At 68.0% G+C, this 41,974-nt stretch carries 55 protein-coding genes; 10 read left to right on the forward strand and 45 right to left on the reverse strand.

All coding sequences use genetic code 11. The features are described from left to right. Window positions 1-19 precede the first annotated feature (19 nt). Window positions 20-2,395, forward strand: coding sequence for a glycoside hydrolase family 140 protein (locus D187_RS51725; RefSeq protein ID WP_002632742.1), 2,376 nt, complete (start codon window positions 20-22; stop codon window positions 2,393-2,395). An 819-nt stretch (window positions 2,396-3,214) separates the two neighbouring features. Here the strand turns inward: D187_RS51725 and D187_RS36170 are convergent. The 4 genes from D187_RS36170 to D187_RS55765 are packed head-to-tail and all read right to left on the reverse strand — an operon-like array spanning window position 3,215 to window position 5,378. Further along, complete coding sequence (locus D187_RS36170; RefSeq protein ID WP_002625334.1) at window positions 3,215-3,607, reverse strand: hypothetical protein; 393 nt, start codon at window positions 3,605-3,607, stop codon at window positions 3,215-3,217. A 24-nt stretch (window positions 3,608-3,631) separates the two neighbouring features. Next, window positions 3,632-4,297 (reverse strand): HEAT repeat domain-containing protein, encoded by a 666-nt coding sequence (locus D187_RS50885; protein WP_002625335.1) that lies wholly within the window; start codon window positions 4,295-4,297, stop codon window positions 3,632-3,634. A gap of 51 nt (window positions 4,298-4,348) precedes the next feature. Then, window positions 4,349-4,606 (reverse strand): hypothetical protein, encoded by a 258-nt coding sequence (locus tag D187_RS36180; RefSeq protein WP_155893838.1) that lies wholly within the window; start codon window positions 4,604-4,606, stop codon window positions 4,349-4,351. Further along, a complete protein-coding gene (locus D187_RS55765) occupies window positions 4,587-5,378 on the reverse strand; it encodes an immunity 53 family protein (protein ID WP_051256698.1) in 792 nt (263 codons plus the stop codon). The genes D187_RS36180 and D187_RS55765 overlap by 20 nt, the downstream gene beginning before the upstream one ends. A gap of 401 nt (window positions 5,379-5,779) precedes the next feature. On the opposite strand from D187_RS55765, the gene D187_RS36190 reads away from it, so the two are divergent. Beyond that, the gene (locus tag D187_RS36190) at window positions 5,780-6,856 is read left to right on the forward strand and encodes a TauD/TfdA family dioxygenase (RefSeq protein ID WP_002625338.1); all 1,077 of its coding nucleotides are present in this window, start codon (window positions 5,780-5,782) and stop codon (window positions 6,854-6,856) included. A 47-nt stretch (window positions 6,857-6,903) separates the two neighbouring features. Here the strand turns inward: D187_RS36190 and D187_RS36195 are convergent, their stop codons facing one another. Together D187_RS36195 and D187_RS58950 are read right to left on the reverse strand one after the other, a co-directional pair. Then, complete coding sequence (locus D187_RS36195) at window positions 6,904-7,782, reverse strand: GGDEF domain-containing protein (protein WP_002625339.1); 879 nt, start codon at window positions 7,780-7,782, stop codon at window positions 6,904-6,906. 42 nt (window positions 7,783-7,824) lie between these two features. Next, on the reverse strand, window positions 7,825-9,969 hold the full coding sequence (locus tag D187_RS58950; RefSeq protein ID WP_002625340.1) for a hypothetical protein: 2,145 nt from the start codon (window positions 9,967-9,969) through the stop codon (window positions 7,825-7,827). 182 nt (window positions 9,970-10,151) lie between these two features. Here D187_RS58950 and D187_RS36205 point away from each other — a divergent pair, with 182 nt between their 5' ends. Further along, window positions 10,152-10,445, forward strand: a complete 294-nt coding sequence (locus tag D187_RS36205) for a DciA family protein (protein ID WP_002625341.1) — start codon at window positions 10,152-10,154, stop codon at window positions 10,443-10,445. A 21-nt stretch (window positions 10,446-10,466) separates the two neighbouring features. Beyond that, window positions 10,467-11,972 (forward strand): CAP domain-containing protein, encoded by a 1,506-nt coding sequence (locus D187_RS36210; RefSeq protein WP_002625342.1) that lies wholly within the window; start codon window positions 10,467-10,469, stop codon window positions 11,970-11,972. 18 nt (window positions 11,973-11,990) lie between these two features. Here the strand turns inward: D187_RS36210 and D187_RS36215 are convergent, their stop codons facing one another. After that, window positions 11,991-12,227, reverse strand: coding sequence for a hypothetical protein (locus D187_RS36215; RefSeq protein WP_002625343.1), 237 nt, complete (start codon window positions 12,225-12,227; stop codon window positions 11,991-11,993). A gap of 405 nt (window positions 12,228-12,632) precedes the next feature. On the opposite strand from D187_RS36215, the gene D187_RS36220 reads away from it, so the two are divergent. Further along, complete coding sequence (locus tag D187_RS36220; protein WP_002625345.1) at window positions 12,633-14,780, forward strand: transglycosylase SLT domain-containing protein; 2,148 nt, start codon at window positions 12,633-12,635, stop codon at window positions 14,778-14,780. 75 nt (window positions 14,781-14,855) lie between these two features. Here the strand turns inward: D187_RS36220 and D187_RS36225 are convergent, their stop codons facing one another. Together D187_RS36225 and D187_RS36230 are read right to left on the reverse strand one after the other, a co-directional pair. Next, the gene (locus tag D187_RS36225) at window positions 14,856-15,470 is read right to left on the reverse strand and encodes a class I SAM-dependent methyltransferase (RefSeq protein WP_002625346.1); all 615 of its coding nucleotides are present in this window, start codon (window positions 15,468-15,470) and stop codon (window positions 14,856-14,858) included. A 5-nt stretch (window positions 15,471-15,475) separates the two neighbouring features. Beyond that, a complete protein-coding gene (locus D187_RS36230) occupies window positions 15,476-16,396 on the reverse strand; it encodes a pseudouridine-5'-phosphate glycosidase (protein WP_002625347.1) in 921 nt (306 codons plus the stop codon). Between the two features lie 94 nt (window positions 16,397-16,490). On the opposite strand from D187_RS36230, the gene D187_RS36235 reads away from it, so the two are divergent. Next, window positions 16,491-17,399, forward strand: a complete 909-nt coding sequence (locus tag D187_RS36235; RefSeq protein WP_002625348.1) for a DMT family transporter — start codon at window positions 16,491-16,493, stop codon at window positions 17,397-17,399. Between the two features lie 21 nt (window positions 17,400-17,420). Here the strand turns inward: D187_RS36235 and D187_RS36240 are convergent, their stop codons facing one another. Both D187_RS36240 and D187_RS36245 read right to left on the reverse strand, forming a co-directional pair. Continuing rightward, complete coding sequence (locus tag D187_RS36240; protein ID WP_043433248.1) at window positions 17,421-17,924, reverse strand: protein-tyrosine phosphatase family protein; 504 nt, start codon at window positions 17,922-17,924, stop codon at window positions 17,421-17,423. 34 nt (window positions 17,925-17,958) lie between these two features. Then, the gene (locus tag D187_RS36245) at window positions 17,959-19,659 is read right to left on the reverse strand and encodes a sigma-54-dependent Fis family transcriptional regulator (RefSeq protein WP_043433251.1); all 1,701 of its coding nucleotides are present in this window, start codon (window positions 19,657-19,659) and stop codon (window positions 17,959-17,961) included. Window positions 19,660-19,799: 140 nt separating this feature from the next. Between D187_RS36245 and D187_RS36250 the strand changes: the two genes are divergently transcribed. Beyond that, entirely contained in the window at window positions 19,800-20,432 is a 633-nt protein-coding gene (locus D187_RS36250) for a prealbumin-like fold domain-containing protein (protein ID WP_155893839.1), read from the forward strand. A gap of 3 nt (window positions 20,433-20,435) precedes the next feature. Here D187_RS36250 and D187_RS55770 read toward each other — a convergent pair whose 3' ends face one another. Genes D187_RS55770 through D187_RS36260 form a run of 3 tightly spaced genes read right to left on the reverse strand, consistent with a single transcriptional unit; the run spans window position 20,436 to window position 22,382 of the window. Next, on the reverse strand, window positions 20,436-20,582 hold the full coding sequence (locus tag D187_RS55770; protein WP_002625353.1) for a hypothetical protein: 147 nt from the start codon (window positions 20,580-20,582) through the stop codon (window positions 20,436-20,438). A gap of 16 nt (window positions 20,583-20,598) precedes the next feature. Then, on the reverse strand, window positions 20,599-21,771 hold the full coding sequence (locus tag D187_RS36255) for a DUF2314 domain-containing protein (RefSeq protein WP_002625354.1): 1,173 nt from the start codon (window positions 21,769-21,771) through the stop codon (window positions 20,599-20,601). Then, window positions 21,768-22,382 carry a deoxynucleoside kinase gene (locus D187_RS36260; protein ID WP_002625355.1) on the reverse strand — a complete coding sequence of 205 codons (615 nt, stop codon included), beginning with the start codon at window positions 22,380-22,382 and terminating at the stop codon, window positions 21,768-21,770. Before D187_RS36260 ends, D187_RS36255 begins: the two co-directional genes overlap by 4 nt. 209 nt (window positions 22,383-22,591) lie before the next feature. On the opposite strand from D187_RS36260, the gene D187_RS36265 reads away from it, so the two are divergent. The 3 genes from D187_RS36265 to D187_RS36275 are packed head-to-tail and all read left to right on the forward strand — an operon-like array spanning window position 22,592 to window position 25,532. Then, a complete protein-coding gene (locus tag D187_RS36265; protein ID WP_043433289.1) occupies window positions 22,592-23,380 on the forward strand; it encodes a lysophospholipid acyltransferase family protein in 789 nt (262 codons plus the stop codon). 28 nt (window positions 23,381-23,408) lie between these two features. After that, complete coding sequence (locus tag D187_RS36270; protein ID WP_002625357.1) at window positions 23,409-24,800, forward strand: tetratricopeptide repeat protein; 1,392 nt, start codon at window positions 23,409-23,411, stop codon at window positions 24,798-24,800. A 48-nt stretch (window positions 24,801-24,848) separates the two neighbouring features. Continuing rightward, a complete protein-coding gene (locus D187_RS36275) occupies window positions 24,849-25,532 on the forward strand; it encodes a hypothetical protein (protein WP_043433254.1) in 684 nt (227 codons plus the stop codon). A gap of 96 nt (window positions 25,533-25,628) precedes the next feature. Here D187_RS36275 and rplQ read toward each other — a convergent pair whose 3' ends face one another. The 31 genes from rplQ to D187_RS55780 all read right to left on the reverse strand — a co-directional run. After that, window positions 25,629-26,057, reverse strand: a complete 429-nt coding sequence (gene rplQ / locus D187_RS36280) for a 50S ribosomal protein L17 (RefSeq protein ID WP_002625360.1) — start codon at window positions 26,055-26,057, stop codon at window positions 25,629-25,631. Between the two features lie 176 nt (window positions 26,058-26,233). Further along, window positions 26,234-27,280 (reverse strand): DNA-directed RNA polymerase subunit alpha, encoded by a 1,047-nt coding sequence (locus D187_RS36285; protein ID WP_002625361.1) that lies wholly within the window; start codon window positions 27,278-27,280, stop codon window positions 26,234-26,236. A gap of 165 nt (window positions 27,281-27,445) precedes the next feature. Continuing rightward, a complete protein-coding gene (gene rpsD / locus D187_RS36290; RefSeq protein ID WP_002625362.1) occupies window positions 27,446-28,072 on the reverse strand; it encodes a 30S ribosomal protein S4 in 627 nt (208 codons plus the stop codon). Between the two features lie 69 nt (window positions 28,073-28,141). Then, on the reverse strand, window positions 28,142-28,585 hold the full coding sequence (gene rpsK, locus D187_RS36295; RefSeq protein WP_002625363.1) for a 30S ribosomal protein S11: 444 nt from the start codon (window positions 28,583-28,585) through the stop codon (window positions 28,142-28,144). A 68-nt stretch (window positions 28,586-28,653) separates the two neighbouring features. Further along, a complete protein-coding gene (gene rpsM, locus D187_RS36300; protein WP_002625364.1) occupies window positions 28,654-29,037 on the reverse strand; it encodes a 30S ribosomal protein S13 in 384 nt (127 codons plus the stop codon). A 51-nt stretch (window positions 29,038-29,088) separates the two neighbouring features. Beyond that, entirely contained in the window at window positions 29,089-29,205 is a 117-nt protein-coding gene (gene rpmJ, locus D187_RS53035) for a 50S ribosomal protein L36 (protein ID WP_043321360.1), read from the reverse strand. A gap of 79 nt (window positions 29,206-29,284) precedes the next feature. Beyond that, window positions 29,285-29,503, reverse strand: a complete 219-nt coding sequence (infA, locus tag D187_RS36305; protein ID WP_043409051.1) for a translation initiation factor IF-1 — start codon at window positions 29,501-29,503, stop codon at window positions 29,285-29,287. A gap of 243 nt (window positions 29,504-29,746) precedes the next feature. Next, complete coding sequence (locus D187_RS55775; protein WP_155893840.1) at window positions 29,747-29,905, reverse strand: hypothetical protein; 159 nt, start codon at window positions 29,903-29,905, stop codon at window positions 29,747-29,749. 38 nt (window positions 29,906-29,943) lie between these two features. Beyond that, a complete protein-coding gene (locus D187_RS36310; protein WP_002625368.1) occupies window positions 29,944-30,591 on the reverse strand; it encodes an adenylate kinase in 648 nt (215 codons plus the stop codon). Between the two features lie 140 nt (window positions 30,592-30,731). Beyond that, window positions 30,732-32,078, reverse strand: a complete 1,347-nt coding sequence (secY, locus tag D187_RS36315) for a preprotein translocase subunit SecY (protein WP_002625369.1) — start codon at window positions 32,076-32,078, stop codon at window positions 30,732-30,734. 126 nt (window positions 32,079-32,204) lie between these two features. Then, the gene (gene rplO, locus D187_RS36320; RefSeq protein ID WP_002625370.1) at window positions 32,205-32,723 is read right to left on the reverse strand and encodes a 50S ribosomal protein L15; all 519 of its coding nucleotides are present in this window, start codon (window positions 32,721-32,723) and stop codon (window positions 32,205-32,207) included. Window positions 32,724-32,740: 17 nt separating this feature from the next. Next, entirely contained in the window at window positions 32,741-33,004 is a 264-nt protein-coding gene (gene rpmD, locus D187_RS36325; RefSeq protein WP_002625371.1) for a 50S ribosomal protein L30, read from the reverse strand. Between the two features lie 2 nt (window positions 33,005-33,006). Next, window positions 33,007-33,525, reverse strand: a complete 519-nt coding sequence (gene rpsE / locus D187_RS36330; RefSeq protein ID WP_002625372.1) for a 30S ribosomal protein S5 — start codon at window positions 33,523-33,525, stop codon at window positions 33,007-33,009. 27 nt (window positions 33,526-33,552) lie between these two features. After that, window positions 33,553-33,909, reverse strand: a complete 357-nt coding sequence (gene rplR, locus D187_RS36335) for a 50S ribosomal protein L18 (RefSeq protein WP_002625373.1) — start codon at window positions 33,907-33,909, stop codon at window positions 33,553-33,555. Window positions 33,910-34,005: 96 nt separating this feature from the next. Continuing rightward, window positions 34,006-34,575, reverse strand: coding sequence for a 50S ribosomal protein L6 (rplF, locus tag D187_RS36340; protein ID WP_043433260.1), 570 nt, complete (start codon window positions 34,573-34,575; stop codon window positions 34,006-34,008). Between the two features lie 58 nt (window positions 34,576-34,633). Next, entirely contained in the window at window positions 34,634-35,035 is a 402-nt protein-coding gene (rpsH, locus tag D187_RS36345; RefSeq protein WP_002625375.1) for a 30S ribosomal protein S8, read from the reverse strand. 179 nt (window positions 35,036-35,214) lie between these two features. Continuing rightward, window positions 35,215-35,400, reverse strand: coding sequence for a type Z 30S ribosomal protein S14 (locus D187_RS36350; RefSeq protein WP_002625376.1), 186 nt, complete (start codon window positions 35,398-35,400; stop codon window positions 35,215-35,217). Window positions 35,401-35,415: 15 nt separating this feature from the next. Continuing rightward, window positions 35,416-36,066: a 50S ribosomal protein L5 gene (gene rplE / locus D187_RS36355; RefSeq protein ID WP_002625377.1), complete on the reverse strand. Its 651-nt coding sequence runs from the start codon at window positions 36,064-36,066 to the stop codon at window positions 35,416-35,418. Window positions 36,067-36,245: 179 nt separating this feature from the next. Then, on the reverse strand, window positions 36,246-36,581 hold the full coding sequence (gene rplX, locus D187_RS36360; RefSeq protein ID WP_002625378.1) for a 50S ribosomal protein L24: 336 nt from the start codon (window positions 36,579-36,581) through the stop codon (window positions 36,246-36,248). Window positions 36,582-36,618: 37 nt separating this feature from the next. Next, window positions 36,619-36,987 (reverse strand): 50S ribosomal protein L14, encoded by a 369-nt coding sequence (gene rplN, locus D187_RS36365; protein ID WP_002625379.1) that lies wholly within the window; start codon window positions 36,985-36,987, stop codon window positions 36,619-36,621. 102 nt (window positions 36,988-37,089) lie between these two features. Beyond that, a complete protein-coding gene (gene rpsQ, locus D187_RS36370; RefSeq protein WP_002625380.1) occupies window positions 37,090-37,404 on the reverse strand; it encodes a 30S ribosomal protein S17 in 315 nt (104 codons plus the stop codon). An 11-nt stretch (window positions 37,405-37,415) separates the two neighbouring features. Beyond that, on the reverse strand, window positions 37,416-37,622 hold the full coding sequence (rpmC, locus tag D187_RS36375; RefSeq protein WP_002625381.1) for a 50S ribosomal protein L29: 207 nt from the start codon (window positions 37,620-37,622) through the stop codon (window positions 37,416-37,418). 62 nt (window positions 37,623-37,684) lie between these two features. Further along, complete coding sequence (gene rplP, locus D187_RS36380; RefSeq protein ID WP_002625382.1) at window positions 37,685-38,104, reverse strand: 50S ribosomal protein L16; 420 nt, start codon at window positions 38,102-38,104, stop codon at window positions 37,685-37,687. Between the two features lie 60 nt (window positions 38,105-38,164). Beyond that, complete coding sequence (rpsC, locus tag D187_RS36385) at window positions 38,165-38,830, reverse strand: 30S ribosomal protein S3 (RefSeq protein WP_002625383.1); 666 nt, start codon at window positions 38,828-38,830, stop codon at window positions 38,165-38,167. A gap of 48 nt (window positions 38,831-38,878) precedes the next feature. Further along, window positions 38,879-39,223, reverse strand: coding sequence for a 50S ribosomal protein L22 (rplV, locus tag D187_RS36390; RefSeq protein WP_002625384.1), 345 nt, complete (start codon window positions 39,221-39,223; stop codon window positions 38,879-38,881). Between the two features lie 43 nt (window positions 39,224-39,266). Then, window positions 39,267-39,548 (reverse strand): 30S ribosomal protein S19, encoded by a 282-nt coding sequence (gene rpsS / locus D187_RS36395; RefSeq protein ID WP_002625385.1) that lies wholly within the window; start codon window positions 39,546-39,548, stop codon window positions 39,267-39,269. A 15-nt stretch (window positions 39,549-39,563) separates the two neighbouring features. Beyond that, window positions 39,564-40,409, reverse strand: a complete 846-nt coding sequence (rplB, locus tag D187_RS36400; protein WP_002625386.1) for a 50S ribosomal protein L2 — start codon at window positions 40,407-40,409, stop codon at window positions 39,564-39,566. A 32-nt stretch (window positions 40,410-40,441) separates the two neighbouring features. Continuing rightward, entirely contained in the window at window positions 40,442-40,735 is a 294-nt protein-coding gene (locus D187_RS36405) for a 50S ribosomal protein L23 (RefSeq protein WP_002625387.1), read from the reverse strand. Further along, window positions 40,732-41,355: a 50S ribosomal protein L4 gene (gene rplD / locus D187_RS36410; RefSeq protein WP_002625388.1), complete on the reverse strand. Its 624-nt coding sequence runs from the start codon at window positions 41,353-41,355 to the stop codon at window positions 40,732-40,734. Before rplD ends, D187_RS36405 begins: the two co-directional genes overlap by 4 nt. Before the next feature lie 52 nt (window positions 41,356-41,407). Then, on the reverse strand, window positions 41,408-41,716 hold the full coding sequence (gene rpsJ / locus D187_RS36415; protein ID WP_002625389.1) for a 30S ribosomal protein S10: 309 nt from the start codon (window positions 41,714-41,716) through the stop codon (window positions 41,408-41,410). A gap of 184 nt (window positions 41,717-41,900) precedes the next feature. Continuing rightward, on the reverse strand, window positions 41,901-41,974 hold a 74-nt coding region (locus tag D187_RS55780; protein WP_155893842.1), incomplete at its 5' end, for an EF-Tu C-terminal domain-related protein.

Genomic DNA, 41,974 nt, shown 5'->3' on the forward strand with positions numbered 1-41,974 from the left:
TGGGTGGTAGAAGCGCGCGATGCGCAAGACCCCCCTTCTTCTCTTGTCGTTGTCGCTCCTGTCGGCCTGTGCCGGCGAGCAGGAGCTCCGGGACGAAGCGACCCGCCGCGAGGCAACGCTCGCCACGCCCCTGCCCCGTCTCCGCGTGAGCGCCAATTCGCGCTACCTCGTCAAGGACGACGGCTCGCCGTTCTTCTACCTCGGAGATACGGCGTGGGAGCTCTTCCACCGGCTCAACCGCTCCGAGGCCGTGACGTATCTCCAGAAGCGCGCCGACCAGGGATTCACCGTGGTGCAGGCCGTGGCCGTGGCGGAGCTGGATGGGGTGAATACGCCCAACGCCCACGGGGACAAGCCGTTCACGAACAACAACCCCGCGACCCCCGCAACCACGCCGGGCGCCGACCCGGGCGACGCCACCCAGTATGACTACTGGGACCACGTCGACTTCATCGTCTCCGAGGCCGAGTCCCGGGGCATCTACACGGCGCTCTTGCCCACGTGGGGCAGCCACGTCCTGAACGGAACCCTCAACACCTCCAACGCCCAGGCCTACGGCCAGTTCCTCGGCAGCCGCTACGCCGGCAAGCCCATCATCTGGGTGCTCGGCGGAGACCGCTCCCCCGCGGGTTACGAGGCCGTGTGGCGCGCGCTCGCCAAGGGCATCGCCCTCGGCGTGTCCGGCACCGAGGACTACGCCCAGCTCCTCATGACGTACCACCCGCCGGGAGCCGCCACCTCCAGCACCTGGTTCCACAATGAGCCGTGGCTGGACTTCAACATGCGGCAGAACGGCCACTGCGCGAACACCGACGTCTGGAACCTCAACGCATCCGATCTGGCCCTCTCCCCCAGCAAGCCCGTCCTGGACGGCGAGCCGCTCTATGAGCAGCACCCCATCTGCTTCAACGCGCCCACCCATGGGTACTCGAACGACTACGAGATCCGGAAGTATGCGTACTGGGACGTGTTCGCGGGGGCGTTCGGCCACACCTATGGCCACCACTCGGTCTGGCAGATGTACGCGCCGGGCCGCTCCCCGGTGAATGGTCCCCAGAACTACTGGTCCGAGGCCCTCCTCCAACCGGGCGCCTCCCAGATGAAGTTCCTCCGCCGGCTCATCGAGTCCAGGCCGTTGCTCGTGCGCATCCCGGACCAGACCGTCCTCTCCACGAGCGCGGGCTCCGGCACGGCCCGGATCCAGGCCACCCGGGGCTCGGACGGCGGCTATGCCTTCGTCTACAGCGCCTCCGGGCAGTCCTTCGGCGTGAACATGAACAAGCTCTCCGGCGGCACGGTCCGGGCCTCCTGGTACGACCCGCGCAATGGGACCTCCACCCTGGTGGGCACGTTCCCCAACACGGGCACCCGGCAGTTCACTCCGCCGGGCAGCGGGGCCGGACAGGACTGGGTGCTGGTGCTGGATGACGCCTCACGCGGCTTCCCGCTCCCGGGCGAGGTCGTGACCCAGCCGCCCCCGAATGGCTCGTTCTACCGAGCCATCAACCTCAATGGCGCCGCCACCGTCATCGATGGCAGGAATTGGGAAGGCGGCGATGCTCCCAACTACACGTTCACGGGAACCGCTTTCGCCAACCCCGCCGTCACGCTCAACCCCGCCACCGACGCCAACCGCGCGGCGATGATCCGCTCCTCCATCTGGAGCACGTCGGCCGCGGTGCGGCTGCACGCGATGCCCAGCGGCTCCTACACGGTGTACCTCTACACCTGGGAAGACAATGATCCGGAGACGTTCAGCGTCTACCTCGAGGGCTCCCTGGTGAAGGCCAACCACGACAGCGGCCCGGCGGGGACGTGGGCCCGGCTCGGCCCGTGGACCGTCACGGTCACCGATGGCACCCTGGATCTGACCACCTCGGGCGGTGCGGCCAACCTCTCCGGCATCGAGGTTCTCGGCGCCGGGGGAGGCGGAAACACCTTCGTCCGCGGCGTCAACTTCAACGGGAGCGCGGTCACCATCGACGGCCAGGCGTGGCAGTCCTACTCCACCGCCCTGGCCAATGGCCTCGGGGTGAACGCCCCCAACCTGACGACCACCACGGTGACGCCAGTCCCGGCGACGGACAGCGGCACGAGCGCCATGCTCAACTCCGCCATCTGGAAGATGAACTCGGATCTCCTGGTGAGTCAGTCGATCGCCAACGGCGACTACTCCGTCTCGCTCTGGATCATGGAGAACTACCAGTCCAACTCCCGCTCCTTCCGGATCCGCCTGGAGGGCACCGAGGTCGAGAGCGCGGCGGGCAGCCTGCCGCTGGGAGGCTGGAAGAAGTACGGCCCCTATCCCGTGACGGTGGGTGATGGCGCGCTGAACGTGGACCTCGTCCGCGTGAGTGGAGACCCCCACCTCATGGGAATGGCCATCTTCAAGTAGCGCTGCCGCGCGAGAATCCGCGAGTCCATCCAGGGCCTGTTGCAGGCCCTCCTCAAGGAGCGCCGCGCCGTCTTCTCCGGGCAGGCACGCTGCCACGTCGCACCTTGGAACGTGGCACCCAATCAGGTGAATCAGGGCGGTGCCAGTCTTGTGCCCGCAGCCAGTCATCGTACCGAACGAAAATAGAGCGCATCCCGGTTGGTCGCTCGCGATCTGTGAGGAACTCGTCGAGAGTCGAGAACAGGAAGGCGACCCGCGCCTCCTCCGTTGCCGCGGAAGGGGCGCCAGCTCGCCCTGACGGGTCAAGACTCAAGAGGAGCTGGGACCACGCCAGGTTGTTCCCGCCGTTCAGCCTCACGATCAGCCACTCCCTGAATCCGGCGAGAAGGCCACCATTCGTTGCGATGTCGAAACCATCCACGAATGCAACGGCACCATCGAAGTCTATGCGCCGCAAATACATGCCGGGGCACCTTCTCACCATCTCCAACACGTGCGGCAAAGGCATGGTTATCACCTAAAACCGAAAATTGATGAAATCTGCATCATCTCCCCTCCCGACCAGCACAGCCGCTCCGAGGGAGCAGAGCCGCTGCTGGTGGGCAGCGTCGTCCGATGCGGGAACACGTTACGGACCACGACCCTGTGGGTATTCGCAGACGTCCTGCTCGTCGTTCCACCTGCCTCCCGCATCGAGGCACTGGTCGATTCGCCACCAGCGCCCGCAGGACGGGACAGCGAGCACGAGCACCAGGAGCAGGACCACGGCGAGTGCAATCGGGAGTCGGCGATTCATGAGTCTTTCGGTACATCCGTGCGCTAGGAGTCCAAGCGAGCGCTGGTGAAGGTGGGAGGAAATTCCGTCGCCACATCAATACAGTCATCGCCTGTGTAGATGGCGTAATGACGGAGGTTGACGCCATCCAGAACGCCTCCCGACTCCTCTCGAAGCCACGCCAGCCAACGAGAATGACCCACCAGGAAGACCCCCTCCGTGGAATAGGGCCTGCGCTCGTGCCAGGTTCGGAGGCGGTAGCTCTCGTTGATGTTCCGGTATCCCACGAACCCCTCGAATGTCAGCTCGACAGCGCGCTCGCTGGCGCCATCGGCGAGGACGATTTTCAAGCCCAGGCGCGTGTCGGTCAGGCTCATGCATTCAAGCGCCCTGAACCCCAAGGTGCCCACGTCGATGGGCGCGTACGTCTCCGTCATGATGTCATGGACCCTATCGAATTTTCATCCCCCCTTGTCACCGATCTTCTTGAGGGCCAGACTCGCCTCCGAGCGGACCTGTTCAATCTTGTCCTTCTCCAAGTGGCGAAGCACGAGGACGGCACGCTTCCGCAATTCGACGTTCGTCGTCTCCCTGGCGAGGACTTCGAGTCCATGCGGGACGAAAGCTCTCGCCGGCATGGACGCGACTCTCGCCAACCTCACGAGTGCGTCCAGCGCGGCCTGGTCGCCATAGCGGCCTCCAACTGGAATGATTGGCAGATGTTTGGTCGAGCCGAGCGCATTGGTAGCGCAGTATCGGACCTCGGGCGAATCGTCTTTCAAGGCCTCCTGAAGAGCATCGACGGCGGCTTTGAACTCCTTGGAATCGGTCTCGATCTTTTCGAACAAGTAGGAGATGCACTCCGCGGCCTGACCTCGAATCTTGGGGTGCTCCTTCTGGTCCGAGAGAATCCGGATCATGAGGTCCCACAAGCTGACGTCGCCATGCCAGGTCAGCGCATAGAGGATACCCTGTCGCACCTCGACACGCTCCTCGCTGGCGAGCAACTCGAGTAGCCTCGCCGTCGTCGAGCTATCCGCCGAAAGCAGCTTCGCCGCCTCGATGATGGCCTCGGGATCCGATCCTCGGATGTCCCTCAGCGCGGCTTCCCTCTGCTCTTCGGTCAAGGGCTCTCTCTGACTCATATGCGAATTCCGAATACACAGCAGCACCATGGCTCAGCGTGGCATCTCGGCGACGCCGAGTGAGCCATCCGCCCGGAGGAGCAAGACGCCCTGCCATCCGAATAGCGCATTACGAAACGAACACTCCAGGCCATTCAAGTTCACACTCAAGACATCAAGACCGCAGCCTGTTTCGTTGAGCACGACGATCGCCGTGCGCCCGCTCCAATAGAAGAATCCAACAAGAAGCAACACGAGAATGAAGAACACAGACAGCAGCATCTGGATGAAATCAGTTCGAGCGGTTGTCATGGATCCGAGCCCATACCCGGAAGCAGTTCAGGATGGCTCGAAGCTTCCGGGGATCTCCCGCTCCGATGAAGCGTCCCTCCTTGATGGAGCAGTCCATCCAATCGTCTCCTCCCTGATTCCCGTTGCTCTCCGAGGGGGGCTCCCCCGTGCGTTGAATCACGGCATCCGCCATGCGCCCCTCCAGGTTCGTTCCACGCAGATCGACCTCGAGCAACCATCCCGGGTTGTCCAGGGATTGGATGCTCACCCCCTGATGATGGGCCCACTCCTCACGGCACTGGGACTCATACCACTGCTCCAGCCATTCCAGGTCGGAGAGGGCGTCTTCCCGGGTCCATTGGCGCTTCTTGCCGGGTGGAGGGGTCCCACCGGCCGCTCTTATACGGGCATCCTGCTCCACTCCCCAGAGCTGAGAAAGCCTGAGCATCTCCCGTTCGATCAACTGCTCGAAGTGAGCTTCCAGCTCAGGCCCGAAGCCATTCGGCACATACTGGGCAAAGCCCAGTTCCGAGTCGCCGAGCCAGCGGAGCTGCGCACGATGCGGCTCCAACGCTACCCGCGCCCCTTGCATCGCCTGCTGGAGGGCCTGAACCGAATCGACCCCCCAGGCCTCCCGGCGGATCGGACCAATGCCCTCCAAGCCACTGATCTCAAAAGGGCAACGAAAATCCCCCGTCTCCCCGTCACGCTCGGGCTGAAAGAACGCGACCTCCACGTGTCCGCGACCGTCAGCCCTGTCGTAGCGCCTCCGTGCGATCACCCCTTGAATCATCGGCTCCTCACCGTTTGTCGGGCCACTGAATGCACTCCCCGTAACCAGAGCCATGATCAGTCCAGACAATACACTTCTCTCCGGCCCGGCAATCCGATTGCTTCTCGCAGACCACGAAACACGAAGTCTGGGCAAATGGTCCCCATCCAGAGTTCTTCCAGATCACGCACGTCTCACCAGCAACACAATCGGAGTTCGACTCACACCCCCTGCGCTCCTTCATCTCACTGCAAGAGCACAGAAAAAACGCAAGAACCCAGAGAGCCTTGAGCACTTCGACCTCCTCCCGAAAGAAACGGCCAAGACCTGATCCGGGCCGTCCGGAGATTGATCGTACCCGAGGACCTCTCGCCTCCCTCCAACTTGTTCGGACGCCGCGACTGCTGCTAACGCTGCGCCCCATGATGGCCTCGACGACCTCCACCCCCTCTGTCACCTGGCCCGGCCGCGTCCTCGAAGGACCCGCCGCGTGGCGCGGCGCGGACCTCGCCCGGAGCGAGACGTGGATCCACCGCTTCTCGTCCGGCGAACTCGCCGAGTTGGACCGGGCACTCGCCGGGGTGCGCGGGCTGCCCCGCCCGGTGCTCGACGTCACCCGGGACAACTTCGTCCTCCCCACGCTCGCGCCCACCCTGGCGCGCGTGAAACACGAGTTGCTGCATGGCCGCGGCTTCATCCTCTTCCGGGGCTTGCCCACCGAGCGCTACTCGCTCCCGGAGCTGGCCACGCTGTTCTGGGGGCTCGGCACGTACCTCGGCACGGCCGTGTCACAGAACGCCCAGGGGCACGTGCTCGGGCATGTGAAGGATCTGGGGTACGACGCCAACAACCCCAGCACGCGCCTCTACCAGACCAACCAGCGGCAGGGCTATCACACGGACTCCGCGGACATCGTGGGGCTGCTGTGCTTGCGCACCGCCAGGCACGGAGGGCTCAGCAGCCTCGCCAGCACGGTGTCCGTCTACAACGAGATGTACCGGCGCCGGCCGGACCTCGCCCGCGTCCTCTTCGAGCCCTTCCACACCGACCACCGCGGCGAGTACCGGCCCGGCCACAAGCCCTACTTCTCCATCCCCGTGCTCAACTTCCACGCGGGCGAGCTCACGGGCATCTACCAGCGCCGCTACATCGAGTCCGCCCAGCGCTTCGAGGAGGCCCCCCGGCTGACGCCCCAGCAGGTGGAGGCGCTCGATCTGTTCGACACCCTGCTCGATGACCCCGCGCTGCACCTGGAGATGCGACTCGAGCCCGGGGACATGCAGTTCATCCACAACCATCAGCTCCTCCACGACCGGACGGCCTTCGAGGACTGGCCGGAGCCCGAGCGCCGGCGGCACCTGCTGCGGCTGTGGTTGTGCCCACCGGATGGCCGCCCGCTGCCGCCTGTCTTCACCGAGCGCTACGGCAGCGTGGAGGTGGGACGGCGCGGCGGTGTCCAGGTGCCCGTCAGCGAGCTCAAGGCGCCCCTGGATGTCTGAGTGATAATGCCAACCCACGAGCGCATGGAGTGGAATGACAAATCAAATCACGAGCAGACGCGGTTGCGGCCCGCCGCCTTCGCCTCGTACAGCTTCGCGTCCGCCGCCCGCTTCAAGTCCACCAGGTCCCGGTGCCCCGACTCCAGCACCGCCACCCCCAGCGAGATGGAGATGGGAATCAGGGTGTTGTCGAACTCGAAGCGCTGTTTCTCCACCAGCCGGCGCGCCTTCTCCGCCAGCTTCACCGCGCCCACGAGGTCCACCTCGGGCAGCAGCACCCCGAACTCCTCCCCGCCATAGCGCGCGAACACGTCCTCGCGGCGGATGCGCGTGCGCAGCGTGGAGGCGAGCTGCTTGAGCACGTAGTCCCCCGCCAGGTGCCCGTGCTGATCATTCACCCGCTTGAAGTGATCCACGTCGAACATCACCAGCGCCAGGCTGCGCTCGTAGCGGCGCGAGCGTGACACCTCGCGCTCCAGCGCCTCCTCGAAGTAGCGCCGGTTGTAGATCTGCGTCAGCCCGTCCATCGTCGTCAGCCGGTAGATCTCATCGTGGTACGCCGTCTCGATGTTCCCCCCGGCGATGAACTTGAAGATCGTCCGGCCAATCTTCACCAGGTCCCCGTTGCACAGAGGCGTCTCCCCCCGCACCGGCTCGTCGTTCACGAACGTGCCGTTCGTCGACTCCAGGTCCTTGATGAACACCCCCCGCTTGCTCGTGGTGATGCACGCGTGGTTGCGGCTGATGGACTCCTGGTCCACCTGGATCTCCGCCTTGGCCGAGCGGCCAATGAGCGTCTCCGTCTTGCACAGGTCGTACTTGCGCCCCAGCTCCAGGCCGTAGATCACCACCAGGGCCGCGTCGAGATCGACCGGCCGCTCGGAAATCTTCGAGATGACCGTGACGACGGTCTCGTTCTGACCCATGACTGTCAGGACGGTAGCCCAGGGATACCCTGGAAGCCAACTTCAGGGGGTCACCGTCAGGGCCGACCAGGCGACCACCAGCTCACCCAGCCGCGACAGGTGCTCGTCCCGCGTCAGCGCCTCCAGCGGCAAGAGCTCGCCGTCCGGCAGCCCGCCCTCGCGCAGGCTCCACGCCTGCAACTCCAGCGACGCGAAGGAGCCCAGGTGGTTGCCCTGGAACGTGCGATCCTCGAGCGGCGCGGGAGGCATGGGCAGGCGCACGCCCTGGGAGTCTCGCGACGTGTCCAGCAACACCACCCACCGCCGCCCCGCCCCGTTGGAGAACACCGCGCGCAGCACCGTGCCCGGGGGAAGTCCCGGAGCCGTGGGGGGACGCAACCACCGGCCCCCCTCGTCGTCCACCGGGGAGTAGCGCGCGCCCTCGGGCACGGGGAGGAACGGACCCTGGATCTCCACCGGAGCGGCGCCCGTGGGATCGAAGGGCAGCGTCTTCAGCGTGCGCTGGATGAGCCCGCTCACCGCCCCCTCCGAGGAGGACGCCGTGAGGTGCAACACATAGGGACTGCCCTCGAGCCCATGGTGGGTGGGCGCCATCCGCACCCGCACGAGCCCCGACGCGAACGGGACGGGCTGGGTGTTCGGGTCCGCCAGCCCCGTGTTCATCCCCAGGCCGAGGCCCAGGGGGACACCGCCCCGCCCCGGCACCCGTGCCGAGCCCAGCACCCACACACTGTCCAAGTAGCGGCCCTGGTGGACAGGCAGCGCGGGCACGCGCAGGACGAAGGGAAAGCCCAGCGCCATGCTCCGCGCATCGGAGAAGTCGGGAGCGAGCCGCGTGAAGGCCCCCGGGCCCTCTTCCAACGTGAAGCGCGCGTCCCTCACCACCCAGGACTTGAAGGTGCGCAGCGACGGCATCGCCCGCGCGAGCAGGGAGCCCACGTCCACCCCACCGCCCAACTGCAGCGCGTTGACGGGAAGCTCGCCCCCGAGTCCCCACGCCGTCCGCACGCCACAGGTGCCATCCCGCGTGCGCGTCTCCTCGTCGCACACCCCCGCGCTCCCCCGCCCCTGGACGTCCAGTTCCCGCAGCGTGGAGCCCGCGAGCACCGCGAAGGCCCCCGCCGGCAACGTCGCCACCCGCCGCTGGCCAGCCGACAAGAAGTCCACCTGCCGCTCCGGCTCCAGCAGCGACGACGCCGCCGCGCCCGGCCCCTCGTCCGGCGAGGACAGCCCCGCCACCCCCATGTGCATCGTCAGGCGCTCCGACAGGCCCTGCACCGTGCCCTCGAAGCCTCCGGTCCGTCCGGTGGGATTGCGCCTCAAGGGCAGGGACAGCTCCCCGGGCCCCGTCTCCCCCGCGTGCGCCACCGTGAGGTAGTCGAAGTCCTCGTGGAAGACGGAGACGCTGCCCGCCTTCGCGCCCCCGGTGGGCAGCGCCACGCCGCCCTCGTCCGTGAGCGCCTCGCCCGTCACCGCCCCCGCCGCGTCCGCCACCACCACCCGCGCGCCGGAAATGGGACGGCCCGTCTGCTCGTCCGTCACCACCACGCGCATCCGCCCGGGCTCCAGCGCCTCCAACACCCGCACGCGCGCCGTGCACACCGCGCCCCCGATCTCCGCCCGCACCGTCTCCCGCGGCTCGGACGTGGGCGCCGACAACACGAAGGAGGAGCCCCCCGCGTCCACGCTCACGCTCGCCTCCAACGCCGTCCACCGCTGCTCGGCGGGCGACACCGCCACCGGCTCGCCCGTCTCGTCCCATGCCAGCAGCGAGAAGCGCACCCGCGACCCCACCCGCCCCACCACATGGTCCGGCGTCACCCGGCACGTCCGGGCCCGGGCCACCGGGGAGTTGGTGCACCGCCCATCGCGACACACCTGCCCCGACGCCGCGCACTCCTCGTCCGCCGAGCACATCGCCTCCACGCACTGCTGGTTGTCGTCGCACTGGCAGCCCAGCGGGTTGTCGTCGCAGGCGGAGAGCCGGTACGCCGGGCCTCGCCTCGCCGCCATGCAGTCCTCCCGCGTGCGGCACGCCGCCTGGCAGCTCGCGCTCGCCGTGTCACAGATGAAGAGCCGGGGATCCGGGCAGTCCTCATCCACCTGGCAGCGCCCCAGCATCGGCGGGGTGTCCTCGTCGGGATCCGGAAGCAACCAGGGGAATCCGTCGCCGGAGCAGGCGGCCATCCATACGGCACTCCACAGCAGCAGGGCGCATCGCACCAGAAGAGGGGCTGGATTCATCGGCGGCTCCGGTAGGGTATCCAGGCAAGCGGCGGCCCTCGGGGTTGTCAAGCCGGGCCCGCAGCGGAGCGCCTCGGGGAGGACGGACGTTGGCATTCCGCGCGCCCCGGTCGATGATGCGCCCCATGGCCCGGCGCGATCCGCAGACCCTCGACCAGCTCCTTCCCCGTGTCCTGGCCCGCCTGGCCGAGCAGTCCGGCAAGGGGCGCACCCTCGGTCCGGTGTGGCGCGCCACGGTGGGGGACGCCATCGCCCGGCACTCCCGGCCCGCCTCGCTCGAGGGCGGCACCCTGGTGGTGTCCGTGGCCAGCGCCGAGTGGGCACACACCCTGTCGCGCCAGGAGGACTCGCTGCGCGAGCAGCTCAACCACCGGCTGGGCCCCGGTGCGGTGTCCTCGCTCGTCTTCCAGTTGGAGTAGCCCCAACGGAGTAGCCCAACGATGCTCGCCCTCGTCCTCGGCGCCCTCGTGGCCGCCACCCCCCTGACGCCCACCGACATGGAAGAGCGCACGGCGCGCCACGTGCTCCAGGAGTTCGAGCGCGTGGGCCGGCGCTCCCCCCAGGTGGACCCGGCTCTCACCGAGGCGGCGCGCGTGCTGGCGCGACGGGCGCTCGACGACAGCCCCGCGGGCGCGGTGGAGGAGCCCGCCCTCACCGAGGCCGTCAGCGACGCGGGCGGCGCCGATCCCTCCCCCCGCTCCTATGTCGTCCGCGCCGGAGAGCGCGAGCACGCCCTGGAGACGATCCTCGAGCGCAAGGACTTGAGCCAGGAGCGCGCCACGCACCTGGGCGTGGGCGTGGCGGTGGAGGGCTCGCGCTCGGCCCTCGTGGTGTTGCTCGCCGAGCGCAAGGCCGTGCTCCAGCGCTTCCCCCGCGTCTTCGACACCCCCACCCCCCAGGGCCTGTGCGGCGAGTTCACCGCCCCCCTGCGCGGCGCCCAGGTGTTCGTCACCCTGCCGGAGGGCCGCGTGGAGCGCCCCGCCCTCACGCGCGAGGAGGAGGCCACCTTCTGCACCCGGCTGCTGCTCGCGCGGCCGGGCCGCTACACGGTGGAAGTCGTCGGCCGGGGGGAGCGGGGCCCGGAGGTGGCGGCGCTGTTCCTCGTGGACGTGGGCACGCCCCGGCGGCGCGGCGAGGGCACGCGCGTGGAGGAGCCCACCAGCGTGGAGGCCGCGCGCGAGGCGGTGCTCGAGCGCATCAACGCGCTGCGTCGCGCCCAGGCACTGCCGCCGCTGAGCACCGACCGCACCCTGGAGGAGGTGGCCCAGGCCTACAGCGAGCGCATGGCGCGCGAGGGCTTCTTCGCCCACGTGGCGCCGGATGGCTCGGACTTGAGCAGCCGCTTGCGCGCCGCGGGGGCCCAGGCGCGCGTGTCCGGGGAGAACCTGGGCATGGCCTCCGGAGCGCTCGCCGCCCACGCCGGCATCGAACACAGCCCCGGCCACCGCAACAACCTGCTCGGCGCGCAGTTTACCCACGTGGGCCTCGGCGTGAGCTTCCACTCGGTGGACGGGCGCCCCCAGGTGCTGCTCACCGAGGTGTTCGCCTCGAGCGGTGGCACCTCGCACCCGGCGGATCCCCGCGAGGACGTGTACCAGGCACTCGCCGCCCACCGCGCCTCGCATGGACTGGCGCCCCTGCGGCGTCTGCCCTCCCTGGAGCGCCTCGCCCTGGAGCAGGCCCGGCGCGCACTCGCCGCCAACCGGCCCCCTTCCCAACTGCCGGGAGAACCCGTGCACGAGCGCGTCTTCCGGGCCTTGAATGACAATGCCCGGAGCGCCTCGGTGGATTTCTATGTGACGGACAATCCCTCGCGTTTACCAGATTCCAAGAATCTGGCGGATCGCAAGACAACCGTGATGGGTGTGGGCACCGTGCGCGGCGACTCCCCCACCTACGGAGAAGGGCGATACTGGGTGGTGGTCATCTACGCCGCCACCCGTTGACGCGCAGGGGCACGCGCGTCAGATGGCGCGGCGCTGGGTGGCGTAGGCCTCGATTCCCATCTGGGGAGGCGCCACCTGTTGGTTGAGCTGGCACTTCACGCAGGTGAAGGATTGCCAGCCACGACGCACCGCCTCGTCGAGACAGTTGTCGTAGTAGTTGCAGTTGAGGTTGCGGTGGGTCTCGACACCGGCACGCTTCGGCCCGGCCTCGGGGTTGATGGTCTGCGGAAGATCAGTCGGACACGGCTTGAACATGGAACAGCGCCCTCCCTGTGAATCAGTCGTCCCCCCGTGACACGCTTCAGCCTTTGAGACAACCTCTCAGGTCATGCGATGCAACACGTCGCACACCCTAGAGAACAGCATTCACTTGTCGCAACCAACCCAGCTTCCCGATGGTGGGTAGTCACCATTTCCGACTGGCGGCCGATTGCCCGGCGTTCGGCCAACAGTCCGGGTTGCTGGCGTTGCGGGGGGGGATCTAGGGCTTGTCGGCCCGTCTGTCAAACCGACCCCGGAGCAGGGAGACAGACATCCACGAAACGGGACAGGTGGGAATGTGTGCTCCCAGGCCCGTGTTGTGGTTCCCTTGGCCCGCGCCAAAGCGGTGGCTGAAGCGGTGGCTGAAGAGTGGATGAAGCGGTGCACAAGGAGAAGCGCATGCGACGGTGGACGGGCAGTGGGCTGCTGACGGTGATGGTGGGCACGGGGGCGTGGGCCCAGTCCGCCTCGACGCTGGAAGCCGTCCGGCTGCACCGCGCCGAGGCCCGGACCCAGGCGCGCCAGGAGCTCGAGGCGTGCGTGGCCCGCAAGTGCCCGGAACAAGGCCGGCTCGCCCTGCTCACCGGCACCCTCGCCCTGGCGGAGGGGGATGTGGCAGAAGCACGTACCCTGCTGACGGGCGCGGAGGTGCCCGCGCTGTTGCGGCCCTACCTCGCCTACTACCAGGGACAAGCGCACTTCTACGCGGGGGACGCGGCGGCGGCGGCGGCGGCGTTCGCCCGGGCGTTGGAGAAGGCGCCCCCGGCGCTCGCCCCCGGGGCCCGGGCCCGGCTGGGTGAGTCGCTGCTGGCCGCGGGCAAGGCGAAGGAGGCCGCCCCCATGCTGGAGGCCGCGGCCACCCAGGAGCCCAGCGCGGAGCTGCTCTTCCAGCGGGCCCAGGCGCGCAAGGCCCTGGGCAACGCCGCCGGAGAGCAGGCGGACCTGCGCGCCGTGGCGCTGCGCTACCCCAAGCACCCCTACGCGGACGAGGCCCTGGGGCTGCTCGAGGCCCTCAAGCCCCCGCTCCGGCTGACGCTCGCCGAGCACCTGCAACGCGCCCAGGGACTGCTGGACGCCGGCGACGCCAAGCGCGCCCTGGAGGAGTTGGAGCGGGCCGAGGCCGCGAAGCTCGTGCGCACCCCACCGGACAAGGCGCGCGTGGCGCTGGTGCGCGCCCAGGCGCTGTTCGCCACCGGCCAGAAGCCCAAGGCCGAGGAGGCCCTGTCCGTGGCGCGCCGGGGGCCCCCGGCGGTGGCCGCCGAGGCCGCCTATGTCACCGCCCGCCGGGCCATGAAGACGGACGACAACGCCACCGCCCGCAAGCTCATGCAGGCCCTGGAGAAGGAGTTCTCCAAGGAGGCCCCGGCCGACGAGGCGGGCTTCTTCGTGGGGTGGTTGGACTTGCAGGCGGGGCACTTCGCGGAGGCGGTGAAGGCCTTCAGCGACTTCGAGCAACGGCACGCGCGCTCGCGGCGCCGGGACGAGGCGATGTGGTACCGGGCGCTGGCGCACCTGAGGCTCGAGCAGTACCCCCAGGCGCGCGCGGTGCTGGACACGCTGGTGAGCACCTTTCCCCAGAGCAGCCTGGTGCCCCAGGCGCGCTACTGGGCGGCGCGCGGCCAGGCGCTCGAGGGCGCCTCGGCGGACGTCATCGGGCCCGCGTACGAGACCGTCATCACCAGCGCGCCCAACTCGTACTACGCCCTGCTCGCCGCCGAGCGGCTGCGCGAGCTGGGCAAGCAGCCGCCCCCGCCCTTTCCCGAGGCGCCCCGGCCCCCCAAGGGCAATGAGGTGCCCGCGGAGCTGAAGCTGGCGGTGGCGCTCACCGAGGCGGGGCTGTTCCGCGACGCGGCCGAGGACGTGCGGGCCCGCGCCGCGCGCATCCGGGATCCGGAGCAGGCGCTGGCGTTCGCGGGGGCGCTCTTGCGGCTGGGCGAGTACGGCAACGCGCACATGGTGGCGGCGCGGCACCTGTGGGGCCGGGCGTTCGGCGCGCGCATGCCCGAGGCGCTCGCCGCCTTCTATCCCCGCGCCTTCGAGAACGCGGTGCAGAGCGAGGCGTCACGCTACGAGGTGAGCCCCTACCTCGTCTGGGCCATCATGCGCCGCGAGAGCGCCTTCCGGCCCGAGGTGGCCAGTGCCGCGGACGCCCGGGGGCTGATGCAGGTGATTCCGCCCACCGCGCGCGCCATCGCCCGCAAGCTCGCCGAGCCGGAGCCCGCGCCCGCGGAGCTGTTCTCGCCCTCGCTGAGCATCCGGTATGGGGCGTGGTACCTGTCGCAGTTGATGAAGCGCTTCGCCCACCCGGCGCTCGCGGCGGCCGCGTACAACGCGGGGCCCGAGGCGGCCGTCAAATGGGTGAAGGACAAGGGCGTGCTCCCGCTCGACCTGTTCGTCGAGGAGATTCCCTTCCGCGAGACGCGTGGCTACGTGAAGCAGGTGCTCGCGGACCTGTATCTCTATCAATCCTTCTACGGCAAGGACACCTCGCCGCAACGTCTGTCATTGACGGTGCCCGTGCCCAACACCGAGGGCGTGGGGTTCTGACACGCCAGGTCAACCCCAGACACCACGCCCTGCTCCAAACCAGACACGCCCGCCGGGACCCCCCTCCCGGCGGGTTCACCTCGGCCGGGCCTCTCCGCGATAGGTGAAGGTCATGGGCCGGGGACCGCGCAGGTAGAAGCACTCCAGGTACTCGAGCCGGAAGCCCGCCTCCTCCAGGAGCGTGTCGACCTTCCGGTCGAGCCGGCAGCCCCCGGCGAGCCGACTCCACCCCGGCGTCAGCCAGCGCTGGAGCTGCTCGACGCGCGCTCGCGGCGACCGGCCATGCTCCACGAAGAGCAGCCGCCCCCCGGGCACGAGCACCCGGCGGATCTCCCCCAGCGCCCGGGGCGCATCGGGAATCGAGCACAGCGTCCACGTCATCACCACCGTGTCCACGCCGTGCGTCTCCAGGGGAAGGGCCTCCGCCGGATGGGCGAGCAGCTCCACGGGAAAGGGCCGCCCCTCGGCCCGGGCACGCGCCTGACGTTGCAGCTCCAGGCTCGGGTCCACCCCCCACAGCCGCTCCACCCCGGGTCCGTAGAAGGGCAGGTTCAACCCGGAGCCGATGCCCACCTCCAGCACCCGCCCCCGCGCCTGGGGCACGAGGAGCTGGCGCTGGCGCGTCATCTCCGGGTTGCGCATCACCCAGTCCAACAGCGGCGGGAGGACGTGGCGCTCGTAGAGGCCCATGGGCGTCAGCGCCCCGCCGCGCCCTGGGCGTACGCCACCGCGAGCTGTCCGGCGAAGCGGGCGTTGTTGGTGAGCAGGGCGAGGTTGGCGCGCAGCGTCTTGCCGCTCGTGCGCCGGGCCATCTCCGAGAGCAGGAAGGGCGTCACCGCCTTGCCGCGGATGCCCTGCCGATCGGCCTCCGCCAGCGCCGAGGCGATGTGCAGCTCCACCTCCGCGCGCGGCAGCGCCGTCTCCTCGGGCGGAGGCACGGTGAAGAGCAGGCCCCCCTGCCCCAGCGTCTCGAAGCGGGCGCGGCAGATCGCCGCCGCGCCGACGGCATCCTCCACGCGGTGCTCCAGGGGCAGCCCGGACGAGCGGCTGTAGAAGGACGGCAGCTCATCGGTGCCCACCCCGAGCACGGGCACGGCGACGGTCTCCAGCGCCTCGAGCGTCTTGGGCAGATCCAGCACGGACTTGGCCCCGGCGCACACCACCGCCACGGGGAAGCGCGCCAGCGCCCAGAGATCCTGGGAGATGTCCATCTGCTCGGCGACGCCGCGGTGCACGCCGCCAATGCCTCCGGTGGCGAAGACGCGGATGCCCGCGGCGGCGGCCACCTCGCACGTGGCGCTCACGGTGGTGCCTCCCGTGGCCTTCTGGGCGATGGCCACCGCCAGGTCCCGCGAGGCGAGCTTGAGCAGGCGCTCCTTGCCCTCGGCGAGCCGGCGCATGTGCGACTCCTCCAGCCCCACCCACACCTCCCCGTCCACCACGGCGATGGGAGCGGGCACGGCACCCGCGCGGCGCACGGCTTCCTCGCACGCCCGGGCCGCCCCGAGGTTGTCCGGATAGGGCAGCCCCTGGGCCACCACGCTCGTCTCCTGTGCCACCAACGGCACGCCCTGCTCCCGGGCGCGCCGGACCTCTTCGGAGTAACGCAAGTGCATGGGCCCAATACGCCATGGCCTTACCGGCGGGACAAGTGCGGAAGAGGGCCCCCCGGTTGCCAGCGTCGTCCACCAGCGCTATGCCGCCCCCGCCTTGAACGCCTCCAGCACCTCCGCCTTCGCCCCCGCGCCCCGCGCGGTCTCCTGGTCCGACCTCGCCCTCATCTCCGTCATCATCATCTGGGGGACGAACTACACGGTGGTGAAGGGGGCCCTGGAGAGCATTCCCCCCCTGGCCTTCATGTCGCTGCGCTTCGCGATCGCGTCCATCGCCATGGCGCTCGTGCTCCATGTGCGCGAGGGCTTCATCCCCCTGCCCCGCGCCACCGTGCTCAAGCTCGTGGGGCTCGGACTGGTGGGCCACACGCTCTACCAGTTCTGCTTCGTCATGGGCGTGGCCCACACCACCGCCGCCAACAGCGGCCTGCTCTCCTCGGGCACGCCCGTGGTCACCGCCCTGCTCGGCGCCCTGTTCGGCGTGGATCGGCTGCGCCGGCCGCTGGTGATGGGGCTCGTGCTCGCCATCCCCGGCGTGGTGCTCATCGTCCTGGCCCGGGGCCCGGGACTGGATGCGTCCACGCGCGTGGGAGATCTCTTCATCCTCGGCGCCTCGCTGTGCTGGGCGCTGTACACCGTGGGGCTGCGCTGGCTCGGGCCGGGGCTGTCCGCGCTGCGCATCACCGCGCTCTCCATGCTCACCGGCGCCCCGGGCGTCATCCTCCTGGGCGTGCCCGAGGTGCTGTCCCTCGAGGGCGCCACCCTCGGCCCGGGCGCCTGGGCGGGCGTGGTGTACTCGGCGCTCGTCCCCCTGGTGCTGGCCTATGTCGTCTGGAGCCGCAGCGTGCAGTCGGTGGGCAGCAGCCGCACGGCGCTCTACAGCAGTGGAACGCCCGTGGTGGCCGCGCTCACCGCCTGGGCCGTGCGCGGCGAGCGCCCCACCTGGGTCCAGGCCATGGGCGCGGTGCTCGTCATCTCCGGGGTGCTCGTCAGCCGCAGGCGGTGAGCGGCGCCCGGGGCACTCCCGTCAGGCGGGACGCGAGGCCCGGTACGCCTCGAAGTGCTGCCGCGCGAACTCGTACATGCCCAGCGCGGGCGCGTACCCGGGATAGAGGACGCGGAACTCCAGCGCCGCCTCCTCGAACGTCTGGGTCGCGAAGCGCCGGGTGTGCGCCACCAGATAGAGAAACGCGATGGTGGGCGAGCGCGAGGAGCCCTGGTTGCAGTGCAGCAACACCCGCTGTCCCGCGCCCAGCGCCTCGTGGATGAAGGCGAGCGCCGCGTCGATGGCGTCCTTGGGGATGTACGCGGGATCCGTCATGTCGACGAGGTTGAGCATGAGCCGCGCGCCCCGCCGCGCCACCAGGGCCTCGGGATGGGCCTCGGACACCAGGGGCGTGCGGTAGCCCAGGGCCCCGCGGTGATAGGGCTCCTTGCAGGCGTGGACGACGCTCCACCCCGTCTGGTGCCGCACGGTGTTCTCGTAGTCGAGTTCGTTGCCGACATGCAGTCCTGGCCAGATCTCCACCATCTTCCTCACCCCCCGCCGTCTCGGCAGAAGCCCTTCACACCCTTCTGCGTTCAACGGTGAGCCCATAATCCTCGATCTTCTTGTCCAGGGTTGGACGGCTGATGCCCAACAGCCGCGCGGCGACGATCTTTCGTCCCCCCGCCGAGCGCAAGGCCTCGGCGATGGTCTCCCGTTCCAAACGAGACACGCGCTCCTGCAGCGAGAGCGACGGGGGAGCGGCGTCCTGGTGGAACTCGGGAGGAAGGGCCGAGGCGGGGATGCTCGCGCCGGCATGCAGCAGGGCGAGCCGCTCGCTGAGCAGTTCCAGTTCCCGCACGTTGTGGGGCCACGTGTACTCCATGAGCAGGCGCCGCGCCTCGGGGGTGAGCACGGGGGGCAGCTCCCGGCCCGAGCGCGTGCCCCGAGCGGCGAAGCGCTCGAAGAGCGAGGGGATGTCGGCGCGACGCTCGCGCAGCGCGGGCAGTGCCAGCTCCAGTCCCGACAACTGCAGGGCGAGCGACTCGTCGAGTTCTCCCTGGAGGGCGAGCATGCGCGGCGGGGTGTGCGTGGTGACCAGGAGCCGGACATCCACCGCCTCCTCGCCTCCCTCGCGCGCGGGAGCGCTCTTGCGGGCGAGGAACCGGGCGAGCCGCTCGGCCATGAAGCGCGGCAGGCGATCCACGTGCTGGAGCAGCAGCGAGCCCCCATCGGCGCGCAGGAGCGCGGAGGGCATGGGCGGCGCGCCGGGCGTGCTGGCGCGGCCAAAGAGCGCTTCCTCCAACGAGGAGGCCTCGCGGCAATCCACCTGCACGAGCGGCCCGAGCGCCCGGGGAGAGCGCGCGTGGATGTAGCGGGCGGCCAGGGACTTGCCGGTGCCCGGCTCGCCGAAGAGCACCACGGGGGCGTCGCTCACGGAGGCGCGGCGGGCCTGCTCCACCACCTTGCGAAAGGAGCGCGAGCCGCCCACCATGTCCACGCGTCCGGACGGCGTGCTCGCGCGCGAGCGCACCGCGGCATAGGCCTCGCCGCCGAGCCGGCCGAGCATGGCGGCCAGCCGCGCTTCCGCATCGGTGAAGGGCGGCTCGGAGCGCTCCAGGTAGAGCAGGCCGAAGGGAAGACCGCCCGAGGCCACCAGGGGCGAGCACACCACGCCCTCCGCGCGGCTCTGCTCGGCGTGCTCCATCGCGGCGCGGGCCATGTCCCGAGGCACCTCCACGGAGGAGGCGCCCACCACGGCCGCGGTGAGCATGCCCTTGATGCTGCCCAGCAGCGCCGCGGACGTCTCCGCGCGCAGCGCGTGCAGCGCGTGCTCGGCGAGGTGCCGCAGCACCATGGCCTCGCTGGTGGCCCCCAGCAGCGCCACCCCCGCCGAGTACAGCGCCGCCTCGGTGCCCACGTGGGGCAGCACCTCCACGACGGGCTCCTGGCGCGTGGCCCCCCGCGCTTCGCCCACGCCTATCGACGGCCCGGAGGGCGAGACGAGCACCAGCGTCTTGCCCACCTGCACGCGGTCTCCGGGGTGCAGCGCCACCTCGCCGGTGATGCGCTCGCCGTTGACCGAGGTGCCATTGCGCGACCCCAGGTCCTCCACGTGCACCTGGTCCCCGCGCACGAAGAAGCGCGCGTGGCGGCGCGACATCCGATCGTCCTCGGGCAGGGGCAGTTCACACGAGGGGCTGCGGCCCATCGTCGCCTCTCCGAGGAGTTCATGTCGAAGGCCCGCGCTGGGACCGGAGAGAAGCAGCAGGGAGGGCATGAGCGGCGACGGGGCTATATCACCGAAGCTTCACAGGGGGTGCGTGGCCCGGGGAGGACGGCGTGGGGACGTTCGGCGCCCGCCGCGCCGGGTGGTAAGGTTGGACCCCGCGAGGTCCTCGCGTTCGCGGAGGATGCAACGTGTCACGACAATTCATCGATACCCGGCGGGCCTGGCGTCTGCGCGGCCGCGTGCAGAACTACCAGATCGTGAGGAACCTCGGCCTGGCCGAGCAGCCCGAGGAGCTCGTGTCGGCCAGCCTCCTGGTGGCCGAGCTGGACCGGTGGCTGTCCTCCACGTTCACCCAGCGCACGCTTCACGAATTGTACGAGGCCGTCACGGGCACCCCCCCGGTGAGGGAGCCGACGCTGAAGGATCCGCGGGCGGCCGGACGCATCAAGAGCCGCCTGGCCGAGGCCTTCCTCCGGGGAGAGCTGCTCGCGCTGCCCGCGGGGCCGGCGCGCCTCAAGCAATGGCCCATTCCCGTGGCGCCGACGGGCTCGGGTCCCCCGCTCGCCGTTCCCCTGCTCGAGCAGGTGCCACCGGGCCCCGCTCCGCGCGAGAAGCAAAAGGAAGAGGAGAAGAAGCCCACGGCGTGGGTGGAGTTCGAGCTGATGGACTCGGAGGGCGAGCCGCTCGCGGGCGTGGGCTACAAACTCACCCTGCCGGATGGTTCGACGCGCGAGGGCAAGGTGGACGCCCAGGGACGGGTCCGCGTGGAGGGCATCGAGCCGGGAGAGTGCGTGGTCACCTTCCCGGAGCTGGACGCGTGAGTCTCAGCTGGAGAAGAGGTACGGCCGCTTCTTCTTGACGATGATCTTCGTGGGGGTGCCCGTCTGCAGCTTCACGCCCTGGGTGGCCAGGCGCCTGCGGGTCTCCTTCACGGTCTTCTTCTCGGGGGACTTGGCGTCGGAGGAGGACATGGCGCGGGAGTCTACCCTAGCTGGGGCGCTCGGCCTGGAGCAGGGCGCGCACCTCTTCGTCCTCCAGGGTGCGGCTCTCGCGGCTGAGGGCGAGCGCGTTCACGTCGGCCTCGGGCACTTCCACGTGGGCGCCCTTGCGCCACTCGGTGGTGTGCACGGCGCCATCCACCAGGCGGCCGACGATGGTGGCGTCGTCCCAGGAGAGCACCTCCAGCCAGAGCTGCTCCGTCGCATCGCCGGCCTCCGGGTGCGTCTCGAAGGGGGCGCGCACCAGGAAGGTGAGCGGCTCCATGAGACCGCGGCGCAGGAAGCGCGCCTTGAAGGCGGGCAGGAGCGACTGGGACTCCTCGTGCATGGACTCGGTGCGCTCGGTGGGCTCCTGGAGGAAGCGCTCGCGGAAGGGGCGCAACAGCTCCGCCGTGTTGTGCCGGCCCTGGGGTGACACCACGGTGAGGTAGAGGCCCTCGTGGCCCTCGAAGGCGTCCAGCGGCACGCCGAGCAGGTTGGTGCGCGCCTCGTCCGAGGGCACCAGCATGAAGGGCTGGCCCTCGCTCGTGCCCATCTGAGTGCGCAGCGGCGGCCCCTGCCCGAAGGCCAGATCCGTGCACAGCTCGTGGAGGAAGGCCTCGGCGGGCAAGAGGTCCTGCTCGCCCAGGTGGAAGATCTCCAGATCCCTCGCGCCGAACTTCGCCATGCCGTGCGAGTGCACCCACAGGGGCGTCTCCCCCTCGATGACCTCCACGGCGTGGAGGTTGACGTGGTCGCGGATGTCGAAGTCCAGCTCGGTGATCTCCGCCACGTCATCGGCCTCGTGGACCTTGGACGAGGTGATGTCCACCAGCACACCGGTGGTGTGGGTGAGCAGGACGCGGGCGCACATGAGGGCCACGAAGACGGGCACGGTGGGCTGGGCGGAGCCCGTCTCGAAGGCCAGACGGTAGAAGGCCCGGGCCCGGCCGAGTGCCTCCAGGGCGGGCTCGCTGCCGGAAAACAAATCGTTCGTCCACTCCCGGGGGGTGGGCCGCGACTCGAAGACGACCTCCACCCGGGTCTCCTCGGCCTCGAGCGTGAAGCCCTGCCCGTCGGCAGCGAGCACGAACGCCATCTCCTCGGACTCGAAGGAGGTGAGTAGGAGCTCGGGAGTCACCGGTACGGCGCTCTCGATGGCGACGAGGTAGACCTCCTTCACAAGTACTTCTCGATCTGTCGCAAGAGGTCCACGCGGTCCACCAAGTCCGTCACATAGTCCAGCTTGTCCGTGGGGAGAACCAGGACGGGGGACAACTTGTAGCCACTGAACCATTCCTCGTACAGGCCGTTCAGCCGCTTGAGGTACGAGGGGGGGATGTCCTGTTCCATCTCCCGTCCACGCAGACGGATGCGCTGGCGCAGGGTGCGCACGGGGCAGCGCAGGTAGATCATCAGGTCCGGCGGGGCGAGCGTCTGGGAGAACGTCTCGTAGAGGTCCGAGTACAGGGCCCAGTCGCGCTTGTCGATGAAGCGCTGGCGGTGGAGGTTCTTGGCGAAGATTTCCGCGTCCTCGTAGAGCGTCCGGTCCTGCAGGACGGTGCCGGGCGAGCGCTCGAGCTGGCGCTGGAGGCGGAACTTGGTGGTGAGGAAGAAGAGCTGGGAGCGGAAGGCCCAGGTCCTCATGTCCGCGTAGAAGTCGGCCAGGTAGGGGTTCTGCTCGTTGGGTTCGAAGAAGGGAGTGAGGTCGTACTTCCGGCAGAGGAAGGACGTGAGCTCCGTCTTCCCCGCGCCGATGTTTCCCGCGATCGCGATGAACTTCTTTCGAGCCAAGGCGTTCCGCTTCTATCCCCACCCGCGAGCACACACCAGCGGCAAGGTGATGGTAGATACCCTCCCGTCATGCCCTCCCCCGCCCCCACCCTCGTCGAGACCGCCCTCCCAGCGGTGTGGAAGAGACGTGGGGGCCCCGGGTGTTCCGCCTCGCCGGGTGGGAGACCGGGTGATGGACTCTCCCCTTGGACGAAGCCGAGGTCGCCAGGATGCTCCGCAACCTGTTGTGCATAGTGGTCACGGTGGTGGCCACCGCCCTGTTCTTTCCCCTGACGGTGGTGGTGGCCCTGGTCACCCTCAATCCTGGCGCCACGGTGTGGGTGGCGCGCCGGCTGTGGTCGCCGGTGCTCATCGCGACGGGCGGGGCCCGGGTGGTGGTGACCGGCCAGGAGAACGTGGACCCCAAGCGCCCCACCATCTACGTCTCCAACCACCAGTCCACCCTGGACATCCCCATCCACTTCGTGGCGGTGCCGGTGAACTTCCGCTTCGTGGCCAAGCACCAGCTCAAGTACGTGCCGCTCATCGGCTGGTACCTGTGGCTGGCAGGCCATGTCTTCATCAACCGGGGCCGGCGCGACAAGGCCATCGCCTCGCTGGATGAGGCGGCGCGGAAGATCCGCGCGGGCACGAGCGTGTTCCTCTACCCGGAGGGCACGCGCTCGGATGATGGCCGCGTGCTGCCCTTCAAGAAGGGACCGTTCGCCCTGGCGCTCCGGGCCCGGGTGCCCGTGGTGCCCATCACCATCGAGGGCTCGGGCACGGTGATGCCGAAGAACTCCTGGAACATCCAGCCGGGCCCCGTGTACGTGAAGATTGGCAAGCCCATCGACACCACGCGCTTCGCCGACCACGACCGCGAGGGACTGGCCCGGGCCGTGCGCGACGTCATCATCGCGCAGAGCCTCGAGCTGGGTGGCAAGGGGGGCGACACCAAGGCCGCCGTGGCCGACGCGGGTGTCGAGGGCGAGCCCCTGTCGCGTCGCAGTGCCTCCTAGTCCGCAGCGCCACCCCGAGGAGCCCGTGTTGCCCGTCCCCCCTTGTTTCCCCTCCTGGCGCACGGGCGTGCGCCACCGGCTGAGTGCCTGGATCTGCCTGCTCGGCCTGGGGCTGACCACGGGCTGCCAGCATGGCGCCGCCAGGCGGCCACTCGACGCGCGTGCCCAGGCCCGCGAGTACCTCACGAAGAACCAGCCCGAGCGCGCCCTCCCCTTGCTGGAGGCCGAGGCGGCCCGGGCGCCGGAGGATCTGGAGCTGGCGCGCACGCTCACCGAGGCCCACGTGAAGGCGGGCCAGGCGGAGGCGTGGATCGCCGAGTTGCTCCGCCGCAACGGCCAGGCGGAGCGGGCGGTGAACCACTACATGCTGGGGCTCGCGTATTTCTCGCGGGTGTCGGACGCGGGCTCGCCCGCGGTGGCCGCCTTCCAGCGGGCCCTGGAGCTGAAGCCGGACGAGCCCGAGTTCCATTACCGCCTGGGGCTCGCGCTGCTGGAGTCCGAGCAGTACGCGGCGGCGGTGGGCCCGTTGCGCCGGGCGGCCGAGCTGGCTCCGGAGCGCGCGGGCATCCGCCTGCCACTGGCCAAGGCGCTGCATCGCACCGGGGACGAGCCGGGGGCGGTGGCGGCCCTGTCCGTGCTGGTGAGGAAGGAGCCGAGCCCCGCCGAGGTGGCGACGGCGCGAGCGCTGATGAACCAGCTGGCGGACCCGTTCACGCGCTTTCCCAAGGCGGCCGAGTCCAAGCTGGAGGAAGGCATGCGCTACCTCCAGGAGTTGGACGCGCCCCACCCGGCCATCATCGCCTTCGAGGAGATCCTCCGGGACTACCCGGACCTGGCGGTGGTGCACGCGCTGATGGGGCTGGCGTGGCAGCGCCTGGATGACGCGGGCCGGGCGGTCGAGGAGTTCAAGCGGGCCATCGAGCTGGCGCCGGCGGACGGCAAGAACCACTTCTACCTGGGGGAGCTGTACCTGGCGAGGCAGCGGCCGGAAGCGGCGCTGCCGCATCTGGAGAAGGCGGTGGAGCTCAACCCGCTGTTGGACATGGCGTGGTTCCGGCTCGGCGACATCCGGCTGGAGCGCAAGGACCTGAAGGCCGCGGGCGAGGCCTTCCGGGTGCTGACGCACCTGGAGCCGGACGAGGCGCCGCCGCGGGGCAAGTTGGCGCTGGTGCTCCAGCTCGAGGGCGACTGGGCGGGGGCGGAGCGCGAGCTGAAGCACGTGGTGGACAAGGATCCGGAGAACCTCGAGTTCACCCTGCGCCTGGGCATCCTGTTCACCGAGCAGGCACGCCAGTCCACGCGTCTGGAAGAGCGCCGGGAAGCGGCGGCGAAGGCGGAGCAGTGGCTCGGCAAGGTGCTCGAGGCCCAGCCGGAGAACGCGGTCGCCTCGCGGGCCTTGCAGCAACTCAAGCGGCCGTGAGGGGCCAGTAGCCAGCGGCGGCCCGGGCCCTCTACACTGAGGGAACCGATGAGTGATGGTGCCGATCAATCGCAGCCGCCCCGACGGGGGACGTCGTCGACGACGACGCCTCGCGTGTCATCCACGGGCACGCCTCGTGTGTCCTCGACGACGACTCCCCGCGTGTCGTCGACGACGAATCCCCGGGTGATGTCCGCCGCGCGCACGGCGCCCCTGCCCAAGGGGCAAGAAGCGGCGATGAGCGAGCGGCTGAAGTCCGAGTCCGCCAACGTGGCGCTCAACGCCGTGGCCGTCCTGAAGGAGATGGTCAGCGACTTCCGTCAGCAGGACCGCTTCTTCAAGTACAAGGCCTTCATCGTGGGCGGCTGGGTGCTGCTGTCGCTCGCCACCGTGGGACTCACCTGCGCCCGGGGCGTGAAGGAGACGGGTGACTTCGGCGCGAAGCTCATCCCCATCACCAGTCGCGCCTCGGTGACGATCATGAACAAGAGCGACGAGACGTGGCGCGACGTCATCGTCGTCGTCAAGGACAACCGGGGCAAGGAGTGGCGGGCTTCCGTCGCGCGCGTGGACCCGACCAAGGAGCTCACCGTCACCCCCAAGCAACTGCTGGGCACGGACGGACGAGCGGCTCCCTCGGACATCAAGATCCGCGACGTCGAGATGCGCACGTCCGAGGGCCGGGCCCAACTGCTCGAGAACGGCCACAACCTCACGGAAGAAGCGCCTTAAGCCTTCCCTCCGCGGCTTCGGTGCCCCGCAAAGCACGAGAGCGCCCTTCCCGGAGGAAGGACGCTCCCGTGAACCACACACTGTCAGGACGGCCGACTACTCCGCCTTGTTCTCGGAGGCCTCGCCCTGGGCCTCGGTCTCCGGCGCGTCGACCGGGGTGCTCTTGGCGGGACGATCCACCAACTCCAGCAGGGCCATCTCGGCGCCGTCGCCGCGACGGAACCCGAGCCGGACGATGCGGGTGTAACCACCCGGACGGCTGGCGTAGCGCTCCTTGTACTCCCCGAAGACCTTCTTCAGGATGACGCGATTGCGGACGGTGCGCTCCGCGAGGCGCACATTGGACAGACCGCCGCGCTTGCCGAGGGTGATGATGCGCTCGGCGAGGGCCCGGGCCTCCTTGGCCTTGGGCAGCGTGGTGCGGATGGCCTCGTGCTCGAGCAGCGAGGTGACCATGTTGTGCAGCATCGCGAGCCGGTGGCTCGTGGTGCGGTGGAGCTTCCGTTGTCCAACCTTGTGACGCATGGGACTCTACTCCGGGCCTTCAAGGGGCCCACCACTCCGGCCGTACGAGGTACCGGGTGGAAAGGATGGAGGCCGGCACGGGCTCCACCGCTGCGGGGTTGGGCCGGTGAGGGCCCCCTGCTCGTCCCGGGGCATGAAACCATGCCGCCCCGGGTGGGCAGGTACTCGCACGACGACTAGGCCTTGGGCGCGGTGGCCGCGGCGGGGCTCGGAGGAGGCGCGGCGGGCGGGGTCTTCGGCGGCCAGTTCTCCAGCTTCATGCCGAGCGACAAGCCCATCTCCGCGAGGATCTCCTTGATTTCCTTCAAGGACTTGCGGCCGAAGTTCTTGGTCTTGAGCATCTCGGCCTCGGTGCGCTGCACCAGGTCGCCGATGGTCTTGATGTTGGCCTGCTGCAGGCAGTTGGCCGAGCGCACCGAGAGCTCCAGCTCGTCCACGGAGCGGAAGAGGTTCTCGTTGAGCTTGGCCTCCTCCTTGGGGGCCTCGATGGCCACGGGCTCCTCGGTCTCGTCGAAGTTGACGAACACCGTGAGCTGCTCCTTGATGATCTTCGCCGCGTAGGCGACGGCGTCCTGGGGCGTGACGGAGCCGTCCGTCCACACCTCGAGGGTGAGCTTGTCGTAGTCGGTGACCTGACCGACGCGCGCGTTGGTGACCTGGTAGTTCACCTTGCGGATGGGCGAGAAGAGCGAGTCGATGGGGATGGTGCCGATGGGCGAGCCAGCCACCTTGTTCACGGAGGCGGGCACGTAGCCACGGCCGCGGCGGCACGTGAGCTCCATGCGGACCTTGCCGCCCTCGGAGATGGTGCAGATGTGGTGACCCGGGTTGAGGATCTCCACGTCCTGGTCGGCGATGATGTCACCGGCCTTGACCTCCTTGGGACCCTCCGCCTCGATGCGCAGCGTCTTCTGCTCGTTCGTGTGCATCCGGAGGAGGACCTCCTTCAGATTCAACACGACGTCCGTGACGTCCTCGGCCACCTCGGGGATGGTGGTGAACTCGTGGTCCACGTTCTCGATCTTCACCGTGGTGACGGCCGCGCCCTGGAGGCTCGACAGCAGCACGCGGCGCAGGGAGTTGCCCAGCGTGGTGCCAAAACCCCGCTCCAGCGGCTCGGCGACGAACTTGCCGTAGGTGGGGGTGAGCGAATCCTGATCGACCTCGAGCCGACGCGGCTTGATGAGGTCCCGCCAGTTCTTCGCGATGAAAGTATCAGCCATGTCCTTCTTCTCCTCGTGACGTGGACCACCACCAACTTCCCCGCCCCGGTGGCGGGAGGATGGGCACGTGGGGTGTCTGCGACAGAAGCACGACGCCCCGGCGGTGAGGCCAGGGCGTGTGCGAAAGCATCGGAGGCGAGCCCGGGGACGGGCCTGCCCGTCCGATTACTTCGAGTACAACTCGACGATGAGCTGCTCCTGGATGGGCATGGTGAGGTCCTCGCGGTTGGGCGGGGTCTTCACCGTGGCCTTGAAGTTCTTCTTGTCCAGGTCGATCCACTGCGGCACGCCACGGCGGTCCACGGTCTCCAGGGCCTCGGCGATGCGGAGGATCTTCCGGCTCTTCTCCGCCACCTCGATGGTGGTGCCCGGCTTGACGGCGAAGGAGGGGATGTTCACCCGCTTGCCGTTGATGGTGAAGTGGCCGTGGCGCACGAGCTGGCGCGCCTCGTTGCGCGTGTCCGCGAACCCCATGCGGAACACCACGTTGTCCAGGCGGAGCTCCAGCTGCTGCAGGAGGTTCTCACCCGTCTTGCCCTTGGCGGCCGAGGCGCGGTGGTAGTAGCCCCGGAACTGGCTCTCCAGCAGGCCGTACATGCGCTTGACCTTCTGCTTCTCGCGCAACTGCACGCCGTAGCCGGAGAACTTCACGCGGCCCTGGCCGTGCTGACCGGGGGGATAGGGACGCCGCTCGATGGCACACTTGTCCGTGTAGCAGCGGTCACCCTTCAGGTACATCTTCAGGTTCTCCCGCCGGCAGATGCGGCAGGAGGAGGCGGTATAACGGGCCACGATGCTTCTCCGTGTGGAAAGATGGTCTGGGGCCGCTCCCTCCCGAGGAGGAAGCGGCCCGGAATGGAACTAGACGCGGCGGCGCTTGGGCTGACGGCAGCCGTTGTGCGGGATGGGCGTCACATCGCGGATGAGGGCGATCTTCAGGCCAGCGGCGGCCAGCGCGCGCAGGGCGGACTCACGGCCCGCGCCCGGACCCTTCACCAGCACCGTCACGTTCTTCAGACCGTGCTCCATCGCCTTGGCCGCGGCGTCACCGGCGGCCACCTGGGCGGCGAACGGCGTCGACTTGCGGCTGCCGCGGAAGCCACGGGCGCCCGCGGAGGACCAGGAGATCACGTTCCCGGACACGTCCGTGATCGTGATGATGGTGTTGTTGAACGTGGACTGGATGTGAACCACGCCGTTGAGGATGTTCTTCTTGCCCTTCTTGCTCTTCTTGCGCGCTGCGGCGGTCTCGCCGCCCGCCGCGGGGGCCGCAGCCGCCGCCGGCGCGTTGGTCTCTTCAGCCATGGAACTCGTTGCTCCTGGAAGTAGGTGATCGACGCCAGCTCCTCACGGGGCCGGCGCAGGTGGGAGGACTAGCGCGGAGCCGCCGCCGGCTTGGCGCGCACGATGCCGCGCTTGGGGCCCTTGCGGGTACGCGCGTTGGTGTGCGTCCGCTGGCCGCGCACCGGCAGCCCCTTGCGGTGACGCAGACCCCGGTAGCAGCCCAGGTCCATCAGGCGCTTGATGTTCATCGTGACCTCGCGGCGCAGGTCACCTTCGACCTTGTAGTTCGCCTCGATGAGCTCGCGGATCTTGCGCGTCTGCTCCTCGGTGAGGTCCTTGGTCCGGGTAGCGAGGTCGATCCCCGCGCCCTCGATGATGTCGTGGGCGGTCTTGTTGCCGATCCCGTAGATGTACTGCAACGAGATCACCGCGCGCTTGTTGGGCGGGAGGTCGATGCCGGCGATACGAGCCATCTTCGTCGTTCCTTCTGGGTGAGTTGGTCTGGAGCTCAGCCCTGTTGAGGGCTAGCCCTGGCGCTGCTTGTGCCGGGGGTTGGAGGCGCAAATGATGCGCACGATGCCCTTACGGCGAACAACCTTGCACTTGTCGCAAATCTTCTTGACGGACGCCCGAACCTTCATGGCGGTACTTCCCTTCCTTCGCTTTTAGAAAAGAAAAGCCCTGAAGGCCTGGCCGCCATTCCGCGGAACCAGGCCTCCGCTACTTCGCTCGGTAGGTGATGCGGCCCCGGGACAAGTCGTACGGGGACAGCTCCACCTTCACCTTGTCGCCCGGGAGGATGCGGATGAAGTGCATCCGCATCTTGCCCGAGATGTGCGCGAGCACCTTGTGGCCATTGTCCAGCACCACGCGGAACATCGCGTTCGGGAGGGGCTCCATGACCGTCCCCTCAACTTCGATGGAATCATCCTTCGGCAATCAGAAGCCCTCTCGCGGACCACCTGAACTCTGGAAGCGCGGCGGGATAACACTTTGGTCCTGAAGTGGCAAGCATCCTCGCGCTGGAAAACCACGAAACCGGTAAACCCCTGGGTACTGCGTCGTATTCCGCTCTCCTACCCCGACCGACGCCGGGTGAGGAACTCCGGCCCTCCTTCGGTGATGAGCACCGCGTGCTCGAAGTACGCGGAAAGCTTGTTATCGACGGTGAGCGCTGTCCAGTCACTCATCGAGCACCGCCCCCTCGGACGTGGCCTGGTTCACCATGGGCTCGCCCGCGAGGATCATTCCCGGACGGAGCGCCATACCTCCGCCAGCCCGGGTGCCCTCGTCCAGGGCATCCCAGGTGGCGTCCACCAGGGCCCGAGCCTCGGGGGTCACCTTCCCCACCCGGCGCCCGGCCGAGCAAGCCCCGGCCCCTAGGCCTTGCCCACGACCTTCTTGAGTTCCTCGTAGATGCCTTCGGGAGGCCCCACCCCGTCGATGCTCTTGAGCAGACCGCGCTGGGCGTAGAACTGCTTCAGCGGCGAGGTCTCCTTGTCGTACTTCTGCAGCCGCTTCTCGATGACCTCGGCCTTGTCGTCCTCACGCTGGATGAGGCCGGTGCCGTCCTTGTCGCAGAAGCCGGCCCGCTTCGGAGGGCTCTGGTAGACGTGGTAGACGGCGCCGCAGCTGGGGCAGGAGCGGCGTCCCGAGCCGCGCTCGATGAGCTTCTCGTGCGGAACCTCGAGCGACACCACGGCGTGCAGATTCTTGCCCAGCTTGGCGAGCATGCGCTCGAGGGCCTCGGCCTGGGGGATGGTGCGGGGAAAGCCGTCCAGGATGAAGCCCTGGGCACAGTCGGCCTCCTTGAGCCGCTCCTCGACGATTCCGATGACGAGCTCGTCGGGCACGTAGGAGCCCGCGGCCATCAGCGGCCCGGCCAGCTTGCCCAGCTCGGTCCCCTCGCGCACCGCCTTGCGGAGGATGTCCCCCGTCGAGATCTGCGGAATCGAGTAATCCACATACAGCTTCTTCGCCTGGGTCCCCTTCCCGGCGTTAGGCGGACCCAACAGGATGAGGTTCATGTGTTCTCTCTCAGCTCGTCAGGAAGGAGCGCGGGCGGGCCACACAGTCACCCTTTTCCCGCTGCTCGTTGCACCCCATGAACGGCGAAGCGCCCCTCCCCGGGGCGAGGGGGAGGAGCGCCCGCGAAGCGGCAGCTGGACTAGGCCGCGACGCGAACCCGGCCACGGATCCTCGGACCCCGAGGACCCGCGAAACCCTCGTAGTTGCGGCTGATGAGATGGCCTTCAATCTGCTGCACCGTGTCGAGCGCCACGCCCACGACGATCAGCAGCGCCGTGCCGCCGAAGGTGAAACGCACGTTGAGCAGGTTGGTGATGATGGACGGAATCACGCAGATGGCGGCCAGGTAGATCGCTCCACCGAAGGTGATGCGATTGAGGACGCCCTCGATGAAGTCCGCGGTCTGACGGCCCGGACGGATTCCCGGGATGTAGCCGCCCTGCTTCTTGATGTTGTCCGCCACGTCGTCCGGCCGGAAGGTCAGCGCCGTGTAGAAGAACGCGAAGAAGACGATGAAGAGCACGAACAGGCCGTTGTACACCCAGGGGCTGCTCTCGATGCTGCGCTGGAGCCCCTGCAGGAACGGGAACCACGTGCCCAGCGTCGCCGGGAAGGACAGGATCGCGCCCGCGAAGATGGGCGGAATGACGCCCGCGGTGTTGACCTTCATGGGGAAGTAGGTGGCCTGACCGGCGAACATGCGCCGCCCGGCCATCCGCTTCGCGTACTGCACGGGGATGCGCCGCATCCCGCGCTCCACGTAGACCACCACTGCCACCACGCCCACCATGAAGACCAGGAGCGCGAGCACGGCGGCCATGCTGACCACTTCCTGCTGCACCAGGTCCAGCAGCGTCTTGCCGCTGGGCAACAGGCCCGCGACGATGCCTGCGAAGATGATGAGCGAGATGCCGTTGCCGATCCCGCGCTCGGTGATGCGCTCGCCCAGCCACATGATGAACGCGGTGCCCGCCGTCAGGCTGATGACGGTCATGAAGGTGAACCAGAGGTTGTCGTTGGGCACCACCACCTGGTTGAACCCACTCTGCCCCGCATCGGAGCGGCCCAGCGACGCCAGCCAGCGCGAGATGCCGATGCCCTGGATGGTGGACAGCACGATGGTGCCGTAGCGGGTGTACTGGTTGATCTTCTGCCGGCCGCCCGCGCCTTCCTTCTGCAGCCGCTCCAGGCTCGGCACCACCACGGCGAGCAGCTGGATGATGATGGAGGCGGACACGTACGGCATGATGCCCAATCCGAAGATGGACATCTGGTTCAGGGCGCCACCAGAGAACAGGTTGAAGAGCGAGAACAGGCCACCCGACTGGCGCTGGGCGTCCATGAACGCGTTCATCGCCGCCCGATCCACCCCGGGCGTGTTGATGAAGATGCCGATGCGGTACACCGCGAGCAGCATCAGCGTATAGATGAGCCGACTACGCAACTCCGCGATGCGGAAGACGTTGGCGAAGGCGTTCAGAGCCACGTGGGATCCATCCCCTAAAAAGGTTTCTGCGAGAACAGCAGCGCCCCAATCCGAATTCGGAAAGGGGCGCGGAATCCTACACGGATGGGAAGGCGAGCACCACTGAGAGTGTTACTCGCCCCGCCCTCACTTCCGGGCCTGCTTGACGCCCTTGCCGGAGTGGGCCTTGGCGGCGGACTCGGGCTTGTGCGCCACCAGCGGAAGCTCCTCCGCCGTACCGCCCGCCTTCTCGATGGCCTCGCGAGCCGCCGCCGAGAGCTTGTGGACCCGGAGGGTCAGCTTCTTGGTGAGCGAGCCGTTGCCGAGCACCTTCACGCCGTCGTAGCGGCCCTTGACCAGGCCCTGCTTCTTGAGCGCGTCCACGTCCACCGTGGCGCCCGCGTCGAAGCCCTCGAGGTCCGACAGGTTCACCACCGCGTAGATGGTCCGGTTGGGCGAGTTGAAGCCGAACTTCGGCAGCCGGCGCTGCAGCGGGCTCTGACCGCCTTCGAAACCCTCGAACCGCATGTTGCCGCTACGGGCCTTCTGGCCCTTGCCACCGCGGCCGGCCGTCTTGCCCAGACCGCTACCCTGGCCACGGCCCACGCGCTTCTTGCGGTGCCAGGAGCCCTCGGGGCGCTTCAGATTGTTGAGCGTCGTCGACATTGTCTGAGTCCTCTTCCCTAGGCCTTCGAGGCCTGGCGGGCGCGCGCGGCGTCCCGGGCCCGGATCTTCCGAGGCTTGCGGCGGGTGGCCTTGGGAGCATCACCCTGCACCGTCTCGGCCGTCACCAGGTGACGGACCTTGTTCACCATGCCGCGAATGGCCGGCGTGTCCTGCAGGAGCCGCTCGGAGCCGAACTTCTTCAGCCCGAGGCTCGCGATGGTCGCGAGCTGATCCACGGACGAACCCGCGGCGCTCTTCGTCAACTTGACCTTGATCGCCATGATTAGCCCCTCGCCTCTTCGGACTTCGTGGGACCCACGTCCTTGCCACGCAGGCGCGACACCTGCTCCGGGGAGCGCAGCGTCTTCAGGCCGGCCACGGTCGCCTTCAGCACGTTGTGCGGATTGCGCGAACCCTGGCTCTTGGTGAGGATGTTGCGGATGCCCGCCGCCTCGAGGACCGCGCGCACCGCGCCACCGGCGATGACGCCCGTACCCTCACCGGCCGGCTTCAGGAGCACCCAGCCCGCGCCGAAGTGCCCGAGCACCTCGTGAGGAATGGTGTGACCCTGCAGCGGAACGCGGAACAGGTTCTTCTTCGCGTTCTCGCCACCCTTGCGGATGGCCTCGGGAACCTCGTTGGCCTTGCCCAGCCCCACGCCAACGTGACCGGCGCCATCGCCCACCACCACCAGGGCGGCGAACGAGAACCGCCGGCCGCCCTTCACCACCTTGGCGACGCGGTTGATGTTCACCACGCGGTCGGTGAGGTCGAGATCGTTCGGATTGATCGGAGTTGCCACTTGGGAACTTCCTTCTTCGAAAGGTGTCTAGAACTTGAGCCCGGCCTCGCGCGCGGCATCGGCCACGGCGGCGATCCGACCATGGTACGGGAAGCCGTTGCGGTCGAACACCACCGCCTCGACATTGGCCGCCTTGCACTTCTCGGCGATCAGCGTGCCCACGCGCTTGGCGTCGGCCTTCTTGTCGCCCTCATCCTTGCCCTTGAAATCCTTGGACAGCGACGAGGCGTACGCCAGCGTACGGCCCGTGGTGTCGTCCACCACCTGGGCGTAGATGTGCTTGAGGCTCTTGTAGACCGTGAGCCGCGGGCGCTCCGTGGTACCGGAGAGCTTCTTGCGGATGCGGTTCTTCCTCTTGATGCGCGGATCGAGCTTGTTCGACATGGATGATTCCTTCTCCGTCCGGCGGCGATGGGGATTTCCACCGCCGGATGATTGCGAGGCACCACCTGGCGCCCCGCGGTTGGGTGTTCACTCCGACTAGGCGGTACCGGTCTTGCCTTCCTTGCGGCGGATCTTCTCGGTCGCGTACTTGATGCCCTTGCCCTTGTACGGCTCGGGCGGGCGCAGCGACCGGATGTTCACCGCGGCGGCGCCGAGGACTTCCTTGTCCGCCGAGCGCAGCGTCAGGCCCAGCGTGGGCAGACCATCCTCGGTGCGCGCGGTCTTGTCGACCTCGGCCGTCACGCCCTCGGGAAGGTTGAACACCACCGGGTGCGAGTAGCCCAGCTGGAAGTTGATCGCCTTGCCCTTGACCTCGGCGCGGAAACCAACGCCGCGGATGTCCAGGCGCCGCTCGAAGCCCGTGGAGACGCCCTTGGCCGCGTTGGCCAGGAGCGTGCGCGTCAGGCCGTGCAGGCTGCGCGCCTCGCGCGAGTCGTTCTCGCGCTCCACCACCACCTCGTTGTTGGCGATCGTCACCTTCACGCCCGTGGCGGGAAGCTGCACGACCATCTTGCCCTTGGGGCCTTCGAAATTGACCTGGCGGCCCACGACCGTGGCCTTCGTCTTGTCCGCCAGCTTGACCGGAAGCTTTCCAATCCGACTCATGATTTCCTCGTGCGGTGGCGGGTCGCGGCGCAAGCCACGGCCTCCTCACCGCTGCTGGCTAGTAGACGGTGCAGAGCAGCTCGCCGCCGACCTTCTGCTTGCGAGCCTCGGTATCCACCAGCACGCCCCTGGAGGTGGACAGGATGGAGATGCCCAATCCCCCGAGAACCTGGGGAATCTCACGCACGTTCACGTAACGGCGCAGACCAGGCTTGGAGATGCGGCGGATGCCGGTGATGGCGGGGGCGCGGTCCGGGCCGTACTTCAGCTGCACGGAGATCTCGTTCTGCGGCTTGCGCTCGTGAACGGTGTAATCCCCGATGAAGCCCTCGGCCTTGAGGACCTTGATGATCTCGACCTTGAGGTTCGAGTGGGGCATGACGACCTTGTCGTGCCGCGCGCGGGAACCGTTGCGCAGGCGGGTCAGCATGTCGCCGATGGGATCGTTGACGACCGACATGAATGGCTACCTTCCATGCGGAGCGGCCTGGCCGACTCCGCGTTCGCAACCGCCGCGCCTGCTGGGCCCATCCCAGGGGTTCGCCACGGTTGCCCTGCTCGTACGACGGGCGGCCCACCCTCTTCAGGGCGGGCCAGGGTGCCCCGGTGCCTCATCGGCGCCCGGACACCCGCGTCCAACTACCAGGACGACTTGGTGACGCCAGTGACTTCGCCACGCAGCGCGCGGTGGCGGAAGCAGATGCGGCACATGTTGAACTTGCGCAGGAACGCGCGGGGGCGTCCACACAGCGGGCAGCGGTTGTACGCGCGGACAGCGAACTTCGGCTTGCGCTTCGCCTGGGCGATCTTCGAGAGCTTGGCCATGGGTGCGGATCCTCGTTACGTGCGGAACGGCATGCCGAAGTGACGCATCAGCGCCAGCCCCTGCTCATCGTTAGCCGCGGTGGTGACGAAGCTGATGTTCAGCCCCTTCACCTTCTCGATCTGGTCGTAGTTGATTTCCGGGAAGATGATCTGCTCGCGGACGCCGAGCGTGTAGTTGCCCTTCCCGTCGAACGCCTTGGGCGACACGCCCTTGAAGTCACGCACGCGCGGCAGCGCCACGGTGATGAGGCGGTCGAGGAACTCGTACATGCGGTCGCCGCGCAGCGTGACGGCGGCACCGATGGCCTGGCCCTGACGCAGCTTGAAGTTCGCGATCGACTTGCGCGCGCGGGTCACCACGGGCTTCTGGCCGGTGATGGCGCCGAGCTGGTCCACCGCCGACTCGAGGATCTTGGCGTTGGCGAGCGCCTCGCCGAGGCCCATGTTGACGACGATCTTCTCGAGGCGGGGAACCTCCATCGGGTTCTTGAGCGCCAGCTCCTTCATCAGCGCGGGCACGCCTTCCTTGCGGAAGCGCAGCTTGAGCCGCGCCGGCTTGGCCTCGAGACCCTCCTCGATATTCGCCGCGAAACCGGCCTTCTTGACTTCGTCCTTCTTGCGGCCCTTCTTTTCCTTCTTCGCCGCGTCCTTCTTCTCTTCAGCCATTGTCTTGTCCCCTGCTTCGGAGCGCGGCCGTGGACCCAGCGCGCCGATCAGTACCACCATGAAAAACTACGAACACCGGAGCCCTACGGGTCCTTCGGAGCCCCGGTTACGCCCGCTCGTCTGCTCTCCCCTCACCCGGGCGGGGCAAAGGGCGCGCATACATGCCTGAACCCACGACCCTAGTCAATCAGGCCGTTGCAATCCTTGCGCTTGCAGAACCGCTTCTTCTTGTCCCCATCCAGGCGGATGCCGACGCGGGTCGGCTTGCCGCACTTGGCGCAGACCAGCTGCACGTCCGAGATGTGGATCGTGCCCGGCTTCTCGACGATGCCACCCTCGGGCTGCTGGGGGGTCTTCTTCAGGTGCCGCTTGACCAGGCGCAGACCCTCCACGGTCACGCGCTGGGCCTCCCGGTCGATCTTCAGGATCTTCCCGCGCTTGGTCGCCTCGGTCTTCTCCGAGCGCTCGGCGCCGGCGATGACCTGCACGGTGTCTCCAACCTTGAGCTTCTCCATGGTTCCTCTCCCTCCTCGCGGACCGCCTGACGCCCTACTAGAGGACCTCGGGAGCGAGCGAGATGATCTTCATGAACTTACGGGCGCGGAGCTCGCGGGCCACCGGCCCGAAGATGCGCGTCCCGATGGGCTCCATGTCCTTGTTGATGAGGACGGCGGAGTTGCCATCGAACTTGATGTAGCTGCCATCCGGACGGCCCACCTCGCGCGCGGTGCGCACGATGACCGCCTTGGCCACGTCACCCTTCTTCACCTTCGAGTTCGGCAGCGCCTCGCGGATCGACACGACGATCACATCGCCGATGGACGCGTACTTGCGCTTGGAACCACCCAACACCTTGATGCAGAACACCTTCTTGGCGCCCGAGTTGTCGGCCACGTCGAGCACGCTCGTCATCTGAATCATCTGGAATTTCCTCTCTCAGCTTGCTGCAGGCCCCATCCAATCCGGAGGGGCACCGCGCGGCTCGAGCCACGGTCCCCGCGCGCGGGCGCGGGCTCGGACGGCTCAGACGTTCTTGGTCTTCTCCAACACCTCGACCACGCGCCAACGCTTGTCCTTCGAGCCAGGGCGGGTCTCGGCGATGCGCACGCGATCACCCTCGTTGATGGTGATCTTCGCCGGGTAGTCGTGGTCCTCGACATGCGCCTTGTACTTCTCACGCATGCTCAGGATCTTCCCGTACTTGGGGTGAGCGGCGCGGCGCGAGACGGTGACCACCACCGTCTTCTGCATCTTGTTGGAGGTCACGATGCCCACGCGCGTCTTGGGACGGCCGCGGGAGGGGGTCGTGGCGGGAGTGGTTTGAGTCGCTTCAGCCATGAGAAAAGCTCCTAAGCCTTCTTCTCCGTCCGGGTCTTCTCTCCCAGGACAGTCAGGATGCGCGCCAGATCGCGCTTGTGCTGGGTGCGCTCGGACGGGTTGTCCAGCGAGCCAGTGGCCCGCTTGAGCTGATCCTGGAACAGCGTGTCGCGCAGTTCGGCCGCGCGCTGCTTCAGGTCGTCCGCCGAGAGCTCCTTGAGTTCTTTCGCAGTCGCCATCTTCAATCTCCTCAGAGCCAGTGGGCGGCCCTCTTACCACCAAGGGGCCGCCCGCGGCGGAACTAGAGCGCCAGCTCGCTACGGGTGACGATCTTCGTCAGCACCGGCAGCTTCGCCTGGGCCAACTTCAGGGCGCTGGTGGCCACCTCGGGCGTCATACCCTCCATCTCATAGAGGATGCGACCAGGCTTGACCACCGCCACGTAGTACTCCACACCACCCTTACCGGTACCCATACGGGTCTCGGCGGGCTTCTTGGTGATCGGCTTGTCCGGGAACACGCGGATCCAGATCTTGCCGCCACGCTTGATGTGGCGCGTCATCGCGATACGGGCCGCCTCGATCTGCCGGGAGGTGAGCCACCCCGGCTGAAGCGACATGAGGCCGTACTCACCGTAGGTGAGATCGCTGCCGCGATACGCCAAACCCGGCATGCGGCCCTTGTGCATCTTGCGGAACTTCGTACGAGCAGGCTGAAGCATCGTCGGTGTCCTTCAATCCCGAGTGGGCCGCTCCTCACGGAGCGGCTCACGGGAGGGGGGTTAGCGGTTGGCGGCCGGAGCGGCGCTCGGTCCACCCTTGGTGGGAAGGACCTCGCCGCGGCAGATCCACACCTTGCAGCCGATCTTGCCGTAGGTGGTCTTCGCCTCGGCGAAACCGTAGTCGATGTCCGCGCGCAGGGTGTGCAGGGGCACCCGACCCTCGCGGTACCACTCGTAGCGCGCCATCTCCGCGCCACCGAGGCGGCCGGAGCACGCCACGCGGATGCCCTTGGCGCCGAACTTCATCGCCGTCTGCAGCGCCTTCTTCATGGCGCGGCGGAAGGCGATACGGCGCTCGAGCTGGGTGGCGATGTTCTCGGCCACCAGCTGCGCGTCGGTCTCGGCCTTGCGGACCTCGACGATGTTGAGGAAGACCTCGTTCTTCGTGAACTGCTGGAGGTCCTTCTTCACCGTCTCGATGCCCGCGCCGCGCTTGCCGATGACGATGCCCGGGCGCGCGGTGTGCACGTTGACCTTCACCTTGTTCGCCGCGCGCTCGATCTCCACCTTGGAGACACCCGCATGGTTGAGCGACTTCTTCACGAACTCGCGGATGCGGATGTCTTCATGCAGCCACTGCGCGTAGTTCTTGTGCTCGAACCACTTGGAGTCCCAGGTCTTGATGACCCCGAGGCGGAACCCAATGGGATGGACTTTCTGGCCCAACGTGCGTCTCCTTCAATCGGTTGCGTGGTTCGCCCGGCGGGCGGCCAACTACTTGGCCGCCTCCGCCAGCACCACGTGAATGTGGCTGGTCTTCTTGTTGATGCGCGAGGCGCGACCCATGGCGCGCGGCATGTAGCGGCGCTGGGTCGGACCCTGGTCCACCGAAATCGTCTTCACGACGAGCTTGTCCACGTCGACCTGGCCCTTGGACAGGTCGGTCGCGTTGGCCACGGCGCTCTTGATGAGCTTGGCCACGGGAACCGCAGCGGCGCGGCTGGTGAAGCGCAGGATGTTGAGCGCCTGCCCCACCGGCTTACCGCGAACGAGAGCCGCCACGGTGGAAACCTTCCGGGGCGACATGCTCAGGAACCTCAGATGTGCCTTCGACTCCATGTCATCATCTCCTCTGGCGGACGCCGCCTGTCAGCGGGGCCGACTACTTGCCCTTGGCGACCTTCTTCTCCGCCGAGTGACCGCCGAACGTACGCGTCGGGGCGAACTCGCCGAGCTTGTGGCCCACCATGTTCTCGGTCACGAAGACGGGGATGAACTTGCGGCCGTTGTGCACCGCGAAGGTATGACCCACGAACTCCGGAAGGATGGTCGAACGGCGGGACCACGTCTTCACGACACTCTTCTTGTTCGTCTTGATCATGTCCTCGACCTTCTTGACGAGGTAACCATCGACGAACGGACCCTTCTTAATCGAACGCGCCATTGTGTAAACCCTCGACTACTGGCTGCGCGCGCCCGGACGGCGGACGCTCACGATGAACTTGTCAGTACGCTTGTTCTTGCGCGTGCTCAGGCCCTTGGTCTTCTGGCCCCACGGCGACACCGGATGCGGGTTACCCTGGCCCGACTTACCCTCACCACCACCGTGCGGGTGGTCAACGGGGTTCATCGCCAGACCGCGGACGGTGGGACGGATGCCCAGCCAGCGGCTACGACCCGCCTTGCCGATGCGGATGATCTCGTGCTCCAGGTTGCCCACCTGGCCCACGGTGGCGCGGCACTCGATCTGCACCATGCGCACGGCGCCGGAGGGCAGACGCACCTGGGCGTAGCGGCCTTCCTTCGCCATCAGCTGGCCAGAGGAGCCGGCCGAGCGGATGATCTGCGCGCCACGGCCCGGCTTGAGCTCCACGTTGTGGATGACCGTACCGACCGGGATGTTGATGAGCGGCAGGCTGTTGCCCGGACGGATGTCCGCGTTCTCGCCCGCCATCACCGTGTCCCCGACCTTCAGGTCGACCGGGGCGATGATGTAGCGCTTCTCGCCGTCCGCGTAGTGCAAGAGGGCGATGTTGGCCGAGCGGTTCGGGTCGTACTCGACCGCGGCGACCTTGGCCGGCACGCCGTCCTTGTCACGACGCTTGAAGTCGATGACGCGGTAGCGGCGCTTGTGACCACCACCCTGGTGACGGCGGGTGATGTGGCCGTGAACGTTGCGGCCGCCAGACTTCTTCAGAGACTCGGTGAGCTTCTTCTCCGGCGTGTCCTTGGTGATGTCCGCGAAGTCGGACACCGTCATCAGACGACGGGCGGCGGAGGTCGGCTTGTACTTCTTGATTCCCATGGTTGGTCCTCAACGTCGGTCAGCGCCGTGCGCTAGACCGCGCCTCCCTCGAAGAGTTCGATCTTGTCCCCCTCCTTGAGGGTGACGACCGCCTTCTTGAAGTTCGGCCGCTTGCCAATCGAGCGGCCCACGCGCTTGGTCTTGCCGCGGACGATGTTGGTCCGGACGCCCTCGACGCTCACCTTGAAGAGCTTCTCGACGGCGTTGGCCACATCGTACTTGGTGGCCTTCTTGTCGACGATGAACGAGTACTGCCGGAACTTCTCACGGGCCTGGTCCAGCTTCTCCGTGATGAGCGGTCCCTTGATGACGTCGGTAGCGTTCACGAGAGCGCCCCCTCGATGGCCTTGATGGCCGCGGAAGTCACCACCAGGTGCTTGTGGCGCAGGACGGACTCGAGGTTCAGCCCCTCGGGCGGGAGCACGTCGAACTTCGCCAGGTTGCGCACGCTGCGGTGCAGGTTGATGTTGTCCTTGGCGTCGATGACCAGCGCGCCGGCCAGCTTCAGCCGCTTGGTCAGCACATCGAACGCCTGCTTGCTCTTCGCCGCGTCCAGCTTGAAGCCGTCCAGGATGATGAGCGTCTTCTCCTGGGCGCGCAGCGACAGGGCCGCCCGGAGCGCACCGCGCCGCACCTTCTTGGGCGGACGGTAGAAGTAATCCCGAGGCTTGGGACCCATCGCCTTGCCGCCGCCCACCCAGTGGGAAGCGCGGATGGAGCCCTGGCGGGCGCGGCCGGTACCCTTCTGCTTCCAGGGCTTCTTGCCGCCACCGCTCACCAGCGAGGTGTTCTTCACCGCCACCGTACCGCGGCGACGGTTCACCTGCTGCATCTTCGCCACCTCATAGAAGAGGTGCGCGTTCGGCTCGGCGCCGAAAATCTCGTCGGAGAGCTCGAGCTCCGACACCTTCTTCAAGTCCAGATCGACTACGTCGAACTTCGCCATGGCTATTTCCTCTGGGGAATGGAGTGGAACCGGTCGGGCCCTACCCCGTCCCTCAGGATTTGATCTCCACGTCAACGCCGGCCGACAGATCCAGCTTCATCAGCGCGTCCAGCGTCTGCTGGGTGGGCTCGAGGATGTCGAGCAGGCGCTTGTGCGTGCGGATCTCGAACTGCTCGCGGCTCTTCTTGTCCACGTGCGGCGACCGCAGCACCGTGAACTTGTTGATGCGCGTGGGCAGGGGGATCGGACCGGCAACCTTGGCGCCCGTGCGCCGCGCCGTCTCGACGATCTCCCCAGCGCTCTGATCCAGGAGCTTGGAGTCGTAGGCCTTCAGCCGGATGCGGATCTTCTGTGTCGCCATTCGCAAAAACCTCTTTGTACGGCCTCTGATGGAGGCGCTACGCCCAACGTCCCCTGGATGTCACAGAGCCGTCTCTTCGAAGGGGCGCGGCATGTACCACCGCGCCCCGCGTGTATGCAACCTAATTCACACTGCCCCGGCTTTTCGCTGTTTCTTCAAGCCAGGGCAAGTGGAAACTTCTCTACTACGCGATGATCTCGGCCACAACGCCCGCGCCCACCGTGCGTCCACCCTCGCGAACCGCGAAGCGCAGCTCCT

It is taken from the genome of Cystobacter fuscus DSM 2262 (genome assembly GCF_000335475.2).
GTDB lineage: Bacteria > Myxococcota > Myxococcia > Myxococcales > Myxococcaceae > Cystobacter > Cystobacter fuscus.

Coding starts and splice junctions, on each gene's coding strand:
- D187_RS51725 (WP_002632742.1), top strand. CDS start 20: ATGCGCAAGACCCCCCTTCTTCTCTTGTCGTTGTCGCTCCTGTCGGCC.
- D187_RS36170 (WP_002625334.1), bottom strand. CDS start 3,607: ATGACGGAGACGTACGCGCCCATCGACGTGGGCACCTTGGGGTTCAGG.
- D187_RS36180 (WP_155893838.1), bottom strand. CDS start 4,606: ATGACAACCGCTCGAACTGATTTCATCCAGATGCTGCTGTCTGTGTTC.
- D187_RS55765 (WP_051256698.1), bottom strand. CDS start 5,378: ATGATTCAAGGGGTGATCGCACGGAGGCGCTACGACAGGGCTGACGGT.
- D187_RS36190 (WP_002625338.1), top strand. CDS start 5,780: ATGATGGCCTCGACGACCTCCACCCCCTCTGTCACCTGGCCCGGCCGC.
- D187_RS36195 (WP_002625339.1), bottom strand. CDS start 7,782: ATGGGTCAGAACGAGACCGTCGTCACGGTCATCTCGAAGATTTCCGAG.
- D187_RS58950 (WP_002625340.1), bottom strand. CDS start 9,969: ATGGCCGCCTGCTCCGGCGACGGATTCCCCTGGTTGCTTCCGGATCCC.
- D187_RS36205 (WP_002625341.1), top strand. CDS start 10,152: ATGGCCCGGCGCGATCCGCAGACCCTCGACCAGCTCCTTCCCCGTGTC.
- D187_RS36210 (WP_002625342.1), top strand. CDS start 10,467: ATGCTCGCCCTCGTCCTCGGCGCCCTCGTGGCCGCCACCCCCCTGACG.
- D187_RS36215 (WP_002625343.1), bottom strand. CDS start 12,227: ATGTTCAAGCCGTGTCCGACTGATCTTCCGCAGACCATCAACCCCGAG.
- D187_RS36220 (WP_002625345.1), top strand. CDS start 12,633: ATGCGACGGTGGACGGGCAGTGGGCTGCTGACGGTGATGGTGGGCACG.
- D187_RS36225 (WP_002625346.1), bottom strand. CDS start 15,470: ATGGGCCTCTACGAGCGCCACGTCCTCCCGCCGCTGTTGGACTGGGTG.
- D187_RS36230 (WP_002625347.1), bottom strand. CDS start 16,396: ATGCACTTGCGTTACTCCGAAGAGGTCCGGCGCGCCCGGGAGCAGGGC.
- D187_RS36240 (WP_043433248.1), bottom strand. CDS start 17,924: ATGGTGGAGATCTGGCCAGGACTGCATGTCGGCAACGAACTCGACTAC.
- D187_RS36245 (WP_043433251.1), bottom strand. CDS start 19,659: ATGCCCTCCCTGCTGCTTCTCTCCGGTCCCAGCGCGGGCCTTCGACAT.
- D187_RS55770 (WP_002625353.1), bottom strand. CDS start 20,582: ATGTCCTCCTCCGACGCCAAGTCCCCCGAGAAGAAGACCGTGAAGGAG.
- D187_RS36265 (WP_043433289.1), top strand. CDS start 22,592: ATGCTCCGCAACCTGTTGTGCATAGTGGTCACGGTGGTGGCCACCGCC.
- D187_RS36275 (WP_043433254.1), top strand. CDS start 24,849: ATGAGTGATGGTGCCGATCAATCGCAGCCGCCCCGACGGGGGACGTCG.
- rplQ (WP_002625360.1), bottom strand. CDS start 26,057: ATGCGTCACAAGGTTGGACAACGGAAGCTCCACCGCACCACGAGCCAC.
- D187_RS36285 (WP_002625361.1), bottom strand. CDS start 27,280: ATGGCTGATACTTTCATCGCGAAGAACTGGCGGGACCTCATCAAGCCG.
- rpsK (WP_002625363.1), bottom strand. CDS start 28,585: ATGGCTGAAGAGACCAACGCGCCGGCGGCGGCTGCGGCCCCCGCGGCG.
- rpsM (WP_002625364.1), bottom strand. CDS start 29,037: ATGGCTCGTATCGCCGGCATCGACCTCCCGCCCAACAAGCGCGCGGTG.
- rpmJ (WP_043321360.1), bottom strand. CDS start 29,205: ATGAAGGTTCGGGCGTCCGTCAAGAAGATTTGCGACAAGTGCAAGGTT.
- D187_RS36310 (WP_002625368.1), bottom strand. CDS start 30,591: ATGAACCTCATCCTGTTGGGTCCGCCTAACGCCGGGAAGGGGACCCAG.
- rplO (WP_002625370.1), bottom strand. CDS start 32,723: ATGTCGACGACGCTCAACAATCTGAAGCGCCCCGAGGGCTCCTGGCAC.
- rpmD (WP_002625371.1), bottom strand. CDS start 33,004: ATGGCGATCAAGGTCAAGTTGACGAAGAGCGCCGCGGGTTCGTCCGTG.
- rplR (WP_002625373.1), bottom strand. CDS start 33,909: ATGTCGAACAAGCTCGATCCGCGCATCAAGAGGAAGAACCGCATCCGC.
- rplF (WP_043433260.1), bottom strand. CDS start 34,575: ATGAGTCGGATTGGAAAGCTTCCGGTCAAGCTGGCGGACAAGACGAAG.
- rpsH (WP_002625375.1), bottom strand. CDS start 35,035: ATGTCGGTCGTCAACGATCCCATCGGCGACATGCTGACCCGCCTGCGC.
- D187_RS36350 (WP_002625376.1), bottom strand. CDS start 35,400: ATGGCCAAGCTCTCGAAGATCGCCCAGGCGAAGCGCAAGCCGAAGTTC.
- rplE (WP_002625377.1), bottom strand. CDS start 36,066: ATGGCTGAAGAGAAGAAGGACGCGGCGAAGAAGGAAAAGAAGGGCCGC.
- rplX (WP_002625378.1), bottom strand. CDS start 36,581: ATGGAGAAGCTCAAGGTTGGAGACACCGTGCAGGTCATCGCCGGCGCC.
- rplN (WP_002625379.1), bottom strand. CDS start 36,987: ATGATTCAGATGACGAGCGTGCTCGACGTGGCCGACAACTCGGGCGCC.
- rpsQ (WP_002625380.1), bottom strand. CDS start 37,404: ATGGCTGAAGCGACTCAAACCACTCCCGCCACGACCCCCTCCCGCGGC.
- rpmC (WP_002625381.1), bottom strand. CDS start 37,622: ATGGCGACTGCGAAAGAACTCAAGGAGCTCTCGGCGGACGACCTGAAG.
- rplP (WP_002625382.1), bottom strand. CDS start 38,104: ATGCTTCAGCCTGCTCGTACGAAGTTCCGCAAGATGCACAAGGGCCGC.
- rplV (WP_002625384.1), bottom strand. CDS start 39,223: ATGGAGTCGAAGGCACATCTGAGGTTCCTGAGCATGTCGCCCCGGAAG.
- rpsS (WP_002625385.1), bottom strand. CDS start 39,548: ATGGCGCGTTCGATTAAGAAGGGTCCGTTCGTCGATGGTTACCTCGTC.
- rplB (WP_002625386.1), bottom strand. CDS start 40,409: ATGGGAATCAAGAAGTACAAGCCGACCTCCGCCGCCCGTCGTCTGATG.
- rplD (WP_002625388.1), bottom strand. CDS start 41,355: ATGGCGAAGTTCGACGTAGTCGATCTGGACTTGAAGAAGGTGTCGGAG.
- rpsJ (WP_002625389.1), bottom strand. CDS start 41,716: ATGGCGACACAGAAGATCCGCATCCGGCTGAAGGCCTACGACTCCAAG.